Source organism: Paenibacillus sp. CFBP13512 (genome assembly GCF_005233705.1).
Taxonomy (GTDB): Bacteria; Bacillota; Bacilli; order Paenibacillales; family Paenibacillaceae; genus Saccharibacillus; species Saccharibacillus nuruki.
In genome coordinates, this window is sequence record NZ_QGAD01000002.1 from 461,371 (window position 1) to 502,766 (window position 41,396).

The 41,396-nt window shown below is 37.5% G+C and carries 39 protein-coding genes; 12 read left to right on the plus strand and 27 right to left on the minus strand.

Going from position 1 to position 41,396, the window contains the following annotated elements; genetic code table 11:
- Positions 1–513: 513 nt before the first annotated feature.
- A complete protein-coding gene (locus PaeCFBP13512_RS04275; protein WP_069326823.1) occupies positions 514–1,155 on the minus strand; it encodes a DUF1349 domain-containing protein in 642 nt (213 codons plus the stop codon).
- Between the two features lie 127 nt (positions 1,156–1,282).
- Here PaeCFBP13512_RS04275 and PaeCFBP13512_RS04280 point away from each other — a divergent pair, with 127 nt between their 5' ends.
- From PaeCFBP13512_RS04280 to PaeCFBP13512_RS04295, 4 genes are all read left to right on the plus strand, one after another.
- Positions 1,283–2,482 (plus strand): MFS transporter, encoded by a 1,200-nt coding sequence (locus PaeCFBP13512_RS04280; RefSeq protein WP_069326882.1) that lies wholly within the window; start codon positions 1,283–1,285, stop codon positions 2,480–2,482.
- A 122-nt stretch (positions 2,483–2,604) separates the two neighbouring features.
- On the plus strand, positions 2,605–3,843 hold the full coding sequence (locus tag PaeCFBP13512_RS04285; protein WP_069326824.1) for an aspartate aminotransferase family protein: 1,239 nt from the start codon (positions 2,605–2,607) through the stop codon (positions 3,841–3,843).
- 92 nt (positions 3,844–3,935) lie between these two features.
- Complete coding sequence (locus tag PaeCFBP13512_RS04290; RefSeq protein WP_069326825.1) at positions 3,936–4,973, plus strand: zinc-dependent alcohol dehydrogenase; 1,038 nt, start codon at positions 3,936–3,938, stop codon at positions 4,971–4,973.
- A 30-nt stretch (positions 4,974–5,003) separates the two neighbouring features.
- The gene (locus tag PaeCFBP13512_RS04295) at positions 5,004–5,723 is read left to right on the plus strand and encodes an HAD family hydrolase (protein WP_137221362.1); all 720 of its coding nucleotides are present in this window, start codon (positions 5,004–5,006) and stop codon (positions 5,721–5,723) included.
- A gap of 101 nt (positions 5,724–5,824) precedes the next feature.
- On the opposite strand, the gene PaeCFBP13512_RS04300 is transcribed toward PaeCFBP13512_RS04295, so the two are convergent.
- Together PaeCFBP13512_RS04300 and PaeCFBP13512_RS04305 are read right to left on the minus strand one after the other, a co-directional pair.
- Positions 5,825–6,700: an aminoglycoside 6-adenylyltransferase gene (locus tag PaeCFBP13512_RS04300; RefSeq protein ID WP_137221364.1), complete on the minus strand. Its 876-nt coding sequence runs from the start codon at positions 6,698–6,700 to the stop codon at positions 5,825–5,827.
- A 102-nt stretch (positions 6,701–6,802) separates the two neighbouring features.
- A complete protein-coding gene (locus PaeCFBP13512_RS04305) occupies positions 6,803–7,657 on the minus strand; it encodes an SDR family NAD(P)-dependent oxidoreductase (protein ID WP_137221366.1) in 855 nt (284 codons plus the stop codon).
- Between the two features lie 165 nt (positions 7,658–7,822).
- On the opposite strand from PaeCFBP13512_RS04305, the gene PaeCFBP13512_RS04310 reads away from it, so the two are divergent.
- A complete protein-coding gene (locus PaeCFBP13512_RS04310; RefSeq protein ID WP_137221368.1) occupies positions 7,823–8,278 on the plus strand; it encodes a MerR family transcriptional regulator in 456 nt (151 codons plus the stop codon).
- Between the two features lie 83 nt (positions 8,279–8,361).
- Here PaeCFBP13512_RS04310 and PaeCFBP13512_RS04315 read toward each other — a convergent pair whose 3' ends face one another.
- Positions 8,362–11,349: an S-layer homology domain-containing protein gene (locus PaeCFBP13512_RS04315; RefSeq protein WP_161594205.1), complete on the minus strand. Its 2,988-nt coding sequence runs from the start codon at positions 11,347–11,349 to the stop codon at positions 8,362–8,364.
- Between the two features lie 274 nt (positions 11,350–11,623).
- On the opposite strand from PaeCFBP13512_RS04315, the gene PaeCFBP13512_RS04320 reads away from it, so the two are divergent.
- Both PaeCFBP13512_RS04320 and PaeCFBP13512_RS04325 read left to right on the plus strand, forming a co-directional pair.
- Entirely contained in the window at positions 11,624–12,226 is a 603-nt protein-coding gene (locus PaeCFBP13512_RS04320; RefSeq protein WP_137221372.1) for a TetR/AcrR family transcriptional regulator, read from the plus strand.
- A 156-nt stretch (positions 12,227–12,382) separates the two neighbouring features.
- Complete coding sequence (locus tag PaeCFBP13512_RS04325; protein ID WP_069326832.1) at positions 12,383–13,573, plus strand: MFS transporter; 1,191 nt, start codon at positions 12,383–12,385, stop codon at positions 13,571–13,573.
- A gap of 86 nt (positions 13,574–13,659) precedes the next feature.
- On the opposite strand, the gene PaeCFBP13512_RS04330 is transcribed toward PaeCFBP13512_RS04325, so the two are convergent.
- The 6 genes from PaeCFBP13512_RS04330 to PaeCFBP13512_RS04355 form a co-directional block, all read right to left on the minus strand.
- Positions 13,660–14,193 carry a hypothetical protein gene (locus PaeCFBP13512_RS04330; RefSeq protein ID WP_137221374.1) on the minus strand — a complete coding sequence of 178 codons (534 nt, stop codon included), beginning with the start codon at positions 14,191–14,193 and terminating at the stop codon, positions 13,660–13,662.
- Between the two features lie 19 nt (positions 14,194–14,212).
- Entirely contained in the window at positions 14,213–14,743 is a 531-nt protein-coding gene (locus PaeCFBP13512_RS04335) for a GrpB family protein (RefSeq protein ID WP_137221376.1), read from the minus strand.
- A gap of 173 nt (positions 14,744–14,916) precedes the next feature.
- The gene (locus PaeCFBP13512_RS04340) at positions 14,917–16,431 is read right to left on the minus strand and encodes an efflux RND transporter periplasmic adaptor subunit (RefSeq protein WP_137221377.1); all 1,515 of its coding nucleotides are present in this window, start codon (positions 16,429–16,431) and stop codon (positions 14,917–14,919) included.
- A 69-nt stretch (positions 16,432–16,500) separates the two neighbouring features.
- A complete protein-coding gene (locus PaeCFBP13512_RS04345) occupies positions 16,501–18,018 on the minus strand; it encodes a DHA2 family efflux MFS transporter permease subunit (protein WP_069326836.1) in 1,518 nt (505 codons plus the stop codon).
- Between the two features lie 12 nt (positions 18,019–18,030).
- Positions 18,031–18,684 carry an HlyD family secretion protein gene (locus tag PaeCFBP13512_RS04350; RefSeq protein ID WP_069326837.1) on the minus strand — a complete coding sequence of 218 codons (654 nt, stop codon included), beginning with the start codon at positions 18,682–18,684 and terminating at the stop codon, positions 18,031–18,033.
- 160 nt (positions 18,685–18,844) lie between these two features.
- A complete protein-coding gene (locus PaeCFBP13512_RS04355; protein ID WP_069326838.1) occupies positions 18,845–19,462 on the minus strand; it encodes a TetR/AcrR family transcriptional regulator in 618 nt (205 codons plus the stop codon).
- A 462-nt stretch (positions 19,463–19,924) separates the two neighbouring features.
- Between PaeCFBP13512_RS04355 and PaeCFBP13512_RS04360 the strand changes: the two genes are divergently transcribed.
- Positions 19,925–21,646: a cellulase family glycosylhydrolase gene (locus PaeCFBP13512_RS04360; RefSeq protein WP_137221379.1), complete on the plus strand. Its 1,722-nt coding sequence runs from the start codon at positions 19,925–19,927 to the stop codon at positions 21,644–21,646.
- A gap of 61 nt (positions 21,647–21,707) precedes the next feature.
- On the opposite strand, the gene PaeCFBP13512_RS04365 is transcribed toward PaeCFBP13512_RS04360, so the two are convergent.
- The 14 genes from PaeCFBP13512_RS04365 to PaeCFBP13512_RS04430 all read right to left on the minus strand — a co-directional run bounded on the left by PaeCFBP13512_RS04365 (position 21,708) and on the right by PaeCFBP13512_RS04430 (position 33,109).
- Positions 21,708–22,061 carry a hypothetical protein gene (locus PaeCFBP13512_RS04365; protein ID WP_137221381.1) on the minus strand — a complete coding sequence of 118 codons (354 nt, stop codon included), beginning with the start codon at positions 22,059–22,061 and terminating at the stop codon, positions 21,708–21,710.
- Positions 22,062–22,197: 136 nt separating this feature from the next.
- Positions 22,198–22,746, minus strand: coding sequence for a GNAT family N-acetyltransferase (locus PaeCFBP13512_RS04370; RefSeq protein ID WP_137221383.1), 549 nt, complete (start codon positions 22,744–22,746; stop codon positions 22,198–22,200).
- Positions 22,747–22,804: 58 nt separating this feature from the next.
- Positions 22,805–23,464 (minus strand): M48 family metallopeptidase, encoded by a 660-nt coding sequence (locus PaeCFBP13512_RS04375; RefSeq protein ID WP_137221385.1) that lies wholly within the window; start codon positions 23,462–23,464, stop codon positions 22,805–22,807.
- A gap of 139 nt (positions 23,465–23,603) precedes the next feature.
- The gene (locus tag PaeCFBP13512_RS04380; protein ID WP_069326843.1) at positions 23,604–24,500 is read right to left on the minus strand and encodes an SDR family oxidoreductase; all 897 of its coding nucleotides are present in this window, start codon (positions 24,498–24,500) and stop codon (positions 23,604–23,606) included.
- Positions 24,501–24,660: 160 nt separating this feature from the next.
- A complete protein-coding gene (locus PaeCFBP13512_RS04385; RefSeq protein WP_137221387.1) occupies positions 24,661–24,846 on the minus strand; it encodes a hypothetical protein in 186 nt (61 codons plus the stop codon).
- Between the two features lie 12 nt (positions 24,847–24,858).
- Complete coding sequence (locus PaeCFBP13512_RS04390; protein WP_137221389.1) at positions 24,859–25,215, minus strand: PCYCGC motif-containing (lipo)protein; 357 nt, start codon at positions 25,213–25,215, stop codon at positions 24,859–24,861.
- A 41-nt stretch (positions 25,216–25,256) separates the two neighbouring features.
- On the minus strand, positions 25,257–26,006 hold the full coding sequence (locus PaeCFBP13512_RS04395) for a hypothetical protein (RefSeq protein ID WP_137221391.1): 750 nt from the start codon (positions 26,004–26,006) through the stop codon (positions 25,257–25,259).
- 219 nt (positions 26,007–26,225) lie between these two features.
- The gene (locus PaeCFBP13512_RS04400; protein WP_137221393.1) at positions 26,226–27,596 is read right to left on the minus strand and encodes an amino acid permease; all 1,371 of its coding nucleotides are present in this window, start codon (positions 27,594–27,596) and stop codon (positions 26,226–26,228) included.
- Between the two features lie 269 nt (positions 27,597–27,865).
- Entirely contained in the window at positions 27,866–28,612 is a 747-nt protein-coding gene (gene truA / locus PaeCFBP13512_RS04405) for a tRNA pseudouridine(38-40) synthase TruA (RefSeq protein ID WP_137221395.1), read from the minus strand.
- Positions 28,613–28,706: 94 nt separating this feature from the next.
- Positions 28,707–28,991, minus strand: a complete 285-nt coding sequence (locus PaeCFBP13512_RS04410) for a hypothetical protein (protein WP_137221398.1) — start codon at positions 28,989–28,991, stop codon at positions 28,707–28,709.
- A 137-nt stretch (positions 28,992–29,128) separates the two neighbouring features.
- Positions 29,129–29,995, minus strand: coding sequence for an aminoglycoside phosphotransferase family protein (locus tag PaeCFBP13512_RS04415; RefSeq protein WP_161594206.1), 867 nt, complete (start codon positions 29,993–29,995; stop codon positions 29,129–29,131).
- Positions 29,996–30,193: 198 nt separating this feature from the next.
- A complete protein-coding gene (locus PaeCFBP13512_RS04420) occupies positions 30,194–30,760 on the minus strand; it encodes a hypothetical protein (protein ID WP_137221402.1) in 567 nt (188 codons plus the stop codon).
- Between the two features lie 179 nt (positions 30,761–30,939).
- The gene (locus tag PaeCFBP13512_RS04425; RefSeq protein WP_137221404.1) at positions 30,940–31,527 is read right to left on the minus strand and encodes a hypothetical protein; all 588 of its coding nucleotides are present in this window, start codon (positions 31,525–31,527) and stop codon (positions 30,940–30,942) included.
- A gap of 1 nt (position 31,528) precedes the next feature.
- The gene (locus PaeCFBP13512_RS04430) at positions 31,529–33,109 is read right to left on the minus strand and encodes a glycosyltransferase family 39 protein (RefSeq protein ID WP_137221406.1); all 1,581 of its coding nucleotides are present in this window, start codon (positions 33,107–33,109) and stop codon (positions 31,529–31,531) included.
- Between the two features lie 336 nt (positions 33,110–33,445).
- Between PaeCFBP13512_RS04430 and PaeCFBP13512_RS04435 the strand changes: the two genes are divergently transcribed.
- Positions 33,446–34,606 carry a leucine-rich repeat domain-containing protein gene (locus PaeCFBP13512_RS04435; RefSeq protein ID WP_137221408.1) on the plus strand — a complete coding sequence of 387 codons (1,161 nt, stop codon included), beginning with the start codon at positions 33,446–33,448 and terminating at the stop codon, positions 34,604–34,606.
- A gap of 271 nt (positions 34,607–34,877) precedes the next feature.
- The gene (locus tag PaeCFBP13512_RS04440; protein WP_137221410.1) at positions 34,878–35,393 is read left to right on the plus strand and encodes a pyridoxamine 5'-phosphate oxidase family protein; all 516 of its coding nucleotides are present in this window, start codon (positions 34,878–34,880) and stop codon (positions 35,391–35,393) included.
- 124 nt (positions 35,394–35,517) lie between these two features.
- Here PaeCFBP13512_RS04440 and PaeCFBP13512_RS04445 read toward each other — a convergent pair whose 3' ends face one another.
- Positions 35,518–36,498, minus strand: a complete 981-nt coding sequence (locus tag PaeCFBP13512_RS04445) for a YiiG family protein (RefSeq protein ID WP_137221412.1) — start codon at positions 36,496–36,498, stop codon at positions 35,518–35,520.
- Between the two features lie 299 nt (positions 36,499–36,797).
- Here PaeCFBP13512_RS04445 and PaeCFBP13512_RS04450 point away from each other — a divergent pair, with 299 nt between their 5' ends.
- Positions 36,798–37,721, plus strand: a complete 924-nt coding sequence (locus PaeCFBP13512_RS04450) for a GNAT family N-acetyltransferase (RefSeq protein WP_137221414.1) — start codon at positions 36,798–36,800, stop codon at positions 37,719–37,721.
- Positions 37,722–37,888: 167 nt separating this feature from the next.
- Here PaeCFBP13512_RS04450 and PaeCFBP13512_RS04455 read toward each other — a convergent pair whose 3' ends face one another.
- A complete protein-coding gene (locus PaeCFBP13512_RS04455; protein WP_137221416.1) occupies positions 37,889–38,449 on the minus strand; it encodes an SF0329 family protein in 561 nt (186 codons plus the stop codon).
- Between the two features lie 159 nt (positions 38,450–38,608).
- On the minus strand, positions 38,609–39,601 hold the full coding sequence (locus PaeCFBP13512_RS04460; protein ID WP_137221419.1) for a tRNA dihydrouridine synthase: 993 nt from the start codon (positions 39,599–39,601) through the stop codon (positions 38,609–38,611).
- 543 nt (positions 39,602–40,144) lie between these two features.
- On the opposite strand from PaeCFBP13512_RS04460, the gene PaeCFBP13512_RS04465 reads away from it, so the two are divergent.
- Entirely contained in the window at positions 40,145–41,140 is a 996-nt protein-coding gene (locus PaeCFBP13512_RS04465) for a dsDNA nuclease domain-containing protein (protein ID WP_137221421.1), read from the plus strand.
- Positions 41,141–41,396: the final 256 nt, after the last annotated feature.

Consider the following 41,396-nt stretch of genomic DNA (forward strand, 5'->3'; position numbering starts at 1 on the left):
TCTGCCCATTACTTCTATACTACTTATACAAGTATTAGAAAGCTCAATAACTTACTCCTGTTTCTTTATTCATTTTATTACAAGTCTTTGTGCATATTGATCATGACAAATTAACTTTAGAGCTAACTAATCCTTACATCTTCAAAATAAATATAGTTCTTTTGTAGGGATAAATCGTCCAGCTAAAGTTATAAAGAGCCATAAAAAGAATAGACAAAACAAAAAGACCTCATAAAATCAGGTCTTTTTGTTTTGTTATTCCATTTTTTACGTAATTTCAATTTTGAATCTACCTTCTGTTTCTAAAGTAGCATTTACAAAATAGAATAAAAATGATTTTAATTTTACTCATTTTATTCTTTAAAATGCTATGTCATTCTTCGCTTTCCTTATTTAATTTGAAATGAAGAACTTTACATATTATTGACTTGACTATTCAAATTTGAGACTCTATAGTTATTTATTGTAATTAAATACATAATTTTTACATTTTTATCTCAGTCATTTTTTCTGCTATTTGTTCTCTTTTTGAAGCGGTTCAATATGCAAATATTCGAACTCCACATGACAGCCATCTCCTTGTGGGCTACATGCATATACACCACATTGAAAAGGCGTTTGATCATTTTGATCATCAAACAAATGAGCGATCCGTATTTGATTCCATTTCAGTTCTGAAGCATCATCTTGTTCTTGTTCGGCATATTCAATTGTGTAATCACCCGCTTCACGGCGAATACGAAATAAAAGTTCGGTCTCGCCTGCAACAAAGTTTTGGGTAGACCAATCTGAATATCCATTGTTGGTAACAACGGCACCTAACTTGGCATGACCATCTGTTTCAAATTCTACAGAAGTCTTAAGCCAGCAATGTTCTGAAAAACGAATCATCAATCCAGCTTGATCATATTGGTGAACTGGATATGTACGCACTTTCGTTGTCATAATCATGTCACCTGTCATCTCGGCAAATAGAAAATGTCCGTTGTCTACTCGAAATCCATAATGTGTTTTTTGCCAGAAATCAGTTTTCGCTAATGGTTTGAAAGTAAGGACTTGTTTCTCTGAAGAGACTTCCCATTCTTCAGGTGGACAGTGCCATTGCAGTCGTTCATCCATAGCCTTACCTTGAAAGTTTTCTAATAGTTGACTCATTCCCTATCACTCCTTATTCGATGAATACATAGATGGCAGTTTCTGTACAAGATCTGCCTTCATTCATTATGTTGATCATAGATGGAAATTTCAAGTGTATTTGATTATTTATGGAAGGGTGATGATGTTGAAAAGGATTTTTGGATTAAGTTGTGGCTTTTACTTTCTAATCGGAATTACCAGTGTTTTGTTAGGCGCTCTGCTGCCCGTTATTTTGCCTCACTACGGTAAAGATTACAGCGATGGAGGCACATTGTTATTTTTACAATTCATGGGCTTTCTTGTGGGGGTAGTTGTTTCTCCTTCTTTATCTGCATGGGTCGGACGCAAACATATGTTACTGATTGCATTAGGGGCAATTACGATTGCTTATGCAATGATGGGTACTTTGCCAGTATGGGGTTGGATGGTCACGATGACGATTTTTGTAGGCTTTGGTTCAGGTATTATCGAATCTTCGATTGGAGCCTTTACGATCGAATTCGCTGAAGCGCAAAAAGCAGTCGCGATGACCAAGCTAGATGTTTATTTTGGAGTAGGTTCATTATTAATTCCTGCTTTAGCAAGTCTGTATATTTTCTTAAATGTATGGCAGTTGTCTTTCTACACTGTTGCATTAGCTACTCTTCTCTTACTGTTATTCTGGATCACCATGCCAGCAGATAGTTCTGCGCAACTTCGGCGTATTCAAGAACATGATGCCGATCATACCGGAGCTGTCGTGAAACGAAAATATAGCGGTAAACAATTACAATTTCTCAGTATTTTCATCTTATTCTTTTTTGTATACATGGGTCTTGAATTAGGAGTGATGAATTTTCTACCTTCTATTCTGATCGAAAGTATTTCGATTAGTGATTCAGCTGCTTCGCTCAGTGTCACTTTTTTCTGGGCAGCCATGACGATTGGTCGGTTATTTGTCGGTCGTATAGCAGAATCGATTCGTTATGTTCCTTTCTTGATTGGTAGTTCGCTTGGCATGATGCTGATGATTATTGGACTTGCTTTGGTTTCTCATCCTGTAGCGATGTATATTTTGATTTTTGCTATCGGCTTATTTATGTCAGGACTATTCTCTATCGCTTTAGTATTCGCTAATTCGCTTATTCCAGGAATGACCGAACGTACAACCAGTATTCTGATTGCTGCTGGTGGAATCGGTGGATCGGTCTTGCAGTATGTGATCGGTTGGAGTATGGCGAACTGGTCTGTCGGACCTACGTTATGGGTATTTGCTGGATTCTCATTGGTGCTGTTAATTAGTATTGCTTTTACTTCTCAATGGAGTACTTCACAAGCCAAATTAACATCAAGAGTGCAATCCTAGATCCATACTCTGTAAGGGAGGTGAGGAACAGCGATCCAAGAAACGATTGTAGTTGAGTGGTATCAATGACAGAGCAATTTAGCAGATCAAGTCTATTTGAACTTAAAATCAGGAGGCAAATCATGCAAACTTTAACTGAGAATCGGTTTCGTTATGGTAGAGGTATTAAATTAATTGACGATACAGGTACAGAATATATAGATGGTGTATCCGGTACATTTAATCTTTCTCTTGGATACAATCACCCGTATGTAGTGCAAAAAGTGCAAGAGCAAGTTGGCAATCTGACGCATATGTCGTCTACGTTTACAGAACCTTATGTCGATGAAGTGTTATCTCATTTGTTAGAATATGCACCGAATGGGATTGATACAGGCTGGATGCGTGACATCACGGGTTCCACTGCAAACGAATGCGCAACTAAAATTGCTCAAAAATATACTGGTGATACCGATATTGTCAGCCTTTTCTACTCTCATCATGGACAGACACAATTTGCCACAGGTATTTCGGGTAATGCTTTCCGTCGTAAAGGATTTCCGAATTCCTCTGTTCCCAATTCTCTGCATGTCCCTGCACCTTATTGCTATCGTTGCCCGTTCGATGCCAAGCCGTCCAATTGTGGAATGAAATGTGTAGAAGCGCTAGCCGATCAGATTGAATATGGCGGTTCTGGTTCTACAGCTTGTATGATTATCGAACCGATTCTAGGTAACGGTGGTAATATTATGCCTCCACCTGAGTATTTCAAAGGTATTCGTCAGTTGTGCGATGAGCAAAATATCATCTTGATCGCAGATGAAGTACAGACAGGTATTGGTCGTACTGGTTATATGTTTGCAAGTACATTATTCGATATTAAACCTGATATCATTACGCTGGCTAAAGGGCTTGGTGGTATCGGTGTCCCTGTTGCTGCGGTATTGATGCAGTCTCGTCTAAATGTCCTTGAAAAACATGAGCATTCCTTTACTTCAGGTAGTAATCTGATCTCTGTTACAGCAGCTAAATCAACATTGGAAGTTGTGTCTGAACCTGGATTCATGGAAGATGTACAACGCAAAGGAAAATTACTGGGCGATTTGCTTTTAAATTTGGAAGAGAAATATAACTGTATTGGTGAAGCTCGTGGCGTAGGTCTAATGTGGGGTCTAGAAATCGTAGATGAATATAATGCTCCAGATACCAACAAAATGAATGCAATTATCAATTTTGCTTTTGCTGATCAACAATTAATTCTACGTGGTTCTCGTTATGGATTCGGTAATGTTGTTAAAGTTCGTCCTTCTCTTACTGTAACAGATGAAGAGATTGTAGAGATTATCCGTCGTCTTGACCTCGTTTTGTCGTCTTTGGATTAAAGCGCTTTTACTTAATTACGCTAAAATTATGTATATACGTTGTTATCTGAATTCAAAAGAATACGCTTAGCTTTAATATGAGGAGGAATATTATGTTATCACTTGTCTACAAATCAGCTTGGGACGTTGCTCTGGAAGAAAGACCACAACCACAAATTACGCAGGAAAATCAAGTGCTGGTACGCATTCATGCAACAGGCGTATGCGGAACTGACCTTGGTATCGTAAGTGGCAAATACCATGCCAAATCGTCCATCATTTTGGGACATGAATCGGCTGGAGAAGTCGTACAAGTCGGTGATCGGGTGACGACGCTACAAGTTGGGGATCGCGTTGTGATTGACCCTACTTACTATTGCGGTCAGTGTAATATGTGTCGTACAGGAAGGCAGAACCATTGTTTACATAAAAGCACCACGGAGACAGGAGTCAGTAGTGATGGTACATTTACCGATTACTATGTAACCGAAGATCGGTTCCTTTACAAATTAGCAGATCATGTTAGTTATGCAGAAGCGACGCTAACTGAACCTTTAAGTTGTATGCTGACAGGTATTAATCAGATTCAATTACTTCCTAACTTCCGCACGATTATTTTGGGAGCGGGTCCAATCGGGATGTTATACAGTTATGCTTTGGCTTCCAAAGGGGTGTCCGGTAGTATTGTCGATATCTCACAGGATCGCTTGCATATTGCAGGTGCGATAGCGCCGGAACGTTGGGATACTCATAACTCTTTTGAAAGTGCATTAACGCATATTTCTCCATCCGATCATCAAGTAGATCTGATTGTGGATACAACAGGAGCTGTAGGGACAACTGTCCTTTCTAATCTGGCACATGGTGGATATCTGATGCTTGTCGGTCTGCGTGATGGAGTTAGCTCTTTCAACCCTAAAGAAGTTGTTGACCGCAGTCTCAAAATTATTGGTTCAATCGATTCTTTAGGTACATTTGCGACTGCTCATTATATGATCGAACGCAATCTGATTCCAGCAAGTAAGCTGATTACGCACACTTTTGCACTGCAAGATTATGAAGAAGCGTTCCAGACGCTAGGTTGTAATATCAGCAGTGGTACATTGACACCATCTTCAAATGCTATTAAAGTCGTTTTACAATCTACTTAATTGGATCTGAAGAATGGAGGTCAATTCAATATGGCATCAGAACATCTTAATCATCCTTCATCCCCATTGTGGCAAGACCCGCCGATTCAAGCGTTCATTTTTGATATGGATGGTGTGTTGATCGACAGTGAACCTATTTATTTTGAAATTGAAAAAAGTTCTTTTCAGCATCTAGGGGCTACGGTTGAAGAAACAGAACATCATACGTATGTAGGGGTTACATTAGAATCGATGTTCCAGCAGGTACTAGATAAGCATCAGCTGGATCATGTACTTGCTGAAGTGCTAGCATTTCATAAAGAAAATGTAATGAAGGTGATGCAAGGTCATGAAGAGCTACAAGCTTTTGATCATGTAGAACAATGGATTCAATGGTTGTCTAACTCGGGAATCAAGCTGGCAGTCGCTTCCTCTTCTCCACGTTCTTTAATCGAATTGATTTTGGAACGTACGGGATTACGTCCTTTCTTCACCGTGATGGTCAGTGGTGAAGAAGTAGCTCATGGTAAGCCTGCACCCGATATTTTCTTACATGCCGCAGAGTTATTACAGGTCGATCCGCAACATTGTGTAGTGATCGAAGATTCTCGCAATGGTGTTCAAGCAGCGAAAGATGCAGGTATGCGCTGTATCGGTCATCAGAATCCGGGTTCAGGCAATCAAGATTTGAGCAGAGCAGATATCATTATTCATAGTTATGCGGAGTTATTGGAATTACGTGATTCTCTGCATATCGGTGTACGTTCATAAGACAAATATTAGATAATCCAAAAGCCTTATTCCTTCTATTAGGAGTAAGGCTTTTTTGCTATACATCAGAATGATAAGATCCGAGTATAATTCTTTCTATTTTATAAATCAAAATCTTGAGCTTCAGGACTTAGAGAACGAATATGATGCATATACGTACGAACCTTCTGATCTTGGACAGTATCATATTCAAAGTTCATTTGCTTGGCGACATCACAAGCCGTTTGCCGAAATAAATCCATCATTACATCTAATGCTTGCCAGATCTTCTCTTCATCCGCAGTAGGATAAGTCGCTAATAACTGTGTCCATACAGATGGTTCAAGAAAAGATTGTAGATACTTATGGTTTTTCCCGATGCTCACTTTGAATGCTGTATCGATCCCTACTTGCCATGTTAACATTTGCAATACCATCGGACGAATATAAAGATGGAGATGATCCAATACGTATATCATTTCCTGTCTCCATAACCCTTTAGCGGCATACGTCGATACCCACCAAAATTCATTACAACAATTAGCATACTGTTGTGCGGTTGGCGATGTAATATGATAATCCTCATCTGTCGGTGGCAAAAGTTCCGGCATCCGCTGATCTTTGTCTAGCAGTACGTCGATAAGCTTATCTTCATGAATATAAGTCGCTTGAAGAGACAGAGGAAATAATCTGAGATCAATTCGGTTCCCATCCGCCAGTAACATCAAATAAGCAAACCGTCCATCATTATCTTCAAGCGAATCTCCCATAGCATCTGGCATTTGCATTATAATCTTTTCACCAAAATAATCTGTCCAATCACAGTCTTCTATAAAAGATTGCACATCGGTTACCAGATACACGATATCGTAATCTTGAAAAATATCGACCGGTACTTTGGTATTCACACGCGACCCATTCATCGCTACTACCCGCACCCGTTCATCCTGCTCCGCAAATTGCATAATTAAATCCATCATCTGCTGTTGATTACGCATATGAGATCATCCTTTCTTTAGAAAAGAAACATGTCTTCGCACATATAGCAACTCTGTTGAGTGCCCACTACTTTTAATGGGATATCCAAAGGATGAGATTATTTATCTTTTATACTCTTGCTCATAGATTCTATGCACACGCTCGCTGATTATAGATGCACTCTGTTTAAACTTTAACCGAGTAGTCTTGCCTTTAACAATATAATCACCTGCTACCAATAACGAACGATTTTCTCCTAAAGCCGAGTCATATAATAAAGAGGCTCCATGCGTCGGAGCTGGAAAAAATAATCGAGTCAGGATTTGGATAAAAAACGGAATTCCTGATTTTTTACCCGAACGTAGCGTATTATTGCCACCTGGATCAACACTTAACAACTTAATTCCTTTGAGATGTTCAAATTCAGAAGCACGTTCAGAAGTCCACAGCGATAAAGCTAACTTCGCTGTTGCATAGGCACCAATTAGAGGCTTAAATGTTGTCGGATGTTCTAACTGATCAGGATCAAATGTTAACCGTGTAGCAAATACAGCGCTGGATGTATTAATCACCGTACGTAGATTTCCCTGCTGAAGTAGCTGCTCCAGTTCTTTCAAAATAATATAGGGAGCTACAGTCTGTGTATCAAAGTGAAGCTCACGTCCTTGCGGGGAAAAGCTTAATTCAGGATAACTTCCACCTGCATTATTATATAATATATCAATATGGGTTTCTCGGGCTTGAATCTGTGTGAGTGCTGTTCGTAACTGTTCAAAATCAGATACATCAGCCACATAAATACGTAAGCGCTGATCTTGGATAGCTTGTTGAATCTGTATATCATCCGTAGCAAAGCAAGATCGAATAATCGCAATCACCTGCCATTGTTCCTCTAATAATCGATGAGTCAAAGCAAGACCAATTCCATGATTGGCTCCAGTAATACAAGCAACCCGTGCTAAAGATTTAGTATCCATCTGTTTTCCTCCTATTAAAATGAACCATTTTCACCCTTTATGACAAAGGGTTGAGTTCACTCTACAACTTGGAGTCGAATCGAAGTCAACTTCACATAAATAGATTGACTTGGAGTCAACTCCAAGTTGTACACTAATCATATGATCTTAAAGGAGTGATCCAGCATGAATCGAACCGAAGCATTTTCAATCAAAGAAGCTGCCTATAAAAGTGGACTGTCCGAAGATACGATTCGTTATTATGAGAAGATTCAATTACTTCCACAACCGAATCGCAAATCTAACGGTCACCGTGTATACGATCATACTAATATTGAAAAAATGAAATTAATCTTATGTCTGAAAAAAACAGGTTTGTCTTTGGAAGAAATGCGACCGTATGTCCAGTTATCTTTAGATAGTGATCTAACTGATTATCCTGAACTTTATTATATGCTACAACAGCATCAACATACCATTCAGGAACATATTCAATCGTTGCAACAGATATCTCATTTTATTGATATTGTGTTAGAACGTACACCTTCTTTGCGCCCTCCTGCAACATCTTGTACGAGTGATTCTCAAGATCACCGTGTTCCTTTGAACAGACATAACCTTTTGAAAAGCTCAGTCTCTTAATCATCCTTAACCCAAAAAGAACAAGTCAAAGGCATTACGCCTAGACTTGTTCTTTTTGGGTTTACAGCCTATTTATATACTTTTCAAAAAGAGATTAAAGCCTGATTTAGTTTTTCTAAAACAGCAATTTTTTCGTCTGTTGTCGAATGACTTGTTAATGCATTTTTACCATCTAAAGCTGTTTGTAATGCAGTGATATCTTGTCCAGCAGTAGCCGTATTGATCTTGGATTGAGCTTCTACCGAGGCTTGTTCAATCCATGTATCTATAGTAGGTAATTGAACTACAATAGTCGTTTCTATATCAGCATCTCTAAGAGTTAAATGTAATGTTACATTATAATTTGCTGTATAAGCACTTCCATTATATTGAGATAACATTATTGTATCTTCAAAATCAGAAGTTACTAAATACGTATCATCAGTAACGCTTATCGGGTGTCCATTAACTTGAGTTGGTAACAATTCAATATCAGATATATACATAGCAATATTATCATTCAAAGAATTTGATGATCGCAATGATATATCTTTATCCATCTGTGTATCATAAGCCAAGACTTGATTGGAAGAAATCAAATCCATTTCTCGTTCCAAATCAAGCATATCTATCTCTGCCTGATTAGGTAATTGATGATAAATAGAGGTGGGTGGTATATTAACTAATACATTTTGATCGAAGAAGCTAACTTGATCATTATCTACATTCATATCAAATACATGCCAGTAAGGTTCTTCTCCATCGCCTACAGGAATATGATAAGTTTTCATTGGAAGTCTGTATGCTCCATTATATACTTTTACAGTAGCTGATGATTTTCGCAATGTTGATGCTGCTCCATTATTAGCAGTCGCACTATAATTTTGTACATAAAATGTGTATATGCCATCTACACGTTTCTTAATAGTGATCACTTCTGGTCCGTAAGAACTCATATTATCTGTATCTAAAGATACATAATTCTGATTCTGGTAATTGTATTGTCTATTGTCGGTAGAAGTATGGAATCCATAGCCATCGGGTGTAGGTCCTAACAAATGAGCATCTTCATCGTAAGGTAATTCATCCCATGTTAACACAATACTAATTTTACCTTCTGTTGGCATCCTTGAAACAATAGCACTTTGATCATAATTATATTCTTCTGCCAAAGACGTCGCTATTAGATAAGAAGGAATAAAACCCTCTTTTATCAGTTCACCTGTGTATACTCCTGGTGGGAGCGTAACATTATAATCTCCATGTTCATTGGTTGTAACAGTCGCTGCGATTGGTCCTTCTGTTACATTCAACCCCCGCCGAAAATGAATCGTCATTCCTTCTACGGATTCACCCTGTTCTTCTCCTATAAAACCTGTAAATCCATTGATACGTAGATCACCTTTACTAATCGTTAAAAGACGACTTGAAGAAGACGATGGTGTAACTGTAATCTCTAATACTTTATTATATTTATCTTTTAAGTTAAGAGGATCGAATTGGATTACACCTGTAACACTATCATAAATAATATTCGTTAGGGTGTACGGTTTATCATTTAAAGTAGCTGTCACTTCCATATCACTAAGCAATAATTCATTGGTCGGTTGGTTCAAATGTAAGATTGCTTGACCATTTCTAACATCCAAACTTTGCACAGGTTGTTGTACAACGACAGGTGTCGAAGATTCTTGATGTTTCTTATCTTCTTTTCGAATATTGGTCACCGCTTGCTCGCCACCAACGACACCGCCTTCAATCAGTGCGGTTACCCCTGCACTGGTTGTCGTCTGATTCACTCGTGGTGTGATCGTGGATCCAGCTACATTAATGTATGCTTTTTCTATCGTACCATTACCACTGACTTTAGCCGCACTATTCAACGTCAACGATTGGATCGATGATGAAGATGTGGTGCTAATCTTATTATCTGTTGTGCCTGAAGCCACTGCCAGACTATCGACAGAACCAGTAAGCAATTGAGTTAGCACAGAGGATGACGAAATGTCCATACTATCTATACGTCCCTTTAATGAAACGGTCGATCCCGATGGAATCTGATTGGACAAGACGACATTTGTAAATCCTGCTCCTGTTGTTAATCCTTTTTCTTCAAGTAGACCTCCAGATTGAAGAATCATCTGCTGTACAGTTGTTGCACCTGTAGTCACTACACGTACATTACCATCTTTTTTATTGATAACAGCTGTTTGCAGTGTAGCATCTTGAAGATGGATACTATTTATGCCACCACCATTAATAGTCGTTGTTCCTTTAACAGTCACATGATCTAAGATGGCATCCCCTTCGCCGATTCCTGCACCTAAAAGAAGATCGCCTTCGATCACCATATTGCGAAGCGTACTGCCAGCACTATTTAACTGCATATCACCTGCTATTTGTTGTTGACCGGATGCAGGCCCATAGACACCTGCTGTATTGTATATCGTTGTTGGAGAAGATGATTTGGATGAGTTATTCGTATCCGACGATTCTAAAGAACGCTCCAAGACAGTAACAGCTTCTGCACGAGTCGTTGTATCTTTAGGACGGAACCCCTTTTCATCACCTTTCATCAGTCCACTGTCGATTACTGCGCCAATCGAACCTTTACTCCATGAAGGACTATAGAGGGTATCTTTCATTTGAGCAGCAGAGTTAGATGACTTTAATTTTTTCAAAGAAGTCAAAATAACAGCTAATTCTTGACGTGTAACTTTTTGATCTGGATGGAAAGTATTATTTTTGTATCCTTCCATATATCCTTGTGATTTGGCGATCGCTACATCATGGTAGAACCAGTCTGAAGATTGTACATCTTTGTACGCAATCGAACTTGTTTGAGTAAATCCAAATGCTTTGTTAATCATAGCCGCTAGCTGTGATCTGGTTACACTTTGATCTGGTTTTAAACTTCCATCTTGAAATCCACTAATGTACCCTTTACTTTGCCATTGTGTCATGACATCCTTAGCCCAGTGATTCTGAATATCACTTGCTTGAGCAGTTGGTGTTGCTGTGAATCCCCAAGTAGGCAAAACAATAGCGACACTCAGCAATAATGTGATCCACTGGTGACTTCTCTTTTTCATATTCCCCAACATGAATTCCCCCAATAAAATGTAAGCATTATTTGATTTTATAACTTTAGACGTAGGTATATAGACATATTCTTTCATATTACTACATATTTTTTATTTTGGGAATTGATTTTTCCTATATTGGAATTGTATGGATAAGGAATAGATATAATAAGATCCACTTGCCAAATTCAAAATTCTCTGTTAACATACTGAACAAACGTTCAGTATTATTTCTTCTATTATAATGTTATCCAGCACACTTAATGAATCGGAGTGAAAACTCGTGAATAAAAAGCAATTGCAAACCGAACAAACTAAAAAAAGAATGTTAGATGCGGCTCGTGCCTTATTTGTACAAAAAGGATTTAAAGCCACTTCGATTGAAGATATCGTAGCTGCTACAGGTAGTAGTAAAGGGAATATCTATTACCATTTCAAAAGTAAAGAAGGTCTGTTTCTTTATTTACTGGATGAGTGGAATCGGGATTGGGAAGAAAAATGGCAAGAAAAAGAACATCTGTATCCTACCACTGTCCAAAAAATATATGGGCTTGCTGAACATCTGGTACGTGATGATCTCAGTCATCCACTTACCAAAGCAGCAGATGAATTTTTTAATAGCGATGAAAAAGATAATGATGTTGAAGAACGTGTATCTACCATGATGGCTTCTCATCTAAGCTTTAACCAGCAATTAATTCAACAAGGGATCGATAGTGGAGAATTCAAAGCGAACGATGCCGCTAAGTTAGCTATTATTATGGAAAGTCTGATTATTGGATTAGGTCAGATGTCTCGTCAAGCGAGTATTGAAGAAGCTTTGAATGTATATGAATTAGCTGTTACTGTGATGCTATATGGTATAGCTAGACCTATGACTTCATAGCGATGTACAAGTAAATCAAGAACAAGCCAAAATAGAGTATGTTGATGTAGCTTCATCTATGATGATCAGTATCATAACTTATTCTATTATTAACATATTACAGACCGAACGTTCAGTATTATAAAATGATTAAATGAATAGATGGAGGATTTACTCATGTCGTTATTACTTCGTAACAGAGGTGCTATACTGCTTCTGATGATCAACATTTTTCTTATTTTTACAGGCGTAGGCTTAGTCATTCCAATCATGCCTACATATATGAATGAACTTCATATTAATGGTAGTATGGTCGGATTACTGGTGGCTGCTTTTTCATTCAGTCAATTAATCTGTTCCCCGATTGCTGGACGATTATCTGATACATGGGGACGTAAAAAAATGATCGTATCCGGTATGATTATTTTCGCTGTATCGGAATGGTTATTCGGGATTGCAAATGATCCTACATTATTATTCGCTGCTCGGATGTTAGGCGGTATTGGCGCAGCCTTTATTATGCCTGCGGTTATGGCGTACACTGCTGATATCACATCCGATGAAGAACGTGGTAAAGGGATGGGTTATATTAATGCGGCGATTACGACTGGATTCATTATTGGTCCGGGTATCGGGGGATATATTGCTGAATTTGGTATTCGGGTGCCATTCTATGCGGCAGGTATAGCCGCAGCGATTGCAGCTGTAATTACCTTATTGGTATTGCCTGAATCATTAACAGCAGAGAAGCGCAAAGCAACAATCGCTGAAGCCTCTCTTACCAAGCAACCAAATATGTTTTTACAATTGATTCATTCCTATCGTGAATCGTATTTCCTTAGTCTGGTGATCGTGTTCGTTATGTCTTTCGGATTAGCCAATTATGAGACGGTATTCGGATTGTTTGTCGATCATAAGTTTGGATTTACACCAAAAGATATCGCCTTTATTATTACCTTCGGTTCGATTGCCGGGGCTGTTGTACAGGTCAGTGCGTTTGGCTGGATCGTCAATACATTTGGTGAGAAGAAAGTCATTTCATGGTGTCTTGTGTTCGCATCACTATTCGTACTGTTAACGTTATTTGTCAATCAGTACTGGATGATATTAGTCGTTACTTTTATTGTATTCTTATCGATCGATATTCTAAGACCTGCGATCAGTACACAATTATCCAAAATTGCTCATAATCAGCAAGGTTATGTCGCTGGTCTGAACTCCGCGTATAGCAGTCTGGGTAATATTGCAGGGCCGATTGTCGCTGGATTATTATTTGATATCAATATTGGCTTCCCTTATATGGCGGCAGCGATTGTATTATTCCTATGCTTTATTCTATCGCGTAATACGAAGAAGCTTGATGTATAAACACCCTATTTAATCACCACCATATCTAATCATACCAAAAGAGTATCTATTCAGCAGATCGCTGTAGATACTCTTTTTTGCTTTCGTTATCGCCAATCTTCTGCTATAAAACAATAACGATCATCTTGCGGAGGATCGATCATCAGATGTACCAATGGTGTTAAATAAGGTTCTAATCGTTCTGCGGCAACTACACTGGTTTCTGTTACTTCTACAGGGTGTTCTAGATTCGTAATACTGAGCTTCATACGATCAGGATACATCCAAATAAAAGCTTTTACGCCTGCAATGATTACATGTTTGGGATGTTCTATTTGTGGATATGTCCACTTTGCTGTAGTAGAACTAGATGAATCCGGTGATATCCCTATCATCGGTAGATCTAACTGTTCAAACACTTCATGTAATTCTTCTTCTGACTGAATCCGAATCGCAATCAAAAGACAATCGCCATCTCCCACATGTCCTCCATAAGCTCGACAATATCGAAAATACTTCAATCGTTTAGACCATTCCAACAATGTATCCAATGAATGACGTTCAAAAAAGTAGCGTTCCCATAATTGCTGCTCTGATAGAGGTGTATGAAGAGGTTGGTTTTTCTTTTTCCTATTCCACATTAGCTTCTCCTCCTTCTATTCAAAATGATGATCGATTCGCTTTGGCTAAAATTCCTTCTACAAAATCAGTCTTGAGTATTGTGTATTGTTCACGGTCTTCTGTTTGCTTAATAATCTGTTGCTTCAGTTGCCCGTAAGCGATAACTTCATCAGGATGCTGACGAAGATAATTGCGAAAAGTAAGGTGTCTATGTAATTCCAGATTATCTTGAGCACATACATATAAATGTTGATTCATCCAGACTTGTTGATCGGGTTGCCAGGGAACATAATCATCTATTCGTCCAAAAGCTTCTCTGCCTTCTACCCCTAAATCTCCTCGATAATGATAGCCCAATAGACTCAATGCTGTAATAACCTCTGGCAATTGCTGTCTACTCGGGATTACAACGACGATATCTAAAATAGGCTTGGCTATTTGCCCTACAATCGAAGTACTACCGACATGCTCAATATGTAGCATTAATTCTTGTAATTGCTTCGTTAAAATGTGTTTAATCTGTTCAAACTGTTCTGCCCACTTGGGATTGTATACTTGAATGTCTATCATTGTTCGTACCTCCTTTATACTGTTCAAGTGTATATCATTCTATACTGATCTATTATCTGATAATAAAAAAATAACGCTTCAAACAGAATTATACCTGTTCAAAGCGCTATTAGACTACTTTTATAGATTCACTTCATCACTCTAATGAATTAACCTTTTTTATTCAAAACTCATTATTGCGAAACAGTGATCGGGTTTTTATCTTCTAATAAAGCAAGATTATTTGTGATGACGGTATCTCCATCATTTAGACCACTATTGATAAATACTTGTGATCCTGTTGCTTTGCCTAAAGTCACTTGCTTACGAATGGCTACATTTTTTTGTACCACATAGACATACGATTTGCCATCAATCGTTTGGATCGCTTTGGAAGGAACAATAATTCCTTCTTTGGCACTTGCATCGACAAAGCTAATATCTGCTAACATACCAGATTTAAGCTTATTATCTGCATTGGATACAGCGATTTTGACAGGATATCCTTTACCACTATCATCCAATGGACTGATATTTTTCACTTTACCTGTTTTGAGAATATTGGATGAAGTCACTCGTACTTGTACAGGATCACCAATTTTAACGTTATTGATTTGATCTGCTGGAACATAGATCAATGTATTCACTGTACTTAGATTGGCAATAACAAGTGCCGGTGAAGATGTAGATGCCATTTCGCCCACTTCTGCATTTTTAGTACCGATAATACCGTTGATGGGTGAAGTCACAACAGCATCATCTAGAGCATCTTGAGCAATATTTACATTCAATTCAGCTTGTTTTTGCTTTTGCTGACTGGCTTCAATACCTGAAGTGCTTTGTGACACTTCTAGTTGTTTCTGTGCATTGCTATAACCACTGTTAGCATTCTCATAACTGCTGGTTGCATTTTGATACGCACTTTGAGCCGTACTCAAATTTTTCTTCGCAATAACTAATGCTTTTTGCGCTGCATTTAATTGTTCTTGCGCATTAACCTGTGCATTTTTAGCATTATCATTTGCCGTTTGCGCTGTTGCTTGAGCGGTCTGTGCTTGTTCCAATTGAGCTTGAGTAGCTAATCCATTTTGAAATAGGGATTGGGTACGTGTTAATGTCTTTTGCGCCGCAGATAATGTTTCTGTCGTTTGCTTAATATTGTTCGCTGCACTCGATACAGCTGTTTTGGCTTGCTCTACCGCTGTGGTTGCTTGATTGATTGCTCCATTGGCTTGGTTGATCGAACCTGTTGCTTGATCGATTGCACTTTTCGATGAAATGATCCCACTTTTGGAGCTAACTACACCAGAGTTGGCAGAGACCATACCTGATTGCTGAGAATCTTGAGCCGTTTTGACTGCTGCTCCTGCCGCGGCTACATCTGCTTGTGCTTTTGCTAGATTGTTGCGAAGATCATTGTCTTCGAGTTTGAGAAGCACTTGTCCTTTTTTAACTTCTGTTCCGATATCGACAGGTAGTGATACCACTTTGCCACCCATTTTTGGAATAATATTAACGGTCTCAGAAGGTGTCACGGTACCTGTATAAATTTCACCTTTACCGATTAAACCTTTTTGTGCCTGACTAACTTTGACGGTGACGTTCATCGCTTGTGTTGTTGCCGCTGCACTATTGGAAGAACAGCCAGATAACACAACGGTTCCAACCAGTAATGCTGCTAATGGTAATTCCCATTTTGTTCTTTTCATTCGTGTTCCCTTTCTTTCTATCTATATTGGATGAAAAGCTTTCTGATCTGAAAGCATCTATGGATATGATTATTCTTTGATCGCTTTGACACCTTTACGTCGACTAATAAATAAAAATATAAATGGAATCGAGCAAAATAGCGGAATCGATGATACTAAGAAGGTATCAGCTATCCCTCTAGAATAGGCATCAAGGGTAATCAACCCTGAGGTAATGGTCGCCCATGAACTTCCCAATGTCGATTGAAGCGATTGTGCACCATCGAGTGTGATCGATTCTGAGATTTGTTGCGAATGTAGAGCAGTACGACTTTGCATTAAGAACGTCAAAATCGCAATTGCCATTGAACCTGCTATCGTACGGACTAGATTAGATGCCGTCGATGCTTTACCTACTTTTTCCGGTGCAACAGCATTCATCCCTACTGTTGATAAAGGCATCATACAGATCCCGATTCCCATACCACGGAACATCAATACCACTTGTAGCCATAGATGTGAAGTATCCGGAGTCAGTGTGTGTAGATGATATGTCATTAAGCTTGTTAGTGTTAAGCCAAATAATGCAATCGGTACAATCCCAATTTTATCAAATAATTTACCAGCAATCGGCATCATCACAGCCATAGCAATTGCTTGCGGTAATAAGATAATCCCTGTATGCACAGGCGAGACGGACTGAATATTTTGTAAAAATAATGGAGATAAGAATGTTCCTCCATACAGCCCCATCATGACAAAACTTGAAGTGATCACACTAATCGTAAATTTATAATTTTTAAATAAAGAAATATCGATAACCGGATTGTCTTTGCCACTTTCGACAAAAATCAAAAAGACCAATGACCAGAAAGCGACGAAGAATAATCCTACAATTTTGAAAGAACTCCAACCATCGCTTGAACCGCTAGATAGTGCGTAAAGCAATGTTCCTGCACAAGTAGCTGCTAGTAAAAATCCAGCTAAGTCGAACTTAACTCTAGCGCCTTTAGGCGGTTCTTTGATCAATACGATTACCATCAAAATAGCGAATAACGCTACAGGAATACAGACGATAAATAGGAAACGCCAGTTAAACCATTCAATCAAGTATCCACTCAGTGTAGGACCGATAGCAGGTGCAGCCATTGCAGCTACGCCCCAGATCCCAAGTGCCATACCGATCTGTTCACGTGGCATAATTTTATATACGATCGTCATACTTAGCGGCATAATTACACCGCCACCTAATCCTGCCAAAATACGTGCAGCGATTAACGACGAATCACTCCATGCAAAAATACAAAATGCTGTTCCTAATGTAAACACACTAAGTGCAGCGATCAAAAATTTCTTATAACCAATGCGCTGCTCCATAAATCCCGTGATCGGAACAATTATTCCTGATGCGAGAGTATAGCCGGTAATCACCCATTGAATCCGTGACGTTGTTGATCCTAAATCTGTGGTCAACTGAGGAATCGCTACATTGATCAGACTGTTATTCAAAATAGCGACAAAAGCTCCTAATATAATTGCGATAAAAGCAAGCCAGCGTTCTCTGGGCGAATCTGCGGGAGGAGCGGCGGCAACAACAGTGTCAGCCACATAAACCTCTCCTTACGATGTATGAATTTTCACAACCACATTTGTTCCAGGAATCAATTTCATGTCTTTCGGTACATTCAGAGCAATCTCTACAGGAATACGTTGTGTGACTTTGTTAAAGTTACCACTTGTATTGGTTGCCGCAATATTAGCAAAGACCGAGTTAGACGCTTCACCAATTTTGCGAATTTTACCTTGAATCGTGTAGTCTCCATCTGCATCTAACGAGACATCAACCACTTGACCTGGTTTAATACGGTTAATATCTGTTTCTTCAATATTGCTTGATACATATAGATCATTCATATCTGCCATAATCGCTACAGGAGAACTAGGTGTACCAATCTCATGTTCTTTGGAATAAATTTTGAGCACTGTGCCATCAATAGGAGCACGTAATACCGATTTGCTAATCATGCTAGAATCTAGACCAGATACATCTTGCTCTGCAATCGGTTCGTTTTGTTTCAGTACATCGCCTTCTTCAACATCAATATGATTGAGTTCAGCTGTAATCTGTGGCATTACTTTGTATTGTGTTGCTGAAATACGAGCATCTTCTGTTTTGACGAAATGAGTTCCTTGATACCAGTAATAATAACCTAACGTGCCACCGCTAATAACTAGTAACACGATGAGAATTGACAATACAATCTTCCTTCTCACTTACTCCACCCCTGTAGTTCAACTTTTTTTATTGTTACAACAAGCACTCTTAAACATACTTGTTATGAACGTCAATCTTACAGTCATTATGCCTTTCTTCTCCAAGTACACAAAGACAAGGAATAAGATGATTTCTAATTTGAAAAGTCATCTCTATTCCTTATTTGTCGATACTCAAGCCTCGCTTCAATAAATCTAATTCCAACTCGTAGTAGCCAATAATTTCATCCAACGGTACTTCTTTTGCAAAAAAGCGGATAAAATTCTGAATCGTGATCGCTACAATAATTTTAGTCAAATGAAGAACTTCCTTTTCATCAGCTACGTTGAGACGACTTCGATTGATCGAGCGGATAAATTCATTGGTACGTTCTTTGGCCGCCGGTTCATTCACATTCAGTGCTAATCGATGTTCTACTTTATAACTCATATTCAAAAAGATATTTTGAGCAAAATAGCGATATTCATGGTGCTGAAATCGTTCTAGCATCATTTTGAAAAATTCATTAAAAGCAATAAAAATATCACCATCATTTTCTTTGAGTAGCAACAACACTTTCTCTCGATTGTGCTTGTTATACTCTTCCAAAATATAAAAGAAAATATCTGCTTTATCCTCAAAATATTGATAAAAACTTCCTCTAGGAATACAAGCTTCTTTGATAATGTTCGCAATAGAAGCATCTGCTAGCGAAGCTCTAGAAAATTCTTTGAACGCTGCATCGATTAACACTTTCCGTTTTTCCTTAGGCAAATTAAAAAAAGTCTGAGTAGGCATGGATTCACTCCAAATTGAGCATTTCGGTTCATATTATATTATTTCAAGTGTAAAAAATTACATAAACAATTATAATGTGACACAGTGTCACATGTCAATAGTGTTCTGCTCCATATCTTCATATTTTCTTTCCTTATCCTTATATTTACATTATTCGCAAGTTAGTTTTGCTATTGTAGCATCTTATTTTTCGCTCTAAAATAGGTAAAATCACTAATTTTTGTATGAATTTATTACCAATTTTTATGGTATTTTGTTTCTACAATCAATGCTATATTACAATTTAGAAAACGCTTTCATTACTAATTTAGCGGGAGGTGGTATCGCTTACAACATTTCTTCTACCTATATAACCTGTTCCTGCAACGACTGTTTGTCAAAGGAAACGTTTATTTGTTTTCAAGATGTACAGATCATTACGTTTACAGATTGTCCATAACTTTCACAAAGGAGACTTTATTAATGAAACGTAAATCCAAATCGTATCTTTCTTTAACTGTGATTGCGGCTATGATCCTTTCTTTATTTTCTTCTTCAATGGCTTCAGCCGCTTCTGATGAAGAACAATCTTTATCTGCTGCTGCGACAACAAGTATTCAATCGTATGTCAGTGCGATGCAACCGGGTTGGAATTTAGGGAATTCACTGGATGCTACAGGGGCAGATGAGACTTCATGGGGTAACCCTCGTGTCACCAAAGAATTGATTCAACAGATTGCGAATCAAGGATACAAAAGTATTCGTATTCCTGTGACTTGGGATCAACATACAGGCAGTGCACCTAACTATACAATTGATGCTGCTTACATGAATCGTGTACAAGAAGTAGTGAATTGGGCATTGGATGCGAATCTATATGTCATGATCAATATCCATCATGATTCCTGGTTATGGACAAGTTATATGGGACGAGATCATGATGCTGTACTTGCCCGTTACAATGCGGTATGGACACAGATTGCTGATCGCTTCAAAGCTTCTTCTAGTAAGTTGATGTTTGAAAGTATTAACGAACCTCGCTTTACAGAAGGCGGAACAACCGATCCTGCTACAGCTTACAAATTGCTAGATGAGCTAAATACTTCTTTCCACAAAATCGTAAGAGCATCCGGTGGAAATAATGCAACACGTGCAATTGTTCTTCCTACTCTAGCTACTTCTTCAACACAAGCAGATCTGGATGCACTATCCCAGACGATTGCTAAATTAAAAGATCCTAACATTATTGCTACGGTTCACTATTATGGCTTCTGGCCGTTCAGTGTAAATATTGCTGGTTATACGAAATTTGAAGCAGATACGCAAAAAGATATCACTGATACCTTTGATCGTGTCTACAACTCATTTGTTGCTAAAGGCATTCCAGTCGTTATTGGCGAATTCGGATTGCTCGGCTTCGACAAAAATACAGGCGTTATCGAACAAGGCGAAAAACTGAAATTCTTTGAATTCTTTTCTAACTATGTACGTCAAAAAAACATGACCACGATGCTATGGGATAACGGACAGCACTTTAGCCGTACAGCCTACAAATGGTCAGATCCTGAACTATATAATGTGATGAAAGCAGGTTGGACAGGACGTTCTTCTACTGCTGAGACAGACTTGCTGTACTTCAAAAAAGGAGCAGCAATCCAAGACAAAACAGTGAAATTGAATCTCAATGGTAATACATTCAGTTCCCTTTCCAATGGTAGTACTACACTGGTTAAAGGTACCGATTATACGATCAGTGGAGATACCCTTGTTATCAAATCCAGTCTAGTGACCAAGTTGCTGGCTTCAGGTAAATTAGGAGTCAATGCTACACTAACAGCTAAATTTAACAAAGGTGCCAACTGGAACTTTAATGTGATCTCGTATGATACACCGAAAGTGAGTGCTACAACAGGCACAACCAGTTCATTTGCTATCCCTACGACTTTCAATGGTAATCAGCTAGCGACAATGGAAGCTACGTATACAAGTGGTGGAAATGCAGGGCCGCAAAACTGGACATCTTATAAAGAATTCGCAACAGCTTTCAGCCCGGATTATAGTGCCAACGTGATCAAATTAACACCAGACTTTTTCAAAGAAACCAACGATGGCGAAGTTCTACTCAAATTCTACTTCTGGAATGGTGATGTTGTTAATTACAAAATCACGAAGAGTGGATCAAGCGTAGTCGGTAAAACATCTTAAAATAATAAAACAACAAAGGCAAGCTACGGTTAATATATCCGCAAGCTTGCCTTTGTTCTGTTTACAATTCTTCCAATTCTAATTCATCGATACTTGTCCAGATATCATCCACTTTCTTACCCAAATCCGCTAAAAAATGAGTATGATACCCTTCCACTCTCCAGATGATTCGACCAGATAATATAATTTCATGTTCACACTTTAAATGGTAATACACCGTCTGATGTTCATCTTTCCAATGATCGGTGACTGTCTCGATATAATATCCTCTACGAAACATATCTGCTAACAATTCCTCCGAGTTATGCTCTTTCAAAATATCGATATTTACCCCTACGACTTCATGGAGTTGCTTCAATACGTTGTACACACACTCTTGAAATTGGTTAGAAACCTGATCTATGTAAGTTTCCATCAGCTTTTCCAAATTCAACATCTCCCAGATATCATATTAGTATTACCTTTTATTATATACTAATTTTATCCATCAGAGTTTTTTAATTGAAATTAATATTCATATCATTTGTGAAGTGTATAGCTTTTCTTTAAAGTTATTTTTGTAAATCTTCTTCAATAATAGCGAGCGTGATATGATCTTGCCAGACGCCATCAATTTTCACATTTTTACGAGCAATGCCTTCTTTAGTAAATCCTGCTTTTAACAATACTTTGATCGATCCAATATTGTGAGGCATCACACCTGCTTCGATACGATGTAGTCCCAACTCACTAAAGGCATGTTGTACGATCACTTTGACCGCTTCACTCATATACCCTTTACCATTGTACGTTTGATCAAGAAAGTACCCGATCCAACCACTTTGTAGATTACCTCGTACCACTTCAGACAAAATCACTTCGCCGATCACAGTGTCTGTATCTTTGAGAAAAATAAGAAAACAATAGCTTGTATCTTGTTCACTTGACTCTAAAAAGCGGTGAACGCGTTCAGCTTGACCTTCGTATGTATAGAAGAATTCGTTACGTGTGCCAGCAAAAGCTTTGAAAAATTCTCTATTGTTCACCTCTAAAGCAAGCAATGAAGCTATATCTTCTTTCACAAGCGGTTTAATCGTTAAATGTTCTGAATGTAATATCATGTTCCGGCTCCTTTAATTTAAATGTACTGTTTACTTTTGCCCTTTTCAACTTCACAAACTAAAGTGTCATATGCTGTCCATGTCTTGCTAGATACTCTTCTTTGTCTTTGTAATCTGGCATAATACTGCCTAATTTTCTCCAAAAAGAACGATCATGGTTCATATGAAGTAAATGACAAAGTTCGTGCACAATTACATAATCGATCACTTCTATCGGAGCCATAGCAAGGCGGTAATTAAAAGTGATTTTTTTGCTCGAATGACAACTTCCCCATTTGGTGGTCGATTCTTCGATATCGATACTTTTTGGCTTTACCCGTAGTTGCTTTTGGTAACCTTCAATACGTTCGAGAACAATTTTTTTACAACTGGTAAAATAAAACTTTTTCAGCTTCTGGCGTAATTCTTCTTCACTGGCATCGCCAACTTCAATAAGCTCATGCAAAAAATACTTTTTCCCTAAATATAAAAACTGCCCTTGTTCTTCATATTCTTTGGCTTGAGGAACCGCATTCGCTTTAGCTTGATCTAGCTTACTTGTATTATCCAACAGCCATTGCTTATTTCGCTCCATCACCCGCAAAATATCTTCTTCCGGGGTTCCATTAGGAGCTTTGACTGTAATAAGCCCAATCGTTTCAAGCTGAATCGCTATCTTCATACGCTTGCTATATTGCACATTAAATTCAATTGTGCGCTCATCGAATTGTATTTTCATAGACATTCTCTTTTCTACTATAAAATATAGGATTTTACTTCTTATCATATCATTCTATGATGCCAAAACAAAAAAAGAGAGGCTGTATGCCCCTCTTCGTATCTATAATATGGTTGTATTTATGAGTATAGTCAACGAGTTATGGACTAACCATACCACCGTTAGCATTGATCGTCTCGCCACTCACATAGCTAGATTCTTGGCTAGCTAAGAATACATATGCTGGAGCCATTTCTACCGGCTGTCCTGCACGTCCAAGTGGTGTGTTAGAACCGAATTCTTTCAATGCTTCTGTTGGTTGTCCGCCTGCCACTTGTAGCGGTGTCCATACTGGACCTGGTGCTACCACGTTGACACGGATACCTTTTTCACCAACTTGTTGTGCCAGTGCTTTACTGAATACATTGATTGAACCTTTAGTTGTTGCATAATCCAGCAATCCTGGTGAAGGAGAGTACGCTTGGATCGATGATGTATTAATAATTGAACTACCTGGTTGCATATGCTTGATCGCTGCTTTGCACAACCAGAATAGAGAATATACGTTTGTTTTGAATGTAGCATCAAATTGTTCTGTAGTTAGATCAGCAATCGATTCAACAAACTGCTGTTTACCTGCTACGTTAGCTAGAATATCGATTCCGCCTAATTTAGCTACAGTGTCTTCGATCAATTGTTCACAGTATTGCTCATCTTTAAGATCGCCAGGCATTGCATATGCTTTTTGACCTGATTCTTCGATCAATTTCACGACTTCTTGAGCATCTGCTTCTTCTTCAGGTAGATACGAAATTACAACGTCTGCACCTTCACGAGCAAAAGCGATTGCTGCTGCGCGTCCGATACCACTATCTGCTCCTGTAACCAAAGCTTTGCGTCCTGTTAAGCGACCTGTACCACGGTAACTCGTTTCTCCAGAATCTGGAATTGGAGTCATATCTTTTTGCAAACCAGGTTCTGGTTGTTTTTGTTGCCAGTCTTCATTTGCCTTAGGATGTTGAGTCGTTGGATCTTGCTTTTGATATTGGTCAGCCATGATTGAATTTCCTCCTCTGAGATGATGTTTATATTGGTCGTTCTGGAAATTAATGAGCTCTTTTTCTATGTAACCGTGATAGCTTATCTTCAAACATATTTCAGTATGATAATAAAATAAAGCCAATATAACTAGATATTGGCTTTATCCTATTTAATATTTAATTTTTGCGTGAATGATTAATAGTTCTTTTTGAAACTAAAAAAGTAGCAATTAGCAAAAATACTAAACCACCTATCCAACCTACTAATGGCGCATATTGAAATATATGTTGCGCTGTAGTGCCTACTAAAATTAGGCAAACTCCTAAAACAGCAAATACTATAATCATATTTTTATTAGACAATACGTTTACCTCCTATTCATATTTACTTTTGAGCTCAGTGAGTATCTGTTGATTTGTTTTATTCTTATCTTTTAACTCTCCAATAAACAACGCTTCCTGAATACATATCCCACAATTTTCACCATGTTTAGAAGTAAAGCAATCGTAAAGATATTTATGATGTTCTTCTTTCATACAACCACAATAACAAGATGCTTCTTTAAAAATCGCAGGATATTTTTCAGCGTAATGGTAAGCTTTAACAACTTCTGGAATATCGCTATTTAATTGCGATGCTTTAAGAATTGGAACAGGTTTTACTAGAAAAAAAATAGATAATGCAACTACTGACACAATTAAAAATCCTAAAAATATATTCCTTTTGCGCATATGAACCTCCAAAATCTTACCGTAAAAGTTCTAAACAAATTTTAACTACACTGTGATGTGCAAAGTCCTACTACAGTTCCAGCACCTATATCTGCAGCAGCTATACATGCTAAGCAACCTACTCCTGCTGTAGCAGCACATCCTCCTGCACAAATTATTCCTAAAGCAGTTATTGCCCAAGCTGCAACTCCTTTAGAAGCAAGACAATCATTTAAACAAGACCAAAACCCTAACGTGTTTGATGAAGGGGTAGAAAGATCAATAACTTTTCCAGTACTTGTTACTTGAGATCCAGAAACAAAATCCCCTTGAAAATTAATAATTCCATCTAATTTTTTTACTCCATTTACTAAATAAATAGCATGTACTTTGCCTATGGTTTCATTTAATCCAATTAAAAGTTGTTCTTCGATCTTGTTACCTTCAGCATCCATAACAATTATATAATTGCTATCTTTAGCTTCTCCTAAAATAGGATAGTATACAAAATAGGCGGTACTTTTATTATTTTCTACTTTCATAATATGTTTATTAGCATGATCAAATTTTAGTTTTGAAGAATAATTAAGTATTACTTTCTCAGTTTGTTTTAGATAACCGTTACTTTCTATCTTGGAATATAATGTTTGTGCGATTTCAGTATCATTATTAACACGACTTAGTTCATTATCTGTTGTACTTGTAGCCGCATTTACTTTGGCTTGATAAGATAAAATACTTATCAACAAAAGAACTACTACCAACATACTAGCTATAATTTTCTTGTTTAAAATAAAATTATTTTTCAACATATTGAAACTCCTTATCGTGATTTTATTTATCGGCCGATAAGAAAACATTATCATATTCTTTTTATTTTTTCAAATTAATTACATTTTTGATTTATTAATGGATAATAAATTTCCATTTAAACTAATTTGGAAAGGTAGCTTTCAAACAATAAAAAGCACCTATCTTTTTCTAATACTATAGAAAAAAGATAGGTGCTTTTATCATTTTATATGTTTACTTCAATCTATCCGCTGATCCGATTTCTTCCCAATTCGAAACACATAATAACTAACGATCACAATCGCAATAAATACAATCCCGACGATTAAGGAGTTATGTGTATCCGGGTTAAACCACATGCCGATCAGTACCAGCGATAAGAAGATAATCACGATATAATTACTCACTGGGAAAAATAACGATTTAAATGGATGCTCGTGGATATCATTTTTCCATTTTTTGCGGAACTTGAACTGGCTGAATGCCATGGCTAACCACGGAACCATGCCGGGTAAAATACTGGCACTATAAATGTACAAAAATAATTTGGAATCTGGAAATAAGTAATTGAACAGAACGCCTACCAACAGTAAAGCGATTGTTGTCATAATACTGTTACGTGGTACACCGCTTTTCGAAATTTTAGCAAAAAATGGTGGCGCTTGTTTATTTTGCGCTAGTGTATACAGCATACGACCTGCACTATAGATACCGCTATTACAACCAGACATCGCTGCGGTAAGCACTACAAAGTTAATAATACCTGCCGCCGCTACAATACCTACTTTGGCAAATGTCAAAACAAATGGGCTTCCTGTCGTACCTACTTCATTCCAAGGATAAATTGTGACAATAACGAAGATTGCACCTACATAGAAAATCAGTATCCGCCAGATAATATTTTTAATTGATTTTTTCAGTGTTACTTTAGGATTTTCTGCTTCCCCTGCGGTAATCCCGATCATCTCGATTCCCTGATATGCCGCTGTCACAATACATAAGGCGAATAAGAATCCTTTTAACCCGCCAGCAAAAAATCCGCCATGTACATACAGATTAGATAACCCAATCGGTACACCGCCATTACCCAGTCCAAAAAAGATCATGCCTGTGCCGATCACAAGCATCGCACTAATCGCAACCACTTTAATCATCGCGAACCAGAATTCAAATTCTCCATAAAACTTAACAGCCGCTAGATTGGCTGCCGCAATAATACCGACACCGGCTAATGCTGGAATCCACTGCGGAATCTCAGGGAACCAGTACCCTACATAGATTCCGATAGCTGTAACTTCAGCCATCCCGACTGTTACCCACAAAAACCAGTAACTCCATGCCGTTAAAAATCCAGCCAATGGGCTAATATATTTGTGAGCAAATGTAGCAAACGACCCTGTTACCGGTTCAACGATTAACATTTCGCCCATCATTCGCATCACAAATAACATAATTACACCTGCGACCAAATACGCCAACAGCACAGAAGGCCCTGCCCATTGAATCGTACTTGCTGATCCCATAAATAGACCGACCCCGATGGTTCCTCCAAGGGCAATCAATTCAATATGACGTGTTTTGAGACCTCTAGTCAATTGCTTGGTTTCCAAAAAGAACGCTCCCTTTCAACTGTGTTCATTATGTACAACGATTATAATATGGCTGTAAATGTGTTCGCTGTAACATACATTAACGCATTACAGAATTACTTCAACAAATTGTAAGGGAATATTTCAAGAAATACAACTATTATTATCACTGCAAACTACGTATTAAACTACAAAAAAAAGCAGACCTTTTCAAGTCTGCTTCCTTATTGTTATATGATCTGATTTCTACATCCTTTGATAAACAAAGAACTTTCGGTAGAACGCTATCCTTATTCAGATTTAAATTGAATCTGTTCTAAATAAAGACCTTCTGCATCTGCCATACCACCTGTTTGTAGCTTTTCTTTGGATAGCAAAATCGTAGGAATATCTGCTGCTTGCTTCTCCCCTAATCCCACTTCGATCAATGTACCAACCATTTTGCGTACCATATTATAAAGAAATCCATTTCCAGACACACGGAATTGTACAAATCCATCCACTACCTCGACATCTAATGTGTAGATGGTACGTAATGTATCTTTTTTCTTCGACTTGGCATTAGAATAAACCGCAAAATCATGTTCTCCCAGAAAGTGAGCACAAGCTTCTTTCATTTTAGTGATATCTAGCTTTTTGGCAACATGCATACTGTATTTACGCATAAATGGATGGCTATATGCTTCGTTCCATATTTTATAAATATACGTTTTGTTCGTCGCATGATAACGTGCATGGAACCGATCGTCGACTTTCGATACTTCTGTAATGCTGATATCTGACGGTAAATAATGATTCAAAAAGTTAAAAATTTTGGACTCTGGCAAATCTTCTTTGATTTTAAAATTAGCGACTTGATGTAGCGCATGTACCCCTGCATCTGTACGGCTAGAACCTATAATTTCAATCGGCTGATCAACCAGTACAGAGATCGCTTTTTCAATCTTACCTTGCACTGTATTGTCACTATCTCCAAGCCGTTGCCACCCTTTATAACGCCCACCATCGTATTGGATGATTAATTTGTAATTGTTCATGTGTACTCCCTTTGTGTTGGATAAAATAATTACTTTGAAGATATCTACTGTATCATATTATGTGTATTTCGTTTGGTTTTTAAATAATTGATTTTTAGTCTTCTATTTTTGTAGGTTCCCATGCGTATTTACAAGTATCACACCTAGAAGTCATACCACCCTTTATTACTTTGATACATCCGAGTAATGTTAATAGCCCGATTAAAATAATTATTCCTAGTGCAATAGGATATTCCATTAACTGATTATCCACAAAACGAGATATAGCAAAACAAATTATTGCACCACAAATAACAAATACGCAAGCATTTCCCCATCCTGATTCTGTGTTAACTTTTGCCGAACCGCATCTTGGACAACGTTCCCATTCATAAGCCATACTTCATTCCCCTAACATTGTATAATAACTCTCCATAAGATCTTAGTACTATAATGCGATCTAAAGTAATAAAAAAATAATTTTTCCAAAGCAAAATATCTTATATTTATGTATTACGACATATGTGGCTGAATATTTTACACTTCACAATTCCTTTCTGCCAAAAGTGGATTGTTAGCTATGACTTGCTTTATATTCTGCTGTGCTTGTGGCTGTACTGTAATCCCGCCCTGACGAGCAAGCAATATCCATCGTAGACAGGCAAGTGCTTCAAATATGTGTAATTCTTCTTCAGCTATCGAATGCTCTGCTAGATAAGCATCACGGAATACTTCAGCATATCGCTCTGAAATATAAATTTTCTGCAATGTCATCGACCAGACCGCATCATATCTCGCATCCCCTAATTGTCCATTCGTCCAATCGATTACGGTATAACGGTTTTCAGTAGTCAGAATATTTCCCAGATGAAAATCGCCATGAATCACACGATTCTGCTCTAGCGTAATCATAGGCATAACCTGATACAGTATGTCGCTAATATCGGTGTACATTGCTACGTCAGGAAAAAAGTAATCTATAAAACCGTATTTCGGAAGTAAAGCATATTCACTTTCTGTGATCTTAACATGATGAATAGCAGACAATAAGGTAGCAGTCTGAACAATTTTCTTTTTGTTCATGTTGGTAAGTGCTGTCCCGTCAAACGTTGTGAGTAATACTTGATCTTGATTATGAAGCATACCCCACCCTATCGGCTTAGATACAGCAATCCCTTTAGCCAAAAGAAACTGCAATAACTGATATTGTGCTTCTACATCTGGCTTTGCCTGTTGATTCCATATTTTCAAGACCAAATCACCTTGAGCACATGACAACTTGATGACTTCTGCTTCAAATCCTTGATCTAGCGAATGCTGAATTATATCGGATTTAGGATGTAATAACGTATGTAAAAGATCATCTTGCTCATTCCACTGTATGTTGTGAAGGATAGTAGGCAACAAGGTTCCTCTTTTCTGGCAATATGTACTACCCGTATTTTACATTTATCTTATCATTTCTACAGATAGGATACATCTCAGAATAGGTAGCAAAACAATTATAAAAAAAGAAGCGGAATTGCACACTATTATGCTTATTCCACCTCCACATGTTCGATTTAACGTAGTCCTTTTATATTTGTCAGACTATAGGTATATCTATGAGTTTGCTTTCAAATCGTCTATATCTTTTTCAAAAGCATCTTGATATTGTTCAAACAATCCTGTGTCAAAATTATAGTCTGAATCGTTCGCTTTAGGAGGATCTGTTTGTAATTGTTTGTAAAGTACATCGGTTTCACTAGAAAGCTTCGTCCATACTTTTTTCACATTAGCATATTTACTATTGTCTAATCCTTGTACATAAGTATTATATTCCGTTTTCTTATCCATTGCTGTACCTAAACGCTCTACTAAAAAGTCTATATCTAATTTGTCGCCTGTAGCACTGGTTCCCCTGTAAGTATACGAATTGATGTTTACAAATCCATCATTCCAAATGTCTGAAGTTACAAAATTTCTAATTTCGCTCAGCTTTGATTCTACAGTAGGTTGTTCTGCTTGAGTCGTAGCATCACTATTACTCGCAATCTGGTTACCTGCTGCTTCACGAATAGCATCAGCAATTTTTTCCTCATCTGTTTTTTCATTTCCACACCCTGCAAATACACTTAAAGATAAACAAGCTAGTCCAATCATTACTGTTTTTTTGCTCCAAATAGGCATCGTCTATTACTCCCTTTTTTCATTTTACATACCTTTATTATTATCGGATGATTTAGAAAAATTATGAATTTTTAGAGATACTATTCTATTTTGGATAAAATCTTTTTTAGCTAAAAGTCTATGTTTAGACACAAAAAAAGAGGAGCTTATGGCTCCCCTCTGTTGTTACCAATCATCTATTACGAATCCATCACACTAACTTTCTCTACTGTATTGGTATTATCCTTGTACCAGATCATCAGAATCTGCCCTGCTTTAAGATCAGATACTTTAAGTGTGGTTGCTGTGCTATTTTTGTTGGTCTGTGGCATCATCGCTGTGATTTGAGAAATAGATACCTCTTCGCCGATCGTTATCGTTTTCTCTACACCAGTTTTGCTCATAGTAGACGTACTGTCGTCTGATCGATCGGTTGGTAAAGTACGATCTGTATCCGGTTTATGCGTATCCGGTGTACGTTTGGAGCTAGGTGTAGCCGTCTTAGATGGACTCGACAGGACTGCACTATGGTCATCCAACACTGTAGAACGACGCTGTGCTTGCTCCATCACATCGATTGTCATTTTGCTCCCGTTCACAGCGACTATTTTGCCAATCAGATCAGCATTCATCATTCCGCGCATAGCATTACGATTGCCCCCGCCACCCATTGTACTTGTACTGTTAAGAGGTATCTGTTGAGCTGTAATCGCACTACAAGATGTCAGCACCATCATTCCGCACAGTAATAAGAGGATTAGCGAGACAGGATATCTTTTTTTACGCATTTTAAGACTCCTTTCTAGCAGAAGATCGTAATCGCAAAAAGTCCTGTTGGATCAACCATTCATACGTATCTTTGAATCCCATATACGACAAAATAATGAGTAGTGGATAGATAGGATAGATATATCTAGACTTGATCTCCCATAAAATATAAAAACCAACAAATCCTAAAATCACCAGCACCAACGACACTTCATCGAATCGTTTTGCTCGCAGACTGCCGATCAGACGAATCAAAATAAAGCCATACATTAAAAAATTCATCGTATATAAGATCCAGAGTATCCCGCTACGGTAAGGTGAATTGCCTGCAAATAGATCAGTAGCAAATGTTGGATAGCTATAGCCACCCATAATAAAGCTGGCACGCTGACCACCAGAAGAGCCGTCATTTCCAATACCGTATCTTTCGATCTGATACGTGCCTTCTGTCCATGTCCAGATGATCTTTTTATAATACATGTGTACCAGATCGCCAAAGCTAGCTGTCGATAATTTCTGAGCAATCGATTCTTTAAATAATTCAGTACTCACTGCTTTGTTGTAGTCCGCATCTCGCTGGTAAATATTATAACTTTCACGGTTATCCCAGAATCCAATAGTTTTCAGATTAATCCCCATATTCAGCCACATATAGATCGGTGCTGCATTGGTCGTTGTAGAAATCTGCACTTTGCCTGTGGTCTGTAACATTGTATTTTGAGTCCAACTTGGGATATTGAACAAGACGGCAAATAAGCATACAGACAGTATTACTTTTTTCCAGCCTAATTGCTTGAAATGGAAAAACAATGAGATCACAATCGCAAGTAAGAAAATAATGCCTATACTTCTAAAATAGTTCCCAAGTGTCACTAAAGTAGCGGCGAATAGAATATACTTGATCGACTTTTCTTTCATAAATCGGATACCAAAATACAACGCTGACGTAAGCAATGTCGTCGCAATCACATCATTGTAGATAAAGTTACTCATAAACAAAGACGGAATATACGTTGCTGCAAATACGAGTACACCGTAATCATTGTCTTTGGAGTTAGGATTCAGCTGTTTGTAGATTAGATAGATCATCAAGGTCGTAATAAGAGCAAAACCAATATTAGCTAACTTAATCGTGACATAATTATCTGGAAACATCGCTAATAATGCTTCAATATACAACACGGTCGAGTAATTAAAAGGAAACATATGCAGATACCCTGTCGTACCAAATGTAGAATAATCGCCTTTATACAGCATATTCATTGCCAGAGACACCACGGTCTGCGAGTCATCTGTTGGCAAGCGGGGAAATAGGAAAATAATCGCCACTTGAATAGCTAATGAACCTAAAAGAACCAGTGGAATCACAATTTTAGGGCGATATACATTCAGCTTCAAGCACAAACGATATAACATTACACTGAATGCCAGTAGTGCGATGATAAGCAGTATAAATGTACCTACATGCTGTTGCTGTAGCATCGGTGTGTCTCCATATACCACATAATTGTACTCTGCTCGAATAAAAAACGAAGATGCGATAAACAAACTGACAAAGAAAATCAGAATCACATACAACGTTTTTTGGATACCTTTTAACATCGAAAAACTCCTTTGCGGTAACATAGTAGTAGGCACACTAAACATGCCAGCGATATTTTAAAAATTGAATGTAAACTGTTCCCGTTCCATTCGTATTCACCCATCGCAAGCAAGTCTCATTCCCACTGAAAAATAGAGATATCCGCAATATCGATCTACTATTTTTCGGTTCATTTATACTATCTATAGTGTTCTTATTCTCTCTCTATTGCTTCTGAAATCTCATTATAAAGGCTCAACCTGAATTATTGATTAAAATAGAAGACAACTGTAGACAATTTTTGAATGCTCCGTTATAGGTATTGTATATATTTCATCATTTAAGGAGGTTCTAATATGGATTACGAGCAATCTAAATATCATATTGTAGAACAAGCTAATCTATATATTGCAAATCACCGCCACTATAAATGGTTCCAACATTCAGGTTCTGTCTATGAATTAGACACACTGAAATTATTAGATCTCAAAGGCATAACGACGTTTGCACCTCTACAAGAATTCCCCCATCTGAAAAATCTCGAATTCGGTACAACCAACAGTACATTGACAATCCCGGATCTGGTCGGCTTAGATCAGGCGAGTCATCTGGAACGATTGGCTTTTGTCAGCAAAACCAAAATTAAGCGTAATATCGAAGTCATCACCCGGCTCTCCAACTTGCAATCATTAGGATTATATAATGTACAACAAGCGTTGCCAGAACATTTTCTATCTGCGCTGAATTCTCTACAATCAGTTAGCTTATCCAAGCACAATTACAATAGTTCAGCTTCCCTCCCTGCTTGTCTGGAAGAGATCAGCATCACTGTAGACGGTCTAGCTACGTTACCATCTATCCCTCCTGCAACCAGTGTGAAAAAAGTATCGCTACACGGGAATCGCTGTGAGATAGATACCCTTCATTCTTTTGCTATTTTTCCAAATGTGGAAGAAATCAAAATCAATGCTCCCAAAAAATTAACAGATCTTTCTTATGTATCACAGCTTCAGCGACTTAAAGTATTGGATATTAACTTCGCTCCTGTAAGCGACCTAACCGCTCTAGATCAACATCCAGCGATAGAAGAACTACGGTTACGAGGATCATGGGTAGAGCAACTAGAACCGATTATACTTTGCCCTGCGCTCAAAATATTATATTTAGAAAAATCGAAGCTACACTCAATCGCAAATATACGTACGCAATGCCCACAACTGCAACAGTTATGGATCTGGGGCACTAAAGTGAAAGATCTAAGCCCTCTAACAGGCATGAGCACTCTGCAAAATTTAGATGTAACCATGCTCAAGCCTAAATCGTGGGATTTCTTAGCGACGTTAACTGGTTTAGAAGTGTTAGATTTATGCAAAACATCTTTTGCTGATCCTCATTTGTTAGTGGAACTTCCGAATTTGAAAAAAGTACGGTTAGCAAATAGTGAGGTAGATGTAGCGTCGGATGAATATCAAAGGTTGGAGAACATTATTTTAGCGCGGGGTGGGGTGCTGAAATAATAGACGAATTAGATAGTTATTCTACTTAATATCTAGGAATATAAATATGTTCAATATCCATATCAATCACATAATGGACGTTTCTATAAATATCATCAAATCACGATTGAGTGCTAATCAATCTATATAGCTTAGAGTGGGTTAATCATGGGCTGAGATCATTCTCTTCTATTTTAATTATAACTCTACCGTTTATCTACTCCTACTTATGTGTAATGGTTAGCAACGTTGTTTATACACATTTCAACGATTAGGAAAGGTGGGAAATGATATGTCTGAACATTTAACTACAGATCCAGAAGCGATTGAAACGGTCAGAGAACTGATTAAAGATATTGATACAGCTATGCTCACAACGATTTCGGGAGGACGTCTAGTATCCCGTCCAATGAAAACACAAGAAATCGAATTTGATGGCGACCTATGGTTCCTAACGAAAAAAGATACGTCCAAATACGAAGATATCTTACAAGACCCTCGGGTTAATGTATCTTATGCAGGCAAATCTTATGTATCCATTAGCGGAACCGCTGAATTCGTCGATGATCCTGCCCGTAAAAAAGAAATGCTCAATAAAATCATCGAAAAAATTCTAGATACATCTCCAGACGATCCTAACTTGTTATTGATCAAAATCCATACCGAAACAGCCGAGTACTGGGAAAGCGGAAGTGCTATCAAAATGGTCACTCATTTGCTCAAAAAAGCTGTCGGCAAAACTTCTGATCCAAAATCCGAACCCGGATTGAATGAGAAAGTAGATTTGAGTCATGCGCCAAAAAGTTAATAAATAATAAAAAGAGCCACCTTGCAGAAAGTATGCGAAGGGGCTCTTTTTACTGTGTTCAATCTACATGTTCAGCCTATACGTCAGCAAGCATTTTAATTTCTAAAAGTAATTCAAAATCGTATTAATTTATTTCATTGTAGCGCTCAATGGCTGTACTAAGCAGAGAATTGAAATTCTCTGGCGTCCCATCGGTTGTATCCAAAAACTGACCGCTTAGATCGGAATCGGATACAGGTTCTTTTTTATTGATACGTTCAATAATTTTTGAAGCGGCTGCTTTGGCTTCTGTAGCAGAATGAACATAATTTTCAATACTGAAGCTGTTCATGCCTTCTTTTTGTATCTGTTTCTGATCTTTGGAAAGTGTTACAAGTGCATTCAAATCCGCAGTCATAAGATCATATTTAGCTTTGAATTTCTTCATATCGAGTTCCAACACGTTACTGGCATTGATCCCTTGCTCACTCATTTCGATAGCTGTAGCTTCAGCATCAATCATGAATTTCAAAGCATTGTAACGGATCTGTTGGTCAGAATCTTTGAAATTTTGCAAATCAACTAGACGTTGCTCCGCATCCATTTTTTGTAGAGCTTTGAAGTAAGCTTTAGCTGCTTTCTCGTAAGCAAGATTAGTATTTATCAGCTTAGTGTGTAGCTGTTTACCTTTAGCAAAATCATCATCGACATAACCTTTACTATCATAATAGACTTTCATTTCATCGAGGACAGCTAACAAATCCTTGATCACTGGTGTTAGTTGGGTTACCGCAGAGTCAGCACTCGCAAAAGCAGGCTTACTTGTCGTATACCCTTGTGCTTGATCGATGACTTCCCGCTGCGATACTGGGACATCAAGCATGATAAAGCTGAGGTTCTTCTCAATAACAGGCTTCTTCTCGTTTCCAAACTTCTCGAAGTAATGAAGTAACACCTCATTGATTCTACCTGTCATCAAGTTGTTGAGCATGACATACGAATTGTATTTCTCAATTTTTTGGCTTTCACCTGTTTTCATGCCCATGCCTGCCTGATTCATACTCGAACAAGCAGACAATACCGTAATAAGCAGGATACTGACCATAACAAAAGATAATTTTCTCAAAATAATGATTCCCCCGACGGATTATTTGACCTATTTATGTTTGTCTATACGTATAATGATGGTCTACTCTATATTAGAATGCTTTGGTGATCAGGTCTTGAGTCTGGAGTAGGGTAATTTATATACATCTATAGGAATAATATATATTTTTACATTTTATATATTTAATGTTAAGTTAAATTATTATAAGCGAAGGAGGGCTAACAGTGATTTAAAAGTCACTACAAGTATAGACATTAACAGTATTCACATCATTAGCTTTATAAAATCCAAAGTTCTTTATGATTGAAAGGGGTATTATGTTGAGCCAATCATCTGAACGCGTTATACGTCATTTTCAGCAGGAAGACCTGCCATTGCTCGGAGAATTATACGAATCAGTGCAAACGATAGAAGGTTCAACGTTTTGGTGGGTCGGAGATGAAGATAATTGGAGTAATGTTTATTGTGCATTTGAAGATGGAAAAATAGTTGCCAAAGGGCAAGTAAGTATTATCAGCGTGATCTCTACAGGCTGTACAGAAAAAAATAAGCATTGTATTTACATAAATCTTAAAACCTTATCAGAGCGACAACAAGATTATATTTTGTTAGATGAGCTATACAACCCTCTTTTCAAAAGAGCGATAGAATTAAAATCAACATTACCTCCAGAATATAAAACGATCCTTTGTGTAGGTAATGATTCCAAAGAAGCAGCGAACAATCAATTTTTTATTCAAAAAGGATATCGTCCCCTAAATAGCTTGTATCATATGACAAGAGATTTGACTCAATCCATACCTGAATTAACGTTATCTGAAGAATTTGAATTCTCCTATTGGAACATGAACACATCCAGTGAAGAAAAAGAGTATCTTGAAATAGATACTGAAATTTGGCCTGACGCTCCATTAGGATTAGCACCCCTATCTGAACATAAAAGTAACGCTTTATGGACATCTATGATTGTCAGACAATCGTCAACTATCGTTGGTGGATTGATGGTATGGCAAGAAAAAGATCATGGTGTGATCGAAGATGTATTTGTACGTGAACCCTGGCGCAAAAAAGGAATCGCCAGATTTTTACTGACCAAAGCTTTGAGCTATCTTCAAGATCATCAACTTCCTTTTGTGGATCTTACTGTTTTAACGACCAATCAATCGGCGTTAACTTTGTATGAGTCGGTGGGATTTGATACAGATGGAGAAGAAGTCAGATATTTTGTACCACTTGATTAATACATCTTCTCTCTCTGCTTTCTTGCTTTGTATGATATTTTTTTATCCATCTCAAGCGGAACGATTCGAATATGTATATAAAAGAGCCACTCTACGCTAAATACGTAAAGTGGCTTTTTTAATGTCGTTTATTTTCAGGCAATATCAAAAAAAGAATATGGTGATGCCTAAAGGCGTAATCCATGGAAATATTGCACAATAGGATGCTTTAATTTAACACTGTCTGACATGCTCAAAATCCGCTTTTTCCCTACTCTTCGATCCATTAAAGCTAAGATGTTCAGTAAGATATCCTGCCCTTCTAGACTTTCATCAATAGGTGTTGCTAAGAATTTGGTCGCAGTCGCTGTAAAGTTCGATTTGCTAAGTACCGTCTGCGCAGATAACAGTTCTTTGGCAAGCCCATTCATTTTGCGATTACGTGCCATTACTTTCAAACGATCTTCAGGAACCGCTCCATTGGTTTCTTTGCGAAGCGCTTCGATCTCGTCCATGCTGATCGGAATACGCAGATTCGGATCATTTTTAATTTCCATTTCACTCTGGTACCAAGTGATCGGACTGGTTTTGTCATTCATATTGAAAATGTTCTTCTTATCTACCGTGATATAACAGTTGCCCGATTTGCCGGTCAGATAGCTATAACTGGTTGCCCGGTATTCCACTTTTCCTTGTAGTGCAGGAGCGAGAAAACCTTCTAAATTTTGCTTCAATTTACTCCAGGACATACTTCCTCCTATGTTGTGAAAGCCTGACGACCAGTTGAATGGCTGTCAGGCTGTATTTGTAAATCCTTATATAATTGATCTACCCGAGTATACCTATAGATTTTGAGAAAATATATCACTCATTAGTATAGATATTAGCTCTGAAAATAGCTTGTATTATTACATTTCGACTGCACTTTCCATGCTATCTACTTGCTTCGCCGCAAAATCATCAAGCAATGCTCGTACTTCATTGGTATTCTTCGCGCTCATCAGTTCATTTCTTAGCTCACTGGCTCCGCGGAACCCACGAACGTAAATCTTGAAAAAGCGCGGAAGTGGCTTGAACGAACGAGGTTCGATTTCAGAATATTTATCATGCAGATCCATGTGTATTCTTAGTAGATCCAGTAATTCTGTACTGCTATGCTCTCTGGACTCTTGTTCAAACGCAAACGGGTTACTGAAAATCCCGCGTCCGATCATCACACCGTCTACACCGTACTGCTCCACTAACTTCAACCCAGCTTCCCGATCAGCAATATCGCCGTTGATCGTAAGTAACGTATGCGGTGCGATTTCATCACGTAGCTTTTTGATCTCTGGAATCAGTTCCCAGTGTGCAGGCACTTTGCTCATTTCATCTCTAGTACGCAAATGAATCGACAGATTCACAATATCTTGCTTGAAAATATGGGTAAGCCAATCTCGCCATTCATCTACTTCTGCAAAGCCTAGACGTGTTTTGACACTCACAGGTAGACCGCCTGCTTTGGCTGCTTGAATAATCTCTCCTGCCAGTTCAGGACGACAGATCAGCCCGCTCCCTTTGCCATTCTCAGCTACATTCGGTACAGGACAACCCATGTTGATGTCGATCCCTTTAAAGCCCTGCTCTGCCATACCAATACTCATTTGCCGAAAAAACTCAGGCTTATCTCCCCAAATATGAGCCACAATCGGCTGTTCATCTTCAGTAAACATCAACCGCCCACGCACACTATGATGCCCTTCAGGATGACAATAACTTTCCGAATTCGCAAACTCAGTAAAAAACACATCCGGTCTAGCCGCCTCACTCACCACATGACGAAACACTACATCCGTCACATCCTCCATCGGAGCCAGTATAAAAAACGGCTTCGGTAAATCTCTCCAAAAATTGTCTGTCATGTTTAAAATCCTTTCGTTCTAGATAAGGAGTTAGCTTTATTAAGCTGCATCCCAAAATGTATTAAGAAGTTTACTGTACTATTCGAAAAAAAAGCTAGTATATACTAGCTTTTTTATAATTATCACGTATCTAAATTTAATCAATCAAAGAGTAGTTATTGTAAATAATCTAGACAGTTTAGCGTATCATACATTAAAGAATTTATACAGAATAAAATTAGTACAGGATGAAAAATATAAACAAGCATTCCAACCCATAATTAATAGTTAAAACACTTGTTATATTTTCTATAAAACACCAAATATACGCTAGAGTTTGATCATATCGTAAAATTTAAATAAAATCTAAATTTATCCTAATTTAGATTTTATTTGTAATCTTATTCTAATTTTATAAACAATACAAATATCGTGACCAAATGCCCAAGAAAGGTTATAATTTATTTGGATTTGGAAGATTGTGGGTAGGATTCAGATATCGCATAACAAGAACTGAAACCTACGACCTATATAATTTGATTATTTTTCGGAAGGAGAAAGTAAATGAAAGAAAGTATAAAAAAAATAGATAATGGTGGAGCCGAAGCAATTAAAGGATTTAATTTTCAAAAAGCTAATTTAATTCTTCTTGCAATAGAAAATTATCAAAAGCAAGAATTTAAAATATATATTGAAGCAGAAGATGACATTGTTGTTAGTTATAAAAATTACAAAGCATATATTCAAGTAAAAAAACAAAAACATACATTTAATTCAATAACCAAAAAAGTAAGCAAGAAAATCAAAGATGCTGATGATAATAAAATAACTACATTATCTGCTTCAATATTAGAGAAAAATCTAAGTTCAGGTTCAGATTCTGATACTTATAAAATTTTTGTTAAAGATATTGGTAGTTCTGATAAGAAAAAGTTAAATTTGAAAAAACCTGGATCTATATGTACGGAAGTATATATGTTAAGTAAAGATGCTAAAGAGCAAATTATCAATGTACTTCCTAACAATTTCAAAAATAAACTAGATAATTTTTACTTTTATATTTCCCCTATCAATGACGACCTTACTGAAGCTGTTAAATATTTAGTAGGTTGTCTAAATGGAATTAACGTTTCGGTTGATGAAAATAGGGGCAGAATTGTCATAGCAGAGTTAGCTTTAACTATAGACCAAAAAGCTCAAGAAATTCTTTCTAGTACAGTAGATAAAGAACTTAAAGCAATGAATACTGATTATTTTTCGAAAGTATTTGTTACTTACGAAACATTAAATCAATTTGATAGAGTACTAAACTCTCTTGGTTATAATGAATTAATTACTAGAAAAATAAAAAGTGAGCGATTAAAAATCGAACTGAATTCTACTGATTTAAAAAAGGACATAAAAGAGGAATTACAAAAACTGTATGAAGATGAAGAGCTTCAAAATTTATCAAATCGAGAAATAATCGATATTATTATTGGAAATTTTCAATCATCAAGTTTTGGTAGAAATACTTTAATATCAGTTGCAGTCGAATGCTTATGTGAGGTGGAAGTATGATTATTCATAGTATTATTATATACGATTATATAGATCGTAAGATTAATAAATTCAATTTTGAGTCTCAAACAAATATATTTGTCAGTAAATCGAATACTGTTGGTAAATCGAGTTTAATGAAGTCAATTTATTATTGTTTAGGTTACAGTGTAAAGAGTTGGCCTACGAATTGGAATATCCAAAATATGATGTTTCAAATCAAAATTTCGAATCGGGAAAGAGAACACATTATTATAAGGAATAAAAATCTATTTTA

Bases quoted from the DNA above. Each gene is read 5' to 3' on its own strand.
- PaeCFBP13512_RS04375 (WP_137221385.1), bottom strand. From the start codon at position 23,464: ATGAAAATACAATTCGATGAGCGCACAATTGAATTTAATGTGCAATAT.
- PaeCFBP13512_RS04410 (WP_137221398.1), bottom strand. From the start codon at position 28,991: ATGGCTTATGAATGGGAACGTTGTCCAAGATGCGGTTCGGCAAAAGTT.
- PaeCFBP13512_RS04465 (WP_137221421.1), top strand. From the start codon at position 40,145: ATGAAAGAAAGTATAAAAAAAATAGATAATGGTGGAGCCGAAGCAATT.
- PaeCFBP13512_RS04370 (WP_137221383.1), bottom strand. From the start codon at position 22,746: ATGATATTACATTCAGAACATTTAACGATTAAACCGCTTGTGAAAGAA.
- PaeCFBP13512_RS04460 (WP_137221419.1), bottom strand. From the start codon at position 39,601: ATGACAGACAATTTTTGGAGAGATTTACCGAAGCCGTTTTTTATACTG.
- PaeCFBP13512_RS04310 (WP_137221368.1), top strand. From the start codon at position 7,823: ATGAATCGAACCGAAGCATTTTCAATCAAAGAAGCTGCCTATAAAAGT.
- PaeCFBP13512_RS04380 (WP_069326843.1), bottom strand. From the start codon at position 24,500: ATGGCTGACCAATATCAAAAGCAAGATCCAACGACTCAACATCCTAAG.
- PaeCFBP13512_RS04315 (WP_161594205.1), bottom strand. From the start codon at position 11,349: ATGAAAAAGAGAAGTCACCAGTGGATCACATTATTGCTGAGTGTCGCT.
- PaeCFBP13512_RS04440 (WP_137221410.1), top strand. From the start codon at position 34,878: ATGTCTGAACATTTAACTACAGATCCAGAAGCGATTGAAACGGTCAGA.
- truA (WP_137221395.1), bottom strand. From the start codon at position 28,612: ATGAACAATTACAAATTAATCATCCAATACGATGGTGGGCGTTATAAA.
- PaeCFBP13512_RS04355 (WP_069326838.1), bottom strand. From the start codon at position 19,462: ATGCCTACTCAGACTTTTTTTAATTTGCCTAAGGAAAAACGGAAAGTG.
- PaeCFBP13512_RS04365 (WP_137221381.1), bottom strand. From the start codon at position 22,061: ATGGAAACTTACATAGATCAGGTTTCTAACCAATTTCAAGAGTGTGTG.
- PaeCFBP13512_RS04290 (WP_069326825.1), top strand. From the start codon at position 3,936: ATGTTATCACTTGTCTACAAATCAGCTTGGGACGTTGCTCTGGAAGAA.
- PaeCFBP13512_RS04340 (WP_137221377.1), bottom strand. From the start codon at position 16,431: ATGAAAAGAACAAAATGGGAATTACCATTAGCAGCATTACTGGTTGGA.
- PaeCFBP13512_RS04430 (WP_137221406.1), bottom strand. From the start codon at position 33,109: ATGTTAAAAGGTATCCAAAAAACGTTGTATGTGATTCTGATTTTCTTT.
- PaeCFBP13512_RS04395 (WP_137221391.1), bottom strand. From the start codon at position 26,006: ATGTTGAAAAATAATTTTATTTTAAACAAGAAAATTATAGCTAGTATG.
- PaeCFBP13512_RS04275 (WP_069326823.1), bottom strand. From the start codon at position 1,155: ATGAGTCAACTATTAGAAAACTTTCAAGGTAAGGCTATGGATGAACGA.
- PaeCFBP13512_RS04360 (WP_137221379.1), top strand. From the start codon at position 19,925: ATGAAACGTAAATCCAAATCGTATCTTTCTTTAACTGTGATTGCGGCT.
- PaeCFBP13512_RS04435 (WP_137221408.1), top strand. From the start codon at position 33,446: ATGGATTACGAGCAATCTAAATATCATATTGTAGAACAAGCTAATCTA.
- PaeCFBP13512_RS04295 (WP_137221362.1), top strand. From the start codon at position 5,004: ATGGCATCAGAACATCTTAATCATCCTTCATCCCCATTGTGGCAAGAC.
- PaeCFBP13512_RS04300 (WP_137221364.1), bottom strand. From the start codon at position 6,700: ATGCGTAATCAACAGCAGATGATGGATTTAATTATGCAATTTGCGGAG.
- PaeCFBP13512_RS04420 (WP_137221402.1), bottom strand. From the start codon at position 30,760: ATGCCTATTTGGAGCAAAAAAACAGTAATGATTGGACTAGCTTGTTTA.
- PaeCFBP13512_RS04335 (WP_137221376.1), bottom strand. From the start codon at position 14,743: ATGATAGACATTCAAGTATACAATCCCAAGTGGGCAGAACAGTTTGAA.
- PaeCFBP13512_RS04330 (WP_137221374.1), bottom strand. From the start codon at position 14,193: ATGTGGAATAGGAAAAAGAAAAACCAACCTCTTCATACACCTCTATCA.
- PaeCFBP13512_RS04305 (WP_137221366.1), bottom strand. From the start codon at position 7,657: ATGGATACTAAATCTTTAGCACGGGTTGCTTGTATTACTGGAGCCAAT.
- PaeCFBP13512_RS04455 (WP_137221416.1), bottom strand. From the start codon at position 38,449: ATGTCCTGGAGTAAATTGAAGCAAAATTTAGAAGGTTTTCTCGCTCCT.
- PaeCFBP13512_RS04390 (WP_137221389.1), bottom strand. From the start codon at position 25,215: ATGCGCAAAAGGAATATATTTTTAGGATTTTTAATTGTGTCAGTAGTT.
- PaeCFBP13512_RS04450 (WP_137221414.1), top strand. From the start codon at position 36,798: ATGTTGAGCCAATCATCTGAACGCGTTATACGTCATTTTCAGCAGGAA.
- PaeCFBP13512_RS04285 (WP_069326824.1), top strand. From the start codon at position 2,605: ATGCAAACTTTAACTGAGAATCGGTTTCGTTATGGTAGAGGTATTAAA.
- PaeCFBP13512_RS04325 (WP_069326832.1), top strand. From the start codon at position 12,383: ATGTCGTTATTACTTCGTAACAGAGGTGCTATACTGCTTCTGATGATC.
- PaeCFBP13512_RS04425 (WP_137221404.1), bottom strand. From the start codon at position 31,527: ATGCGTAAAAAAAGATATCCTGTCTCGCTAATCCTCTTATTACTGTGC.